The sequence below is a fragment of the Pontibacter sp. H249 genome, assembly GCF_037892465.1.
Taxonomy (GTDB): Bacteria; Bacteroidota; Bacteroidia; order Cytophagales; family Hymenobacteraceae; genus Pontibacter.
Map to the genome: position 1 here is coordinate 288358 of NZ_JBBKTR010000001.1, position 57671 is coordinate 346028.

53 protein-coding genes (2 of these 53 only partly in view) are annotated in these 57671 nt (G+C 45.2%); 32 read left to right on the top strand and 21 right to left on the bottom strand.

Going from position 1 to position 57671, the window contains the following annotated elements:
* The 3 genes from WG943_RS01145 to WG943_RS01155 all read right to left on the bottom strand — a co-directional run.
* On the bottom strand, nucleotides 1-2351 hold the 5' portion of the coding sequence (locus WG943_RS01145) for a S41 family peptidase (RefSeq protein WP_340406270.1). The gene continues 835 nt to the left of window position 1, outside the view; 2351 of the gene's 3186 nt are visible here — the first part of the coding sequence; its start codon is at nucleotides 2349-2351; its stop codon lies off the left edge, out of view.
* A gap of 65 nt (nucleotides 2352-2416) precedes the next feature.
* The gene (locus tag WG943_RS01150; RefSeq protein WP_340406271.1) at nucleotides 2417-3175 is read right to left on the bottom strand and encodes a TVP38/TMEM64 family protein; all 759 of its coding nucleotides are present in this window, start codon (nucleotides 3173-3175) and stop codon (nucleotides 2417-2419) included.
* Between the two features lie 4 nt (nucleotides 3176-3179).
* Nucleotides 3180-3995 carry a rhomboid family intramembrane serine protease gene (locus WG943_RS01155; protein WP_340406272.1) on the bottom strand — a complete coding sequence of 272 codons (816 nt, stop codon included), beginning with the start codon at nucleotides 3993-3995 and terminating at the stop codon, nucleotides 3180-3182.
* Nucleotides 3996-4192: 197 nt separating this feature from the next.
* On the opposite strand from WG943_RS01155, the gene WG943_RS01160 reads away from it, so the two are divergent.
* Both WG943_RS01160 and WG943_RS01165 read left to right on the top strand, forming a co-directional pair.
* On the top strand, nucleotides 4193-6043 hold the full coding sequence (locus tag WG943_RS01160) for a glycoside hydrolase family 3 protein (protein ID WP_340406274.1): 1851 nt from the start codon (nucleotides 4193-4195) through the stop codon (nucleotides 6041-6043).
* A 75-nt stretch (nucleotides 6044-6118) separates the two neighbouring features.
* Nucleotides 6119-6829, top strand: coding sequence for a hypothetical protein (locus tag WG943_RS01165; RefSeq protein ID WP_340406275.1), 711 nt, complete (start codon nucleotides 6119-6121; stop codon nucleotides 6827-6829).
* A gap of 54 nt (nucleotides 6830-6883) precedes the next feature.
* Here WG943_RS01165 and WG943_RS01170 read toward each other — a convergent pair whose 3' ends face one another.
* From WG943_RS01170 to WG943_RS01205, 8 genes are all read right to left on the bottom strand, one after another.
* Complete coding sequence (locus WG943_RS01170; RefSeq protein ID WP_340406277.1) at nucleotides 6884-7402, bottom strand: NUDIX hydrolase; 519 nt, start codon at nucleotides 7400-7402, stop codon at nucleotides 6884-6886.
* A gap of 70 nt (nucleotides 7403-7472) precedes the next feature.
* Nucleotides 7473-8495, bottom strand: coding sequence for an SDR family NAD(P)-dependent oxidoreductase (locus WG943_RS01175; RefSeq protein ID WP_340406278.1), 1023 nt, complete (start codon nucleotides 8493-8495; stop codon nucleotides 7473-7475).
* A gap of 90 nt (nucleotides 8496-8585) precedes the next feature.
* The gene (locus tag WG943_RS01180; RefSeq protein WP_340406280.1) at nucleotides 8586-9362 is read right to left on the bottom strand and encodes a thrombospondin type 3 repeat-containing protein; all 777 of its coding nucleotides are present in this window, start codon (nucleotides 9360-9362) and stop codon (nucleotides 8586-8588) included.
* Between the two features lie 289 nt (nucleotides 9363-9651).
* Nucleotides 9652-10557 (bottom strand): M28 family peptidase, encoded by a 906-nt coding sequence (locus WG943_RS01185; protein ID WP_340406282.1) that lies wholly within the window; start codon nucleotides 10555-10557, stop codon nucleotides 9652-9654.
* A 64-nt stretch (nucleotides 10558-10621) separates the two neighbouring features.
* Complete coding sequence (locus tag WG943_RS01190; protein WP_340406283.1) at nucleotides 10622-10840, bottom strand: hypothetical protein; 219 nt, start codon at nucleotides 10838-10840, stop codon at nucleotides 10622-10624.
* A gap of 180 nt (nucleotides 10841-11020) precedes the next feature.
* Nucleotides 11021-11599: a hypothetical protein gene (locus WG943_RS01195; RefSeq protein ID WP_340406284.1), complete on the bottom strand. Its 579-nt coding sequence runs from the start codon at nucleotides 11597-11599 to the stop codon at nucleotides 11021-11023.
* 1 nt (nucleotide 11600) lies between these two features.
* Nucleotides 11601-12311 (bottom strand): head GIN domain-containing protein, encoded by a 711-nt coding sequence (locus WG943_RS01200; protein WP_340406286.1) that lies wholly within the window; start codon nucleotides 12309-12311, stop codon nucleotides 11601-11603.
* A 119-nt stretch (nucleotides 12312-12430) separates the two neighbouring features.
* Complete coding sequence (locus WG943_RS01205) at nucleotides 12431-13357, bottom strand: membrane-binding protein (protein ID WP_340406288.1); 927 nt, start codon at nucleotides 13355-13357, stop codon at nucleotides 12431-12433.
* Between the two features lie 207 nt (nucleotides 13358-13564).
* Here WG943_RS01205 and WG943_RS01210 point away from each other — a divergent pair, with 207 nt between their 5' ends.
* Together WG943_RS01210 and WG943_RS01215 are read left to right on the top strand one after the other, a co-directional pair.
* Nucleotides 13565-14974 (top strand): sodium:solute symporter family protein, encoded by a 1410-nt coding sequence (locus tag WG943_RS01210; RefSeq protein ID WP_340406289.1) that lies wholly within the window; start codon nucleotides 13565-13567, stop codon nucleotides 14972-14974.
* 107 nt (nucleotides 14975-15081) lie between these two features.
* The gene (locus WG943_RS01215; protein ID WP_340406290.1) at nucleotides 15082-15516 is read left to right on the top strand and encodes a hypothetical protein; all 435 of its coding nucleotides are present in this window, start codon (nucleotides 15082-15084) and stop codon (nucleotides 15514-15516) included.
* A 12-nt stretch (nucleotides 15517-15528) separates the two neighbouring features.
* Here WG943_RS01215 and WG943_RS01220 read toward each other — a convergent pair whose 3' ends face one another.
* The 4 genes from WG943_RS01220 to WG943_RS01235 form a co-directional block, all read right to left on the bottom strand.
* Nucleotides 15529-16107 carry a hypothetical protein gene (locus WG943_RS01220; protein WP_340406292.1) on the bottom strand — a complete coding sequence of 193 codons (579 nt, stop codon included), beginning with the start codon at nucleotides 16105-16107 and terminating at the stop codon, nucleotides 15529-15531.
* Between the two features lie 447 nt (nucleotides 16108-16554).
* Nucleotides 16555-17985 (bottom strand): PQQ-dependent sugar dehydrogenase, encoded by a 1431-nt coding sequence (locus tag WG943_RS01225; RefSeq protein WP_340406293.1) that lies wholly within the window; start codon nucleotides 17983-17985, stop codon nucleotides 16555-16557.
* Nucleotides 17986-18183: 198 nt separating this feature from the next.
* Entirely contained in the window at nucleotides 18184-18825 is a 642-nt protein-coding gene (locus WG943_RS01230; protein ID WP_340406294.1) for a porin family protein, read from the bottom strand.
* A gap of 167 nt (nucleotides 18826-18992) precedes the next feature.
* Complete coding sequence (locus WG943_RS01235) at nucleotides 18993-21251, bottom strand: Tex family protein (RefSeq protein ID WP_340406295.1); 2259 nt, start codon at nucleotides 21249-21251, stop codon at nucleotides 18993-18995.
* Nucleotides 21252-21480: 229 nt separating this feature from the next.
* Here WG943_RS01235 and WG943_RS01240 point away from each other — a divergent pair, with 229 nt between their 5' ends.
* From WG943_RS01240 to WG943_RS01260, 5 genes are all read left to right on the top strand, one after another.
* Entirely contained in the window at nucleotides 21481-22830 is a 1350-nt protein-coding gene (locus WG943_RS01240; protein ID WP_340406296.1) for a neutral/alkaline non-lysosomal ceramidase N-terminal domain-containing protein, read from the top strand.
* Between the two features lie 359 nt (nucleotides 22831-23189).
* The gene (locus WG943_RS01245) at nucleotides 23190-23411 is read left to right on the top strand and encodes a hypothetical protein (RefSeq protein ID WP_340406297.1); all 222 of its coding nucleotides are present in this window, start codon (nucleotides 23190-23192) and stop codon (nucleotides 23409-23411) included.
* Between the two features lie 162 nt (nucleotides 23412-23573).
* Complete coding sequence (locus WG943_RS01250) at nucleotides 23574-24641, top strand: patatin-like phospholipase family protein (protein ID WP_340406298.1); 1068 nt, start codon at nucleotides 23574-23576, stop codon at nucleotides 24639-24641.
* Complete coding sequence (locus tag WG943_RS01255) at nucleotides 24634-25587, top strand: alpha/beta fold hydrolase (protein WP_340406299.1); 954 nt, start codon at nucleotides 24634-24636, stop codon at nucleotides 25585-25587. Before WG943_RS01250 ends, WG943_RS01255 begins: the two co-directional genes overlap by 8 nt.
* A 47-nt stretch (nucleotides 25588-25634) precedes the next feature.
* Nucleotides 25635-26228, top strand: coding sequence for a hypothetical protein (locus WG943_RS01260; RefSeq protein ID WP_340406301.1), 594 nt, complete (start codon nucleotides 25635-25637; stop codon nucleotides 26226-26228).
* A 36-nt stretch (nucleotides 26229-26264) separates the two neighbouring features.
* Here the strand turns inward: WG943_RS01260 and WG943_RS01265 are convergent, their stop codons facing one another.
* Nucleotides 26265-26747 carry a peroxiredoxin gene (locus tag WG943_RS01265; RefSeq protein ID WP_340406302.1) on the bottom strand — a complete coding sequence of 161 codons (483 nt, stop codon included), beginning with the start codon at nucleotides 26745-26747 and terminating at the stop codon, nucleotides 26265-26267.
* Nucleotides 26748-26903: 156 nt separating this feature from the next.
* Between WG943_RS01265 and WG943_RS01270 the strand changes: the two genes are divergently transcribed.
* The 7 genes from WG943_RS01270 to WG943_RS01300 all read left to right on the top strand — a co-directional run bounded on the left by WG943_RS01270 (nucleotide 26904) and on the right by WG943_RS01300 (nucleotide 33735).
* On the top strand, nucleotides 26904-27599 hold the full coding sequence (locus WG943_RS01270; protein ID WP_340406304.1) for a glycosyltransferase family 2 protein: 696 nt from the start codon (nucleotides 26904-26906) through the stop codon (nucleotides 27597-27599).
* A 104-nt stretch (nucleotides 27600-27703) separates the two neighbouring features.
* On the top strand, nucleotides 27704-29182 hold the full coding sequence (locus tag WG943_RS01275; RefSeq protein ID WP_340406305.1) for a cellulose synthase family protein: 1479 nt from the start codon (nucleotides 27704-27706) through the stop codon (nucleotides 29180-29182).
* On the top strand, nucleotides 29179-30522 hold the full coding sequence (locus WG943_RS01280; protein ID WP_340406306.1) for a glycosyltransferase 87 family protein: 1344 nt from the start codon (nucleotides 29179-29181) through the stop codon (nucleotides 30520-30522). The genes WG943_RS01275 and WG943_RS01280 overlap by 4 nt, the downstream gene beginning before the upstream one ends.
* A gap of 156 nt (nucleotides 30523-30678) precedes the next feature.
* Nucleotides 30679-31407 (top strand): DKNYY domain-containing protein, encoded by a 729-nt coding sequence (locus WG943_RS01285; RefSeq protein WP_340406307.1) that lies wholly within the window; start codon nucleotides 30679-30681, stop codon nucleotides 31405-31407.
* Nucleotides 31408-31527: 120 nt separating this feature from the next.
* Nucleotides 31528-32544, top strand: coding sequence for an alpha/beta hydrolase (locus tag WG943_RS01290; RefSeq protein ID WP_340406308.1), 1017 nt, complete (start codon nucleotides 31528-31530; stop codon nucleotides 32542-32544).
* Nucleotides 32545-32593: 49 nt separating this feature from the next.
* A complete protein-coding gene (locus WG943_RS01295; RefSeq protein WP_340406309.1) occupies nucleotides 32594-33310 on the top strand; it encodes a hypothetical protein in 717 nt (238 codons plus the stop codon).
* A gap of 146 nt (nucleotides 33311-33456) precedes the next feature.
* The gene (locus WG943_RS01300; RefSeq protein WP_340406310.1) at nucleotides 33457-33735 is read left to right on the top strand and encodes a hypothetical protein; all 279 of its coding nucleotides are present in this window, start codon (nucleotides 33457-33459) and stop codon (nucleotides 33733-33735) included.
* 15 nt (nucleotides 33736-33750) lie between these two features.
* On the opposite strand, the gene WG943_RS01305 is transcribed toward WG943_RS01300, so the two are convergent.
* Nucleotides 33751-34434, bottom strand: coding sequence for a DUF2461 domain-containing protein (locus WG943_RS01305; RefSeq protein ID WP_340406311.1), 684 nt, complete (start codon nucleotides 34432-34434; stop codon nucleotides 33751-33753).
* 182 nt (nucleotides 34435-34616) lie between these two features.
* On the opposite strand from WG943_RS01305, the gene WG943_RS01310 reads away from it, so the two are divergent.
* Nucleotides 34617-35780, top strand: a complete 1164-nt coding sequence (locus tag WG943_RS01310) for a L,D-transpeptidase family protein (protein ID WP_340406312.1) — start codon at nucleotides 34617-34619, stop codon at nucleotides 35778-35780.
* A gap of 352 nt (nucleotides 35781-36132) precedes the next feature.
* On the opposite strand, the gene WG943_RS01315 is transcribed toward WG943_RS01310, so the two are convergent.
* Entirely contained in the window at nucleotides 36133-37881 is a 1749-nt protein-coding gene (locus WG943_RS01315) for an ankyrin repeat domain-containing protein (RefSeq protein WP_340406313.1), read from the bottom strand.
* Nucleotides 37882-38139: 258 nt separating this feature from the next.
* Between WG943_RS01315 and WG943_RS01320 the strand changes: the two genes are divergently transcribed.
* The 9 genes from WG943_RS01320 (at nucleotide 38140) to WG943_RS01360 (ending at nucleotide 46701) form a co-directional block, all read left to right on the top strand.
* Nucleotides 38140-40392: an ATP-dependent helicase gene (locus WG943_RS01320; protein ID WP_340406314.1), complete on the top strand. Its 2253-nt coding sequence runs from the start codon at nucleotides 38140-38142 to the stop codon at nucleotides 40390-40392.
* A gap of 140 nt (nucleotides 40393-40532) precedes the next feature.
* On the top strand, nucleotides 40533-41207 hold the full coding sequence (locus WG943_RS01325; protein WP_340406315.1) for a DUF4290 domain-containing protein: 675 nt from the start codon (nucleotides 40533-40535) through the stop codon (nucleotides 41205-41207).
* Between the two features lie 5 nt (nucleotides 41208-41212).
* The gene (gene murA / locus WG943_RS01330) at nucleotides 41213-42517 is read left to right on the top strand and encodes a UDP-N-acetylglucosamine 1-carboxyvinyltransferase (RefSeq protein ID WP_340406317.1); all 1305 of its coding nucleotides are present in this window, start codon (nucleotides 41213-41215) and stop codon (nucleotides 42515-42517) included.
* 174 nt (nucleotides 42518-42691) lie between these two features.
* Nucleotides 42692-43132, top strand: a complete 441-nt coding sequence (locus tag WG943_RS01335) for a hypothetical protein (protein ID WP_340406319.1) — start codon at nucleotides 42692-42694, stop codon at nucleotides 43130-43132.
* Between the two features lie 110 nt (nucleotides 43133-43242).
* Nucleotides 43243-43716: a hypothetical protein gene (locus WG943_RS01340; RefSeq protein ID WP_340406321.1), complete on the top strand. Its 474-nt coding sequence runs from the start codon at nucleotides 43243-43245 to the stop codon at nucleotides 43714-43716.
* Between the two features lie 107 nt (nucleotides 43717-43823).
* Nucleotides 43824-44348 (top strand): GNAT family N-acetyltransferase, encoded by a 525-nt coding sequence (locus tag WG943_RS01345; protein ID WP_340406323.1) that lies wholly within the window; start codon nucleotides 43824-43826, stop codon nucleotides 44346-44348.
* Between the two features lie 144 nt (nucleotides 44349-44492).
* Nucleotides 44493-45281 (top strand): HipA family kinase, encoded by a 789-nt coding sequence (locus WG943_RS01350; RefSeq protein ID WP_340406324.1) that lies wholly within the window; start codon nucleotides 44493-44495, stop codon nucleotides 45279-45281.
* The gene (locus WG943_RS01355; RefSeq protein ID WP_340406325.1) at nucleotides 45271-45654 is read left to right on the top strand and encodes a DUF3037 domain-containing protein; all 384 of its coding nucleotides are present in this window, start codon (nucleotides 45271-45273) and stop codon (nucleotides 45652-45654) included. Before WG943_RS01350 ends, WG943_RS01355 begins: the two co-directional genes overlap by 11 nt.
* A gap of 204 nt (nucleotides 45655-45858) precedes the next feature.
* Complete coding sequence (locus WG943_RS01360; RefSeq protein ID WP_340406327.1) at nucleotides 45859-46701, top strand: 1,4-dihydroxy-2-naphthoyl-CoA synthase; 843 nt, start codon at nucleotides 45859-45861, stop codon at nucleotides 46699-46701.
* Nucleotides 46702-46801: 100 nt separating this feature from the next.
* Here the strand turns inward: WG943_RS01360 and WG943_RS01365 are convergent, their stop codons facing one another.
* Nucleotides 46802-47980, bottom strand: a complete 1179-nt coding sequence (locus tag WG943_RS01365; protein WP_340406329.1) for a THUMP domain-containing class I SAM-dependent RNA methyltransferase — start codon at nucleotides 47978-47980, stop codon at nucleotides 46802-46804.
* 293 nt (nucleotides 47981-48273) lie between these two features.
* Here WG943_RS01365 and WG943_RS01370 point away from each other — a divergent pair, with 293 nt between their 5' ends.
* The 3 genes from WG943_RS01370 (at nucleotide 48274) to WG943_RS01380 (ending at nucleotide 51809) form a co-directional block, all read left to right on the top strand.
* On the top strand, nucleotides 48274-50034 hold the full coding sequence (locus WG943_RS01370) for a sodium:solute symporter family protein (protein WP_340406330.1): 1761 nt from the start codon (nucleotides 48274-48276) through the stop codon (nucleotides 50032-50034).
* 232 nt (nucleotides 50035-50266) lie between these two features.
* Nucleotides 50267-51283: a UDP-N-acetylmuramate dehydrogenase gene (murB, locus tag WG943_RS01375; protein ID WP_340406331.1), complete on the top strand. Its 1017-nt coding sequence runs from the start codon at nucleotides 50267-50269 to the stop codon at nucleotides 51281-51283.
* A 91-nt stretch (nucleotides 51284-51374) separates the two neighbouring features.
* On the top strand, nucleotides 51375-51809 hold the full coding sequence (locus WG943_RS01380; protein WP_340406332.1) for a hypothetical protein: 435 nt from the start codon (nucleotides 51375-51377) through the stop codon (nucleotides 51807-51809).
* A gap of 580 nt (nucleotides 51810-52389) precedes the next feature.
* Here the strand turns inward: WG943_RS01380 and WG943_RS01385 are convergent.
* The gene (locus WG943_RS01385; RefSeq protein ID WP_340406333.1) at nucleotides 52390-54786 is read right to left on the bottom strand and encodes an endonuclease MutS2; all 2397 of its coding nucleotides are present in this window, start codon (nucleotides 54784-54786) and stop codon (nucleotides 52390-52392) included.
* 165 nt (nucleotides 54787-54951) lie between these two features.
* Between WG943_RS01385 and WG943_RS01390 the strand changes: the two genes are divergently transcribed.
* From WG943_RS01390 to WG943_RS01400, 3 genes are all read left to right on the top strand, one after another.
* Nucleotides 54952-55371 (top strand): YhcH/YjgK/YiaL family protein, encoded by a 420-nt coding sequence (locus tag WG943_RS01390; protein WP_340406334.1) that lies wholly within the window; start codon nucleotides 54952-54954, stop codon nucleotides 55369-55371.
* Between the two features lie 107 nt (nucleotides 55372-55478).
* Nucleotides 55479-56447, top strand: coding sequence for an alpha/beta fold hydrolase (locus tag WG943_RS01395; protein ID WP_340406336.1), 969 nt, complete (start codon nucleotides 55479-55481; stop codon nucleotides 56445-56447).
* Nucleotides 56448-56465: 18 nt separating this feature from the next.
* The gene (locus tag WG943_RS01400) at nucleotides 56466-56957 is read left to right on the top strand and encodes a GyrI-like domain-containing protein (protein WP_340406337.1); all 492 of its coding nucleotides are present in this window, start codon (nucleotides 56466-56468) and stop codon (nucleotides 56955-56957) included.
* A 26-nt stretch (nucleotides 56958-56983) separates the two neighbouring features.
* Here WG943_RS01400 and WG943_RS01405 read toward each other — a convergent pair whose 3' ends face one another.
* Nucleotides 56984-57671, bottom strand: the 3' portion of a protein-coding gene (locus tag WG943_RS01405) for a serine hydrolase domain-containing protein (RefSeq protein WP_340406338.1). The gene runs 368 nt beyond the window's last position; 688 of the gene's 1056 nt are visible here — the last part of the coding sequence; its start codon lies off the right edge, out of view — the gene reads right to left on this strand; its stop codon occupies nucleotides 56984-56986.

Sequence of the window (57671 nt, forward strand, 5' to 3'; positions counted from 1 at the left end):
ACTTGCTTTACCTGGTATGGCTTATCATCTTCAAAAAGCAAACCTGTAGCCAGCGAACGGGTTTTGTAATAACCCTGTTCTTCGGAGCCGCTGGAATTAAAGCCCATGTGTGATGAGTTCAGCTCACCCAGCATATCGTTCAGCAGCGTGCGCAGGTAAGAGCGGTTGGTAACGTAAGGCAGTAGCCTGGCATAGGTTTCTTTTTTCTTTTTCCAGTCCACACCATGAAAATCATCATCGTAGAAGTTTTCTTCCACGCCAGCCCACATCTCGTAGAACATCTGGTTAAACTCATCCTTCAGGTTCCTGCGGAAAGTATGGCTCACGTCGATTTTCTCTACCTTATTCCCTTTCAGGTCCAGCGTATGGATGTTGCCTTTGGATAACAGGTAGTGCGTTTTATCAGCAGTTACCAGCGTTACAGCATAGGTATCTGCTCCGGCTACTTTCTCGGTTTTAGATTCCTCAAAAGGACTAGTGGTATACTTCCAGATGTTGGTTTTGCCGTCGCCATGATTGGAGGTGAACAGCACAATTGTCTTGTCGTCCTCTTGCAATACTTTAGGGCTACCCTGATCACCGAAGTTCTCTGTTACACGCTCCCAACGGTCTTGTATGTTGTTCAAGTCCAGGGTAACAAAATGATTGACAGGTGCAGGCTTAGCCTCTTTCCCAGATTTCTTGCCCTTGGCCGCTTTACTATCCTTCACTTCTCCTGCTACCACTGGTGCCTCTGTAAACAGCTCGTTATACTTATCAGAACGGTAAGGTTTCTCCAGCTTGTTAAGGGCTATGCGGTACAGGTCCGGGTCCTTCATACCATATGGGTAACTCGGGTTAGTGCGGTCGGAGGAGAAGTAGATGTAATTGCCATCCGGAGACCAGTAAGGCGAAGTTTCGGTTACACCGGAGTTGGTCAGGTTATAGGTTTTGCTATTTGCCAGCTGGTGCACAAAAATGTCTTCTTCAAAGTTGCGGTAGGCCGTGAACAACACGTATTGCCCATCCGGAGAGAAGCTTGGATCAGAGTTATACATGGCCCAGATCTCGTCCTCCACCAGTGTTTTTGTTTTTAGCGTTTTTAGGTCGATGTGTTTGAGGTGTTTGCGGCCGCTGTAGTACACGCCTTGGCTCCTGTCTTTGCTGAACACGATGTTGCGGTTATTCTGCTGCTCATCTGTTAGCTGCACTTCCTTGGTGCTGCCGTCAGCGGAGGTTGCAAACAGGTTAAAGTAGCCGTTAGTTGTTTGAGTGTAAATTAGCCTTTTACTGTCGGCCATCCACAGCACCTCGCCTACTCTTTCAGAGCCGCGGGTTGGTATTTCACGCACAAATTTGCCTTTTACATCGGATACAAACAGCCTGCCTCTTGACACAAAGGCCATTTTTTTGTTATCCGGCGATACATCAAAATTGGTGATATTACCTGCAACCGTGTAGTCCTTTTCTTTTTCCAGAGTGCTGTTCTGCAGCGCGTTTACCTGTACTTTGTTTGCCTTGCCTGTGGCTTTATCGTAGACGTACAGCTGGTAATCTTTCTCAAATACCACCTTTTCTCCGTTTGCGCTTACAGCCGGCGATTTAATGGAAGTATCAAAGCTGGTTAACTGTGTTTTTTTGCCGTCTTTAAAAGTATAAAGGTTATACTCTCCGTTTGCCTCATCCGACACAAAGTATATCTGGCCCTGCTTATCTATGGTTACCCATAAGTCTTTACCCTCATATTCAGTGTAGCGCTTATACTCTTTTGTTTTGGCATTGTAAGACTGTATGTCAGGATTATAGGCTCCTTTGTAGCCTTTGCGTTGCGTAAACGTTTTGCTTTCCCAGCTCTCGTCAAAGAATATTTCGCCTGTGGTGGGGTGCTCTGCCACGTTATGCACCGTATGGAAGTAGTGCTGAAACATGCGCTGCGGTGTGCCGCCGTTCAAATCAATTTTATAAGCAGAAAAGCGGTTATATCGATCGGAGGTGAAGTAGACGGTTTTAGAGTCCCAGCTCCAGGAATCTACCTCGTCGGAGGCTTCATGAAAAGTAAGTTGCTTTATCTCGCCACCGCCCACTGGCATTATAAATACATCCTGGTTTCCGTACTGCGATGAGGTAAAAGCGATCCATTTACCGTCTGGGGAGATGCGTGGGCGAGTTTCATGGCCGGCCATACCGGTAAGGCGCATAGCGTTGCCGCCGTTGCTGGCTACCTGCCAAAGGTCGCCTTCGTAGCTAAAAACAATGGTTTTGGCATCAGGACTTATACTTGGATTGGTGGCAAAGTATACTTCCTGCTGCTGTGCAAAGGCTGTAGTGCTGCCCAGGCCCAATAAAAAGGCTAGTAGATGTTTTCTGGTCATTTGTAGGTTTGTGTTTCGCTATTTAAGTAAGCCAAAACTCCTACAAAATGCAAATACCCCTATACTTACTTTTTGATATACTTGTCGTAAACGATATAGCCTATAAAAGCGGCCAAACTAACAGCAGACACCCAGATCAGGCCTGTTTTCAGGCGTTCGTTGTTTTCTCCGAGCCAAGCCAGAAGTATAGCCAACGGACTAATGCCTGCCAGTGTGGCACCAATAAATCTAAAGTAATTCATACGGGCTAAGCCGGCAACTATACTTATAGCGTCGTTAGAGAGAAATGGGGAAATACGTGCAATAATCACAGCCCACAAACCGTAGTTTTCGACAAATCCTTTTACCTTTTTCTCTGTTTTATGGCCAATAATCTTTGAGGCCCCGGCCTCGCCTACTCCCCGCCCCAGCAGATACCCGATTGTAGAGGCAACCAACACGGCTGCAATTGCAATCAGCGTACCCCATACAGGTCCGTAGGCAATAATGGCTACCAGCATCAGCGCCACTACATTAATTACCAGCAAAAACATCTGGGCTACCATGGCCAATATAATAAAGAACGGTCCCCAGAAACCGAACTGGCTTACCCACTCAGATGTACGCTGCTTGTCGCCGCTGGTAATTACGCTCCAGCCAGTATCAATTTCTTTCTGAAAACCAGGAAATACAAAGTATGAGCCGACGAGCCCAGCAATAAGTATTGCCGTCAGGATGAGCGGCCACTTGCTTTGCTTAGCTGATGTATCCTCTTTTAATGTCTGATCATAGCTTTGGCTTCTGGTAGCTATCTCGTTATTATCTTCCTTATACTTACTGCTCATACTTTTACTTGCCTGTCTGTTTCTTATTAGACGAAGCAAGTAGATAGTTGGTTTGGGCGGCAGCTTTACCAGTAGTAGTATCGAGTGTATAAAAGTGGCTTTTCTCCCGGACAGGTTCCTGCATCTCGTAGTTTATGTGCAGGTGGCGGTGGTGCGTGCCCATCGTATTGCTTACGTGCCGCTGCACCACGTTTGGCTCGATGTAAGTTGGTTTCTGAGGTTTCCTTATCAACCCCTCTCCATATACAAGTGCCGCCACCAAACCAGCCACAAAGCCTGCAATATGCGCCTCCCAAGATACCCGCTCTTCGGTAGGCAGTAGCCCGTAAAACAAACCACTGTACAGAAAAAGTATAGCAAACGAAACGGCCATAGCACTGCGGTTTTGCCTTAAAAAGCCATTAAACAACAGGAAACCAGCCAAGCCATACACAATGCCACTGGCCCCGATATGAAAAGATGGCCTGCCAATAAACCAGGTAAGCACACCGCTCAGCACATACACCAGCACCATTACCCGTACAGCCACCTTTGGGTGCAGGAAAAGTATAAAACCGGAAAGCAATACCAGCGGAAACGCATTAGAGAGCAGGTGCAGCAACCCTCCGTGTATTAACGGACTAGTAACCACACCTATTAATCCGAAAAAGCTTCTGGGCCTAATACCTAGCCAAGCCAGGTCGGCATCTGTCAGGTAACTTAGCAGGCTAATCAGGCAGAGCAATGCTACAAACAGCATGCCCGGCAAAAAGCTGTATGCAAAATGTGCTTTATCATTTTCTGAAGTATAAACTTCTTTTCCTGCCAATTCCTGCGCCATTAAGTAAAAAGATTTTAAGTATTGCCTGTTAGATTACAATATAGTTTAAATCTAACTAAGCCACTAACGGTAAGTTAGCTTAAAAGGCGTGTTTTTTCGTATTGATAACATATACAAATCAGAACCTGCCAATTAAAAAAGCAGTAAGTATCTAACTTACAACAAAAAGGCTGCTTAAGGTGGTGGTTTATAAAATCATGTTTTACCTAGTTCGATCATATCCAATTTCGGCGCTGCAAAAACACGCGCTTTCATTGCTTCTTGTACTTTCAGTATGGTTTTTGTCTTCTTGCGAGGGAGCTGATACACAGCAGAAAACATTAGCTCAACCTGCAGCAGATTATATTTCGGGGCGTACTCCTTACGTAAGAGCATCTTCACTTATCGAGGCACTGGAGGAGCCGGAAAGCGAATGGGTAGACTCTGTTTTTAATGCCCTAACACCGGATGAGCGTATTGCCCAACTGATCATTATAGAAGCTTTCTCGGACCAGGGCCCAAAGTATGAGGCAGATGTACTCCGGTTGATAAAGCGTTATAAAGTAGGTGGTTTGATATACTTTCAGGGTGGGCCTGTGCGGCAGGCAAAGCTAACGAACAAGTACCAGGCGGCCTCCGAAATACCTTTGTTTATATCGATGGATGCAGAAACTGGTGTAGGAATGCGCCTGGATAGTACCGTGCTATACCCTTACCAGCAAATGCTGGGCGCTGTTGCAGACAATGGCCTGATCTATAGTATGGGCGCACAGGTAGCAGATGAGTTTAGGAGGCTAGGTATGCACATTAACTTTGCGCCGGTTGCTGATATCAACAATAATCCCAGAAATCCCATAATTGGTTACAGGGCCTTTGGCGAAGACCGGCAGGATGTAACCGGCAAGAGCCTCGCCTTTATGCGGGGCATGCAGGACCATGGTATTATTGCTGTGGCTAAGCATTTTCCGGGCCATGGTGATACCGATGTTGACTCACACTACGACCTGCCTGTTATACCATTCAGCAAACAACGGCTGGACTCTTTGGAGCTTTATCCTTTTCAGGAGTTGATAAAGCATGGCGTAGGCGGTGTAATGGTGGCGCATATGCACATCCCGATGCTAGACTCTACCCAAAATTTGCCATCCACGCTTTCTCCCCCTATAGTGAAAGGACTGCTACGGAGAGAACTGGAGTTTAAAGGTCTTGTATTTACCGATGCTATGGTGATGAAGGGTGTTACCAAGTATTTCCCGCCTGGTGAGGCCGAAGCCAAAGCGCTTATAGCTGGCAACGATATACTAGAGCGGCTTAATAGTGTACCCAAAGCTATAAAAGCCATTAAAAAAGCAGTAGCAAACGGCGAATTGAGCCAGAAAGAACTCGACGAGAAATGTAAGCGTGTGCTGAAGGCAAAACAATGGCTGGGGCTGGATAAGTATAAACCTATCGAACTGGATAACCTGTATGAGGACCTGAACAGCAGACTGGCAGACAGCACAAACCGGGCACTGGCAGAAGCAGCCGTAACATTACTGATCAACGAGAAAAGAAAGCTGCCGCTGCGCACCAAGAAAAGAACCTCTGTTGCAACAGTTGGCTTCGGCCTGAAAAGTCCCGGCGCCTATCAAAAGCTGATAAAAGAGCAGATACGCACCACAGATTATGTGATCTCGCGGAAGGCAACAAAAAAGGAAGTAAACACGCTTTGGAGAAAACTGCAGAGGCATGACGTGATTATAGTAGCCCTATATGGCCCAAGTATCAGCCCGAGCAACAAATTAGGTTACTCAAAAGAGGCAACAGCCTTGGTTAAAAATCTAGCCAACTCTAAAAAAACAGTTATCACACTATTTGATAATGCCTATGCCTTAAGCCAGTTTCCGGAGATAGAGAATAGCCGGGCTTTGGTTGTAGCCTACCAGTCACACTACCATGCGCAGGAGGCGGCGACAAAACTGCTGTTCGGCCAGATTCCTGCACGCGGCAAGCTGCCTGTAACTGTAAACGGACACTTTACCTATGGCGATGGCATCAGCAAAGATAAGCCACTTATTGTTGGCCCATGAAGCAAAGCATCTAAGTAAAGTTGTATCCGTAAGTATAGCTAAATACAGATAAACACGACCTGAACGTATAAAACTATGAATACCTTTAAGAAACTAGAAAAACCGCTTGCTGTGCTTTGCCTTTGCTTCTTGTTATGGAGTTGCGAAGGGCGCCGTGACGCGGAAGACACAGAAGTTGTAACCATAGACACTACAGATGATCAGGACACTGCCCGCGTAGTACAGTCCGGGAAAACGGCAGAGCAGCAACTGGAAGAGTTTAGAGGCTGGTTGAATCAGCAATCAGAGAAAGGTGATACCGCTATCAGAAGAAACTGGCCTAAAGTAAAGGAAGAGTTAAGGCAACGTAATGCCCAGCTGGAACAAAATGTCGACAGCCTGTCAGAAAAATCGAAGCAGGAGTATAGAGACCTGAGGGCAAGGTACGAACGCTGGGAAGAAAGACAGGACAGACGCCAGCAACAACCTCTGGAGCCGGCAAAACTTAATCAGTTTAAAGACCAGCTGCTGCGCGAGTATAAAGACCTGAACAACGTAAATGCGGCCAACATCCGGGAGGCTTATTTAACCTTTATGGGCACCGTAAGAACCAAACGCCGCAACTGGACACAGGATGACTGGGACTATGTAGATAATGTATACGGGCAGTTAAACGAACGCCGTAGCCAGGTGGAAGGCCAAATCCCGACAACTGATAAGATAAAGATTAGAACCTTACAGGCTGAGTACTTAACCCTGGAAGGCGCCGCTGATACAGAGAGTGCTATCAGAGGAACCAGACGATAAGTATAAAGTATAAAAGCAGGCTTAACACCTGCTTTTATACTTTTAAACCTGTTCTTACTTTACTTGCTGCAGCTTTACCCATTGCTGTGCAATAATGGTTTTGGCATCCGGGGCCTCCAACTTATTTAGTTCCTCAGCAGACAGGCGTACAAGCTCTATATGCTCGTTTTCGTGGTCGTTGCCGCCACCAGTATGGTGCTGGTTTGATACCTCGGCATAGTATAGCATCACTTTCTCGGTGGTGCCACCTGGCGATGAATAGAACGTGTGCAGGTGCTGCAGTTTATCTACGTGGTAACCTGTTTCCTCTTCTATTTCGCGGGCTATACTTTGCTCCGGGGTTTCGCCTTTGTCCACCATGCCGGCCACTACTTCTACTAACTCTGCCTCAGGCCCAACCCTGAACTGCTTTGCCAGAATGTACTCCTGTTCTTCGGTATCGTAAATAAGTGCTGCCACGGCATCACCACGGTCAAACTGCTCTCGGGTAAAAGTTTGCCCTTCCTGCTCAACTGTCAATTTATAGATCTTGAAGTAGCCGTTGTAGGCCGTTTCTCTGTTTTTAATTTTCATAAGGGTTCTGTCAAAAGCCAAAAGTATGGCTCAGGCAAAGGTATAAAGTATAATGAAAGTATAAAGTAAATTACAATTCGTTATTGCGCATGGCCGCCTGCTGCGTTTTTTCTGTTAGGCTCGACATGGATAGTTTAGACTCGCTTTCGTAACCTTTTGCCCGCTGCTTGCCAATGCCTCCCTCGCCGGGTAGTACTTTATTTACCAGCTCAAAAATACCGGTAGTTACAGACGGAGCCAACCCATGCAGGCGCGCCCCAAGCTTAGCCGGTAAAGTGGTGGTGATCTCAGCCTCTCCGTAGCGCAGGGCATCCAGTATCTTTTTAGCAGTTGCTTCGGCACTTTTAGAAGTTAGTGTACTAGAGTCCAGAATTTTAAAGAGCGCATACTCTTCTTTATGGTGGCCTTTTACGATAGCATGGCGTGGACTGCCGGTTCTTACTAAACCAGGATTGGCTGTAGTAACAAGTATGTTATATTTCTTAAGTTCGGCACGCAAGCCTTCTGATAAACCAACCAACGCAAACTTACTGGCACTGTAGGGCACCAGATGCGGCACACTTATTTTACCGCCGATAGAGGCAATATTTAAAATGCGGCCTTCCTCCCTGGCTTTCATACTTGGCAACAAAGCCATAATTGTGTACAGCGGTCCCCAGAAATGTGTGTTCATGGCTTCCTCAAACTCCTGAAGGGTCATCTCTGCTACAGGCCCTGCACTTATGATACCAGCATTGTTGATGAGCACATCTATTGGTCCGAACTCGTTCAGTACATTGGTAATCATGTCGTTTACCTGCTGCTCTACTGTTACGTCGCACTTCTGCACCAGCACCTCGGCACCTTTGCCTGCCAGTTCCATGCGAGCATCCTCCAGTTCAATTTCGTCGCGGGCGCATAATACTAGTCTGGCTCCTTCTTTTGCCAGTTGGCGTGCCATTACCAGCCCAAGGCCTCTGGAGCCGCCGGTAATCAGCACAGTTTTTCCTGAAAAATTGTAAGCTGTCAGGCTACGGTAAATAGCGCGGGCACTAAGTATAGCGCCTGCTCCGGCCGCTAGCCACCAAAGATTATTTTTATTGTCTGCTTTCATAGGTATGCAATAGCTTTTGGATATAAGTATTGCTTACCACTACGGCTACAAAGAGGCAGGAGTTGGTATAGAGGTAATTTGATGGGTTGGCTATTTCTTTGCCTGGTAGTTTTTGCTGAAGATCTTGTTCTTAGTGATAGGCGTATACATTAATTTTATAGCTATCAGGCCATAGTGATCTGAGCCGCCATCGACACCAAGTCGTGGGCCTACATTATCTAAATAGTCGGTTGTGGTAATATGGTACATAGCTTCTCCGGCAACGGCAATCTCATCTGAGAACCGGAAGCGCAGTCCGCCACCAAACGGGATAACAGCAGCAATCGCTGGGTATTCACGTTCAGGATCGTATGTTACCTGAGAATCTTCTAAGTTACCTGCATCAGCCGGAAATGAGGTAGCCGTGTAGTAAATAAAACCACCGCCACCCCTGATGTAAGGCACTACAAAACGCTTACGTGATGATCTGTATTTACCGGACCCGGCATAGCTATCCAACAAGTTTAACACAAACGTTCCTGTTACTCCTATTACCTCTGTTTGAAATGCGACATTAAGCGGCCGTCTAGGATCTCTTTCAGTTGCACCCAAACGAACGTAATCTATACCTCCGGCAAGGCTGACGTAAGGAGAGATTTTGTACCATGCGCCTACGTTGGCATTAGGCCCAAAATCGTTGCAACCTGGGCTACCACAGATATCGCTTTTAACACCGGAAACACCGCCTCCGGCCACAATCACCAAGCCACGCTCAGGCAATTTGCTTCTGCCAACCCGCTTAATAAATTCGCTTTGTGCATCTGCTGCAAGCGGCACAAGTATAAGTATAGTTATTAAAATGATGAAACAGTTAAAGCTTCTGTTCATACACCAAGAGCTAAAGTACACAATATTTACATGGGTAGATGCCTTCCTTTAACTAACTGGCGCTATCATACTTAAAGTATACTTTACGTACTTAAGTTAGCTGTATTAAACATCTTCCGTTATTGTTCTCTCTACGTTTTATCTAACAAAAAGATGATGATTAAAGCATACTTATATCATTATATTAAAATAATACAATCGCTAATAAATTAATGCTCATTATGGCAGGTTAGCTACCTAACTTAAGTGTAGATCGCTATTTAGTGACTGGTGCGAATCTCAATAGCCGTTACTGATTTTTGCCCAGGCTTACATCTGCTGCCTTTATAAAATCAATAACCAAAGCGGCTGCCTCAGTATAGAACTCAGGATTGATGTTGACAAAATCGTCGGTAGGTTTGTGATAATGTGGATGGTCTTCTACGCCAAAGTATAAAAAAGGAATCTGGCGCTTATGGAACTGGTAATGGTCTGATTGTCCCGTCCAGTCATTGTGGCCTTGCTCGGGCTTATCGTGGCCGATAAGGATTTTTGCTTTTGGCCTTGCCGCCACCTGCTCCACAATGGGCTTCAGCTGTGGGTAGTGGTGTGTGCCGCTGGCATAAAGCTCGCCTTTGCTGTTAATGCTGAGCATATCCATGTTCACGTTTAGCATGATCTGCTCCAGCGCAACCGGAGGGTTATCCAGGAAAGCGTTGGCTCCCTGCAGGCCTAGCTCTTCGCCATCGAAAGCAGCAAAAATGATAGTGTGTTTAGGAGGATTTTTTTTGAAGTATGAGGCAGCTGCCAGCATAGCACCTACCCCCGAAGCATTATCGTCGGTGCCGTTATAGATCTCCCCGTTTCGTACTCCTACGTGGTCATAATGGGCGCTTACAACAATAGCGTTACCAGATTTACCCGGAATATAACCGATCAAATTTGTAGCCTGATCAACAGTAACCCTTTTACTCTCCAGCCTGAAATGTTGCTTATAACTGCCGTTAAAAGACTTAAGACCAGCTTCTTTAAAACGCTTCAGTATATACTCCTGCGCCATCAGGTTGCCTTCTGTACCAGACAAGCGGCCCTGCATAGAGTCTGCAGATAATACCTTTATGTCTTTTAAGAGTTGCTCTTTATCAAGTGGAAGCTTCTGAGCGTTTCCGAAGTATGGTATAGCGGCCAGGCACGCCAGTAGTAGTATCTTCTTCATTATAGCATATAAATAAAATATGAAGATAGCACAACTGGCAATACCAGCCAAATACCGTTATACTTTATGCTTTAGGCCAAGGCACCCAGCTTTTCTGGCGGCTTGTAGACTTGCTTTTTTTCTCAGCTTTAACTGGCTGGCGGTCTGCTTCCTGCTCGCTGTTCTCTTTATAGGCCGGTGAATCAGTTCTTGGAACCCAGCCGCTGCTGCGCATGTAAGTTTGGGCAGCGCTTGCTTTTACATCTTGTACTCTGCTTAAAAACAGATCATATCCCTTTGGCATAGTCATCATATCTGGATTTAAATTTTGTTCAATTCCTTAACCCACCTGATGCAAAGAAGGTGCCACTACGTTAGAAGAATACAAAAGTTTCCTCTTATTTGTAAGTTATTACTTTTACAAGGTAAACAAAACAAAAAAGCCAGGTACACACCTGGCTTTATGTTAGTTACAAACGATTTATTATTTTATCACATTTATAAAAGCGGGCAACTCTATAGGTCCCACAGATGTTTGAACTGTTGGTTTTATCTGCAGTTGTACCTGTGCCTTGCTTCTGTCTTCGTGAAGCATGGTAGCTATTCGTAAAAGACTGTTCAGGCTGCTGCTTCCGTTCTCTTGGGCAAAGGCCACCGGAGAACTTACTTTGATCGTGTTCAGTCCGTTCTTCAATTGGATAGCTTCCTGTATCACGCCGCTTACGGCTTTTTCATTGTTTACCAGCATCTGCCATTTCAGCTGTGTTACCGTCATAGTTCTGTCTTTGTGCTCTTCGCCGAGGTCTACGTTTAGGTTTAGGATGGAGGTGGCGTTCAATTTATTTTCAGAGAAGGCCGAAAAAAGTACAGCAGCCTCACCAAAGGAAAAATCTTCTGCACGTTTTTTCTCAAGCAGGTTGATGCCGTTCACCCGAACTTCATCTACGCTTTTAAGACTATAGTCTGCTTCTTTAAATGCCTCAAAATCATCTTTCGTTTTGCAGGCAGCGCCGGCCAGTAAAAGCAGCAGCACCAGTAAATAATTTCTTAATTTTATCGTCATTTTATTCTTTAATCACTTTTCCAGACCCTGAAACATCCAGATTGGTTGTTGGGTTTCCTTTGTAGTATACGCGGCCGCTTCCGCTTATACTTACATCAAGCTCTTCGTCGGCATCTACCTGCACTTTGCCAGATCCAGATATCCGTACCGTAGCTCTATCCGACCTTAGATCGTAGGCGTAGTGGCGACCAGAACCAGAAATGCGTATATCCTGCTCCTTAGCAGCGCCTGTAAGTTCTATAGTTCCCGACCCGCTGATGCTGGAGGTAAGTACTTCGGCATCAATTTTACCTTTAATATCTCCAGAGCCTGATACTCCTGCATTAAACTCCCTGCTCCTGAACCTGTCTTCCAGCATGATGTAACCTGAACCGCTCACTTTTGCGGTATGCAGTTCTGGCACCGTCAGGTATACTTCTACCGTTTCATGGTTCCGAAGGCACCTGTCAAATTCTATCTCCCACACACCTTCGTTTACATTCCTTTCCAGTTCATCCAAAATGTTTGGCTGCCCCTTTACTTCCACGCGCTGCCTGTTTCCGCGCTGTATGTATACTTTAGTATTACCGTCAACTTTAACCCCCTCTATTCTGCCCAAGTCCAAGGTACGGGTTTCCACACTGCCTTCGCCCTCTAGGCACATGCCGCTTTCATCGCAGCTACTAAGGCTAAGTATAAAAAGTATGGCAACGGAGATTTTCAGTAATTTCATAGTAAAAGGATTTAGGTTGATATTGAGGATGCAGCAATATAGTAAATATCAGATGCATAAGAAAGCAACAAGCCGCAGTAGGCAATACTACTGCGGCTTGTTGTATATAAGATTTATACTTAAGCTAAATAGCCAACTTTTTGTCCTTTTCTGTTTACCAGCAGCCCACGCTCCGTAACAAAAACGGGCTGCAGCACATTGCTTTCAAAGTAGTAAGGATAATCAGGATCGTTGGTCTTAGCCAGTTTCCCAATAACTTTGATTCCGTTGTCGGTTACATGTACTAAGTGTAGTTTTGTAGTAATGTAAAACTCTTCTCTTGGAGCTTTGGAGAAATGCACGCGGGTTAGCACGTAACGGCCATCTAAAGTTGAAGTGTTCTGAGCAGTGGACTGCCGCTGTTCGTTCTGCAGCTGCTGTAACTGGCGTTGCGTTGGCTGGTTACGGGCAATGGCACGTTGGTCCGGCTGCGGAGACTTAGCACTGGCAACCAATTGTTCATTAGCGCTTCTCCAGCCTTTATTGATGGCTTCAAGTCGATATGGTCTGCCGGGGTGCGTACGCGATGTTCTTTCTTCCGAAAGCAGATTAATAGCTGCCTGTGCCTCTGCCAAACTGGCTCCCATTTTGCGTAGCACAAACCCTGAGAACTCATCTGCCTCCAGTTCATCAGCAGGGTTGCTGCCGCTTCTGCTCAAGGTGTGTCCGTTCAGGTGGTGGCCAATCTCGTGTGCAATTATACTAACACCGCCCCAGTCGGTGTGTACCGCATTGTTAATGGCAGCCAGAAAACGCTCGTTGTAAAGTATGTAACGTTTGCCATTGTGTATGACAGCGGCGGCATTGTCAATGTCAGCAGGTATCAGTTCGAAGCGTGGCTTAAGGCCAATCACATTAATAATTTCCTGCACAATATCGCGTGTGCCGGCAACAGCAGGCGCAACAGCAGGTACCGGAGCCGCAACAGTAGCTGCAGTAACCTCTGTCCCTATCACAGATGCCACTAAAAGCCCCAATGCAAGTGTAAACTTTCTTATATATTTCATAGCTGGAATTTTATACTTCAGGCCATACAGCTAAAACGTAAAAACTGTGGGCAATTGTATAAAAGCAACTTCTTTGCCAAAAAATGGCTAGCATCCATCTCCATCAAATTTATTTTGCATCAGCTCATACTTTAAAGTTATACTTTAGCAGCACCCTCAGATATTTTAGCTGCTTTGTTAACTTTAGCCCTCATAAACCGAAGGCTCATGCTCATACTTTTTGTACTGCTTTACCTGCTGTTTACCATAGCTATCGGCTACTGGGCATCAAGGCGCGTGCATAACACTACCGACTTTATGCTGGCCGGGCGCAGTTTGCCTTTTTACATGTCTACGGCTGTGGTTTTTGCAACATGGTTTGGTTCCGAAACTTTGTTAGGTGCCTCCTCTGAGTTTGCACAGCATGGGCTGGTTGGCGTGATCGAAGACCCCTTTGGAGCAGCGCTTTGCCTGGTGCTGGTAGGCATTTTTTTCGCCAGACGCCTTTACAACATGAACCTGCTCACCATCGGCGACTATTACCGCATTCGCTATAACAGAATCACTGAACAGATCGCTGCATTTTTTATGGTGATTTCATACTTTGGCTGGATAGCAGCGCAAATGGTGGCATTAGGCATTGTGCTAAACCAGGTGCTCGGACTTTCTACAACGGTAGGTATGTTAGCCGGAAGCCTGATCGTGGTAGGCTATACTTACATGGGCGGTATGTGGTCAGTGTCGGTAACTGATTTTATACAGACCACTATGATTATTGGAGGCTTGATTTTTATTGTTGCAGAGATGATGCAGCGCGTACCTGTAGCACAAGTTACAGCCGATCTGCCACCCGACTTTTTCCATTTTACCCCGCGCGAAAGAAGCCTCACCTCCTGGCTGAATTATGTTGCCCTCTGGATAACTATTGGCCTTGGATCCATTCCACAGCAGGATGTATTTCAGCGGGTTATGTCTGCAAGGTCGGCTGGTGTGGCAGTGGCTTCTTCTATAGGTGCAGGCTTTTTATACTTAACTGTAGCTTTTATACCTTTATTGCTGGCACTGTATTCAAAGTACCTGTATCCTGAGCTTCAATCCTCAGATTCCCAACTACTTGTGCCGGGACTCATTATTAACTCTGGTTCTCTGGCCATTAAAGCACTTTTCTTTGGGGCACTGATTTCTGCCATTATAAGCACGGCCAGTGGAGGTATTTTGGCTCCTGCCTCTATCTTAAGCGAAAACATGCTTAAACCGCTACTCAAATCACCTACAGACAAACAGATGCTCCGCCTGTCGCGCATAAGCGTATTAGTGGTTGCCGTTATTTCGCTAAGTATGGCATTAATGCGGCAGAACATTTATGAGTTGGTGAGTGAGTCGTCGGCACTGAGTTTGGTGAGCTTGTTCGTACCCTTAGTGGCAGGCATGTTTTGGAGTAAAGCCAATCCGGCCTCAGCCATTGCCTCTATGCTTACGGGTATGGGAGTATGGCTAATAGCTCTTTACCTCAAAACCGAAATAAGCCCAATGTTGTATGGCCTGGCAGGAAGTATGGCAGGTTTGACTTTGGGATATATAGCAGGATTCAAAAAAATGAGAAATAGCCGACATCAATGCCGTGAGCAAAAAGTATAAACTTAGCTTAAGTAACCGCGTATCCAAAAGTAGATATACTTACATTTTACGATAAAATGACATACAGAATTTACATCATCAAAAGGCCATAGCTAAACCATTTAACCATGGCAGACCACACGGAAGAGCAGGTTGTTGTAGAATCGCAGTATTATAGTTTACTTAAAGAGCCCGCTAATCATTTAGCTATTTTACTTTTCCACAGCGAAACCACACCAGATGCATTTCGCAAATCCATGCACCTGCTCCTGGAGCAATCAAAAAAATACAGTATTAGCAACTGGTTAATATTTTGTGGCAAGCGTTGCTGCTTTACCACTGACGACATTCATTGGACAGAAGATGAGGTTGTTCCTAGAGTTGTAAAGGAGCTTGAGCTTCAAAGAATTGCAATAGTTGAATCTCCTGAACATGTAGACCGATTCAACTTAATGGCTCTATTTGATGCGCTCAGTAGTATTTCGGAAACAGACATCCAGTTTTTTGAGAAAGAAAAGAATGCCCGTACCTGGTTACGGGAAGACAGCAACCTAAACTTCTGAAAAAGCTCTTGATTAAGGCTCAGTCACTGTAATGTATTGCGGTACCTCAACTGCCCCAACGGGAGTTTCAACTGTGGGTTTTATCTGAAGTGTAAGATTCTGGCGCAGGTCTTTTTTCAGAGATAGCAGCGTCATTAATTTAGACAGGCCTTCGTAATTGCGTACCCCCTCCTGCTCAGCCATTTTCACTACTGTTTTAATGGGCAGCTCATTTAAACCATTCTGCAACTCTATTGGCAGGGCTATTACCCCATCTAAAGTTTGTTTGCCATCTACCAATAGCTGCCATTTTAGCTGTGTTATCGTCATTTGCCGTGATACCTCCGGGTCCGGCATTGAAACATTTAAGTATAAGATGGTGGATGCCTGCAGGTTATTTTCAGATATAGAGGCCAGTATGCTGTCCCCTTCACGGGTTGTAAAATCAGTCGGGTTGCGCTTTTGCATTACATCAATACCGTTCAGCTTCAGGTCCTGTACTTCCTGTAAACTATACTTTGCCTCAGTAAATGCTTTTAAATCACTGGCCTGCTTGCAACTAAAGCTAATCAAACTGATCAGGACCAACATTATCGCCATACTTCTCTTCATACTTCTACTGTTTTATAACCTCGGTTATACTGCAAATCGTGCACCAAAGTATACTTCCCATTATCGGCTTCAAACCAAATGAGGTAGGTACAGCAGACCTCCATACCGTGATTATTAGTATAAGCGGTAAAAAGAAAAAACGGCAAACTGTTTCAGGAACAGCTGCCGCTTTCAACTTCAACTAAACTTACTAAATCTCTTTAGGTAACTAAATTAATACCTTTTATGGTATACAATATCACCAATTTTTACGACTATAGCTAACTCATTGCTGAAAAAGCCATAACAATAGCCACCACCATTAAAATAAGCAGACGAGTTTTCATAAAACGTTAGGATATATAGCAAATATACTATTTATTATTTAACCATTACCTTTCAAATATAAATTTTTTATAAAAATACCCCTATATATTTTAGCTTATTTTTGATATTATCATGCATTACTCATTGTAAAACAATTTTCTTAAAGGTGCTTCCTTTGTCAGTTTGCAGGCGCAAGTGGTAAATTCCTTTTGGTAGGTGCCCTACTTCCAGTTCTGCTTCAGATGCTATTCTGTTTAGAATCTTAGTTTGTGTTAGCTGTCCTGTAGCGTTGTATAGGTACAGGTACTGAGGCAGGCCATTAGCAACCGAGGGATCTAATTTTATGTGCAAGCGCGTGGTTGCCGGGTTTGGGTATACTTCCAAGTATGCACTTAACTCATCGGCTATACCCGTTACTGCATCGCTGCTAAGCCTGAAGATTTTTCTGCCGGTGCCATAACTGAGCACCAACAGTTCGTTTTCCTCATCAACAGCAAACGATGATACTAAAAAGCCTGCATTTAGTAGCAATGTGTTAGCGCCTGCAGTTCCGTCCGGGTTAAGAGTAAGAGCCCAAATATTGCCGCTTACATAATCTCCGTAAATGTATTTGCCTTGCAGCTCGGGTAGCAAATTGCCTCTGTAAATATACCCCCCAGTTATGGAGCGACCTGCCCCACTGGCGTGTGTATAATCGAAAACAGGAAGTATAAGCCCGCTTGTATTACAATTGCTGGACGGTGTATAGCAGGCGCTCCCTTCCATAATGCGCCAGCCATAATTGCCACCATTGTTCACTTTATTTATTTCTTCTCTTGTGCCTTGCCCTACATCGGCAGCTAACAATAAGTCGGTTGTCTCATCAAAACTAAACTTCCAGACGTTACGGAACCCATAAGCATAAATTTCTTCTCTATAGCCTGAGGTGTTATTCGCGAAAGGGTTGTCGGCAGGTATACCGTAGCTTCGGCCCTCTGTGGCAGCATTTATATCAATTCGCAGAATTTTACCAAGCAGGCTTGCCAAATTCTGGGCATTGTTCTGTGGATCTCCGGCACTACCACCGTCTCCGGAAGAAATATAGAGGTATCCATCGGGCCCGAAAGCAATCTTACCGCCGTTGTGGTTCGCAAATGGTTGTTCATAAGTTAGCAACACAACCTCACTGCCAGGGTCGGCAGTGTTGGCTGCAGTAGCTGTAAATCTGGATATCCTGGTCTGGAGAGGGTTGCCAGTTGTGTAGTTAACATAGAAATAACCGTTTGTCTCGTAATCCGGATGCAATGCCAGCCCCAGTAAACCTGCTTCTCCTCCTGCCACTACCCTACCAGAAATATCCAGGAAAAGAGTAGGCTGAGCGGTAGCTTTGCTTTCAGTTGGAAGCCAGTATATGCTTCCTCCCTGCTCTACCACATATAAACGACTGTCATTATTGCCCACAACTGCCTCCAATTGGTTAGTAAATGGAGCAGCAGGATAGGCTTCGCGCAACGTGTATTCCTGTGCTAATGCTGGTTTAAAAGATGAGGTAAGTAAAAGAATGAAAAAGATCTCTTGTAATAATGTTTTCATAGGAGTAAAAGTATAAAGTGGCAGGTGATAAACTCTATACGAGAATAAGATATCATCCAGATTAACAACCACTTATTTACCTATACTTTATTAGCTAGCACACAAAAAAAGCGCCCCGACTTTTAATTCGTCAGAGCGCTTTTATTTTTTCAACGCAAACTGCTTTAGTCTTCGCTAAAGCTGATCTCGTATTTTTTATTACAGGTTGAAAAGGTAAGCTAGAGAAACACCAAACACGCGGTTTCTGGTTTTTGGATCATTACCTTCTGTTTCGCTAAGACCTGTGAAGCCTAAACCATAGCGTACATCTAAGTTCAATTCACCAGGACCAACTTTGAAAGCTGTACCAACACCAAAGCTTGCACCAAGTTCTAAGCGATTATCCGAATCATCGAATTCATAATCTTCAGATGCCTCCATGCTACCAAATTTAGCAGTAGATTTACCACCTGTCCAGTATCCAAGAGTAGGACCGCCTGTTACGAAACCACGAACCTGCTCGCCACCAAATGTTATTTTAGCTAATACCGGAACCTCAATGTAATTTAACTTACCTTTAAGGTAAGCGTCATCTTCTCCAATTTTATAGCCCTTTTGTACATACAGTAGCTCAGGCTGAATAGAGAACATGTCACTGATCATGAAGTTCGCTACAGCACCAAACTGTATACCAGGAGTGGACTTAATATCATCATTAGTTACTTCCTCATCACCATCATCAGATAAGGCTACTTTGGAGAATGTTGCTCCTACACGTGGACCAACTGAAATTGATTGTGCCATTGATGTAGCAGCAAAGCATACTACGAAAAGCAATGCTAGTAAAAATTTGTTTTTCATAAAAAGGTTAAGTTGATAAATGTTCGGTTCAAATATCAGTATATTTTATTAATAACATCCTATAACAACTATATATAATTTATAAAATACTTATGTGCGCCATAAAAAAAACACCCTGACACATTATAAGCCAGGGTGTTTGTAATTTATACTTCAAAATTTAGCTTTTACTTAAACATACCTTTCAGTTTAGCAAGCTTCGCCTGGAAATCATCCATTGGCTCTTCTTCGCGCTTGTTGTTGCCGCCTTTGCTGCGGTTACCGCCACCGGCTGGTTTAGGTGCAGCAGGGTCGCCTTTCATGCTTAGGGAAATGCGCTTGCGGTTGGCATCCACTTCCAGCACCGTTACCTCTACCTTCTGCCCTACCTTTACCACATCGTGCGGGTTGCTCACAAAACGGTCTGACAGGTGGCTTACGTGAACAAGGCCATCCTGGTGCACCCCGATATCCACAAAGGCACCGAAGGCAGTAATGTTGGTTACAATCCCTGGCAATTTCATGCCTTCGCGCAGGTCTTTTATCTCGTTCACGCCCTCTGTAAAGCTAAAAGCTTCAAAAGTCTGCCGTGGGTCGCGGCCTGGTTTGGCCAGTTCGCTTACGATGTCCTGCAGGGTTGGCAAACCAACGGTGTCCGTTACGTAGTTTTTTAGGTTGATCTGCTTGCGCAGTTCATCCTTCTGCATTAAATCCTGAACCGTTACACCCAGGTCTTTTGCCATCTGCTCTACAATCGGGTAACTTTCAGGGTGTACAGCTGAGGCATCTAATGGGTTCTTTGCATCACGTATTCTTAAGAAACCTGCGGCCTGCTCAAATGCTTTATCACCTAAACGGGCAACTTTCTTTAATTCTGTACGGGTTTTGAATGGTCCGTTCTGGTTACGGTACTCTACTATATTTTGCGCCAACGCAGGCCCTAAACCGGAAACGTAAGTAAGCAGCTGCTTGCTGGCGGTGTTTACTTCCACACCCACGGCATTCACACAACTCATTACCACATCATCCAAAGAATGCTTCAACGCAGACTGGTCCACATCGTGCTGGTACTGGCCAACGCCTATACTTTTAGGATCGATCTTTACCAGTTCAGCCAATGGGTCCATCAGGCGGCGGCCAATAGATACTGCGCCACGGACGGTTACGTCCTGGTCTGGGAACTCCTCACGTGCAACATCAGAGGCAGAATAAATAGAAGCACCACTTTCGTTAACCATCACCACCATGACAGAGGCAGGTAGTTTCAGGCTTTTTACAAAGGCTTCGGTTTCGCGGCTGGCAGTACCGTTACCAATGGCAATGGCCTCTACCTCGAAGCGGGTAACCATGTAGCGCACTGCCTGCGCTGCCTCCTGCTCTTTGTGCTGGCCAGTATGTGGGTAAATTGTTTCGTTGTGCAGCAGTTTGCCTTGTTTATCTAAAACCACCGATTTTACGCCAGTTCTGAAACCAGGGTCCAGGGCCAAAACGGTTTTCTGACCAAGCGGCGAAGAAAGCAATAACTGGCGCAGGTTATCTGCAAATACACGGATGGCTTCTTCGTCGGCACGCTTTTTAGAACTCAGGCGTACTTCGGTTTCCATACTTAGCTTGAGCAGACGCTTGTAGCAATCTTTGGCAGCCAACTTTACTTGCTCTGAAGCAGCGTTATTGCCCTCCACAAACATATTTTCCAGCTTCGCTAGTGCAGCTTCTTCATCCGGCTGGGCAGTTAGCATCAGCACCATTTCGGTTTCACCGCGGCGCATGGCAAGTATACGGTGCGATGGCGCTTTCTCAATTGCCTCTTCCCACTCAAAGTAATCCTTGAACTTCTGGCCTTCTTCTTCCTTGCCCATCATCACGCGGCTCTTGAACACGCCCTGCTTCTCGAACAACTGGCGCATGGCAGCACGAGCTTCGGCATTTTCGTTCATCCACTCGGCCATAATGTCGCGGGCACCAGCAAGGGCCTCGTTCACATCCTTCACCTCTTTTTCTTCTGAGATAAAGTTGGCGGCCTCGGCTTCTACATCAAAATTGTCCTGGGCAAAAATACGTTCTGCCAACGGCTCCAAGCCTTTTTCGCGGGCGATGGTTGCCTTGGTTCTGCGCTTCGGCTTGTAAGGCAGGTAAATATCTTCGAGCACAGCCATGGTTTCGGCAGCCATGATCTGGGCCTCCAGTTCCGGCGTAAGCTTCTCCTGGTCTTTAATAGACTTCAGTATACTTTCGCGGCGTTTGTCGAGTTCACGTAGCTGCTCTATTCTGTCACGGATGGCAGCAATCTGCACTTCGTCCAGGGAGCCGGTAACTTCTTTTCGGTAACGCGAGATAAATGGTACGGTAGCACCCTCGTCGAGCAAAGTGGCTGTGGCCTCTACCTGTTTAATGGTAATAGAAAGCTCAGAGGCGATCTTTAATAAGTGTTCTAAATTAGGTTCCATATATTGATGTAAGACAATAGTCGGATTAGTGAGCAAGAGGCGCTCTGGCAGCAGCTGTGCTTTTGATGTGATTCCCTGCAGTTTCCTTCGCCTCTGTTTGCATTTTTTAGTAGTATAGTTGAAATACCGGAACGTCAAATTTAAGGGATATTGCCTTAATCTGAAACAAGATTCTCTTATTATCAGCTACCCTACACCATGCTTTTGCCTCCTTTTTCCTAACTTGGTCATGTTGAGAAAGTATAAACGCCATAGTTACCCGTTCTATTTACTGCTTGCACTACTGCTGCTTTGCCAGAGCTGTGTTGTGCAGAAGCTGGACCATACCCCTTACGCCCAAACCGATTACTACCGCAAAACCTTAGCCGGACTGGATACTTTAGCCAATCTTACCGCAACCGGCGACACCTTAAAAGTAGGATGGGCTAAAGTAAACATTACGCCTCCCGTAGGCACACCGCTGGCTGGTTACGGAAAACGGAAAGGCATGAAGTATACAACTGTGCACGACTCTGTTTGGGTACGCACTTTCGCTTTCGATAACGGCACGAATCAGGCATATTTTGTGACGCTGGACATGCTGATAACGCCCATGAGTGTTGCAGCTGAGCTGGAGGAAAAGTATAAAAGTATAGGTTTAAGTTCTGACCAAGTATACTTTGCCGCTACCCACACCCACAGCAGCTTTGGCGGATGGGGCAGAAAGCTGGCTGGCCGTATTATGGCTGGCAAGTATAAAAAGAAAGTTGTCCGGCAAACGGCAGCGCATGTCATCCAAAGTATAAAACTGGCCCAGGCAAATGCGCAAACATCAAAAGTGGGCTATGGCACGGCAAACGGAGCCGCCTTTGTTAAAAACCGGCTTACCGGATCAATAGTCGAAAGAGACACAACTATTCGGTTTCTAAAATTTGAGAATCAAAACGGGGAACAGGCTATACTTTGCACCTTTTCGGCGCACCCGACCATACTTCCATCTATACAGCCTATACTCTCCGGCGATTACCCAAACGTGTTGGTGCATAAACTGGAACAGGAAGTTAGCTTCGCAGCTTTTTCGGCAGGGGCAGTTGGAAGCCACTCCAGCATTTACTCGCACGGCGACAGCTTCGAAAGCACCCAAGATGTGGGCCGAAGTATAGCACAAAGTATACTTACTGCAGCTTCTGAAACAGAAACAGTTTATACTTCTGAGCTTCAGTCTCGCCGCCTGCCACTCCACATGCCGGAACCGCACTGGCGTCTGGGCGAGAATAAACGCTTTGCACCCGGGTTGTTTTATACTTTCTTTGGAAAATATGACGCTTACGTTAATAGGCTGCAAATAGGGAATACTACTTTACTTGGTGTGCCAGCTGATTATTCAGGTGAGTTTATGCCTTCGCTGGAGGCCACGGCTGCTGCACAAAACAAGCATGTTATACTTACCGGCTTCAATGGCAGCTACCTGGGTTACATTGTACCAGACACACACTATAACCTTAAGAAGTATGAGGCCAGAGCCATGAATTTTTATGGTCCCACAGCTGGCAGCTACCTTACCTATTTACTCCAGCAGCTGCTGCTAATGCAGTTCTAAGATTCTACTTACTGCTGTACTGCTTCTACTGCCTTTGAATTCATTGCTAACAAGTACAAGTTCGAAAGCTTTGGTGGTTCTCCTACCCTATTATTGATAAGGGTGCACCAGCAAACGAAATGTTTATTATATAAATATTTTAACCTAGCCTCACTACAATTCCCAGGCAAAACAAGTATAATCAACGATTCCATCAGGCAAATTCAAACTCAAGTATCAGTACAATTCAATACGCCATATTTAACCCATATTACAATTACATTCTTTATTTAATCCATAACAAAACATGTAGTTTCCCTGTTTAATAAGTATAGTAGTTGCCCATAGCAGGCAATTTTGTACAATTTAAATTAAGACTCATGGAGTTTATACCAAATATAATTTTATTTACCATCGTAGGTTTATACCTGCTATTGCTGGTATTTATACTGGCTTGGGTGTACCACGATGCAGAATTACGCGGAATGAATGGATGGCTTATTGTAGCCCTGACATTTTTCTCCGGTACTTTATTCGGAACGGTTTTATGGTTAATGTTGAGGCCTAAACTTGAGCCGCAGCCGGTGCCTATCCGAAGCTAACTTATTTGATAAGTAGTAGATTGATAATTTTCTAGTTTTAATGTAGCAGCTGACAGCAATCTTTGTTGTCAGCTGTTTTTTTTTGTGGGTTTTATACTTTTACGGTAGCCGCAGGAAGTGTTTTAAAGTGATTATATTTGAAAAGAATAAAAGGACATAAACATGAAAAAGCTCTTACTAGGGATTTGCCTCCTTGTAAGTATACATGGCCTTGCGCAACAGCAGGCTTACAAAAACCTGGTGTTGGAGGGCGGTGGTGTTCGCGGCATTGCTTACGGTGGCGCTTTAGCAGAACTTGACTCACTTGGTATTTTACCTCAAATTAAGCGGGTGGGTGGTACATCGGCAGGCGCTATACAGGCCGCTTTACTCGCCGTAGGCTATACCCCCAACGAGATTACTGACATCACTTTTACTACTCCGGTACAACAGTTTAACGATGGCCGTTTTATATTTTTTGGTGGCACCAACAGGCTGTTTAAACAGTATGGCTGGTATCGCGGCGATAAATTTACAGATTGGCTAGGCAAGCAACTAGAGGCGAAAACTGGAGAAGCCGACATTACTTTTGCAGAGCTGCATGCACTGGCAGTTCAAAATAAGGCAAGAGATCTTTACGTTACAGGCACAAACCTGACCGACCAATGCGTAATGGTTTTCTCTCATGAAACTTACCCGAACATGCAGGTAAAACACGCGGTTCGAATTTCGATGTCTATCCCATTGTATTACCGCGCCGTGCTCCTGGACCAGCAAGGCAATATTGTAACCAAACCCGAGAAGGGGCAGCAGTTAGATGTTTTAGTTGATGGCGGTATTCTGGCAAACTTCCCGTTAACACTCTTCGACGATCCAAAGTATCTCGATCAGGTTTTGCCGGAGCAAAAGAACTACGACACACAAGGCATCTTTCATAACCCACAAACACTTGGGCTGAGGCTCGACCGCGACGAGCAGATAGCTTATGACGAGCAGCAGGCAGGGTTAGCACCTTACAACATCAATAAGTTTAGCGACTACATGAGTGCATTTTACACCATTGTAAAAGAAAGCCTGAACCGCCAGAACCTGACACCGCACGACTGGGACAGGACAGTATCTATCAGTACTGCTGGTTTTGGCTCACGGGTACGCAAGCTCAGCGAAACAGAAAAAAGCACTTTATTGGTTAGTGGGCGCAAAGGTGTGCAGGCATTTATAAACAGAGCGCAGGCAACTATCCATGACTAAACACCAAGATATACAGCAGGAATCGCTTTTTGTACAGGTTACTACCACTGATAAGCTGCACCTGCGCCGTATAAGCAAACACCACCAAGGTCCGCCGGTGCTGCTGGTGCACGGTTCTATCGAAAACGGGAAGATCTTTTATACTAGATCGGGTAAAGGTTTTGCGCCATACTTGGCCAACTTAGGTTACGATGTTTTTGTGGCAGACCTGCGCGGTCGCGGCAAAAGTACGCCGGCCATTTCAAGGTTCTCTGATTTCGGATTGAGCCATACATTAGATAAGGACTTTCCGGCCATTGTCCGGAAGATAAAAGAGCTGAAAGGCGATGTGCCGCAGTATTGGGCTGCCCACTCTTGGGGTGGTGTACTGATGCTCGCTTATCTGGCACGGCCTGTAGAGCCGGTACAAGTGCAGGCCATGGCCTTTCTCGGCAGTAAAAGGCGCATCAGCATTAAAAGCTTTAAAAAGTTTATGATGGTGGATGTAGTCTGGAACTGGACTTCGAAAGTGGTAGTGGCTGCGAAAGGTTGGTTGCCTGCCAAACAAATGCGCATCGGCTCCGACAGCGAAACCCGCCTTACCCACTCTCAAACCCACGATTGGGTAGTACAAAAAGAATGGCTGCACTGGCACGATGGCTTTAACTACGCTACTAAACTGCAGCAAATGAACCTGCCACCTACTTTATATTTAACCGGAGCAAAAGACGATGTACTGGGCCACCCCGTTGATGTAGAGAAACTGATGCAGGAGACTGGATGCCGGAACTGTCAATTTAAAGTTTTAAGCAAAGCTAATGGCAACCTGCACGACTACGGTCACATCGATATCCTAACGCACCACGATGCACCTCGGGATCATTTCAGGATGGTAGCAGACTGGTTTAAAAATAATTCTGTTGTTGCAACGCTTACCCCTGGTTCGGGGTCAGTAGATAAACAGTAATCTTTAATTGTTAAATTTACACCTATTACACTTTTACATCACCCTTCATGAAAACCACCCTAAAAACCAGCCTGGCACTTTTGTTTGGAGCCGTTTTGCTTAGCTCATGTGAAAAATGCGACACCGCTACCACGACAGAACTAACAGAAGCAGACATAGACTGGCTATCATACACCGATCCTGTACCAACCAACGGAAAACCAGACACCATTCGATTCGAGAACGAAGTTGAAGCCGAGGTAAAGTATATTCGCTCTCAACTGTATTCGAACTCGGTACCAGGCGAAGGATACTCTTTTGATGATAAGTGTATTGAGCAACTAGATACCCAAGCAAGCGCTGTTATTGTAGATGTTGCCAGAAAAATGCCGGGTATGGCTACTTATTTGTTAAAACGCCCGAATGATTTTAAGGTACAGGTGCTGGTAGAGAACCTGGGCACGTACGACATCAATACAGCGGCTCCTACACATGCTACAATTGATATTGATGGTAAAACTTACCAAAATGTATATGAAATAAACGTAGCCGGAAACGACACTTATAATGCCGGCAAGCTAAAGAAACTCTACTTTAACAAAGACAAAGGCTTTATAAGAATAGAGTTTTATGGAGGCAAGTTTCTGCAGCTAAAGCAATAAAAACAAAAGGCGACCTAATTAAGTCGCCTTTTGTTTTTATGCGTGCTGATGTTCTTTGTTCAGATTTTCAAGTACCTCAATCGCAGTTTTCACATGCTCCAGCGGCTTCGTCATGGAATTAAAAATATACTGCACAACACCCTCTTTATCAATAATGTAAGTTACACGACCAGGTAATATCCCTAGTTTGCGAGGCACTCCATACAACTTACGCACACGTCCGCCTTTATCACTTAAAAGTATAAAAGGCAAATGGTGCACACGCTCAAAGCGTTTATGCGAGTCTACACTATCTGAGCTGATACCTACTACTTCAGCGCCATGCTCTTTAAAAGCCTCGTACTGGTCGCGGAACTCACAGGCTTGCTTGGTGCAGCCGGGGGTGCTGTCTTTCGGGTAAAAGTATAGCACCACATTCTTTTCTTGCAACAGGTCTTTTAAGCGAAAAAAACCTCCATCCTGCCTGGTCAATTCAAAGTCAGGAGCTTTATCGCCTACCTTTATCTCTTCTTTACTCATAATTCATAAACCAATTCACCACTATTAATAACCAAACCTGCTGTAAAAAGTTCGCTTGCAAGTTAGATTTAATTAAGGCTACCAACCAAAGAAAAAAGGCAGTTTTAGCTTAGAAAAAAGAATTTAAGCATCTTTGCACATACCCTTACACGCAGCATGCCCATCATAAACGTTATCATACCCGCCTACAACGAAGAGAAGTCAATTGCTAAGGTAGTGCAGGATATTCCCGAAGGGTTTGTAGACGAGGTGATTGTGGTGAACAATAACTCTACTGACGAAACTGCTGCGGTAGCCAAAGCAGCTAGAGCAACGGTACTACACGAACCAAACCCCGGCTATGGTAACGCCTGCCTGAAAGGAATAGCTTACGCCGCTGCAAAACCACAAAGTATACGCCCAGATATCATTGTTTTCGTGGATGGCGATTACTCCGATTACCCAGAGGAAATAACCAAATTGGTACAACCTATACTAGAAGGCCAGGCCGACATGGTGATTGGCTCAAGAGCACTGGGTAACAGAGAGGCAGGTGCCATGATGCCGCAGCAGATATTCGGGAACTGGCTGGCTACTACGCTGCTGCGCTGGCTGTATGGTGTTAAATACACTGACCTGGGACCTTTCAGAGCTATTAAATTGCAAACGCTGCTAGACCTGAACATGCGCGACCGCAACTATGGCTGGACAGTAGAAATGCAGGCCCGGGCCGCCAAACAAAAAGTGCGCTACACTGAGGTGCCTGTAACTTACCGCAAACGCATTGGTTATTCTAAAGTATCGGGTACAGTTAAAGGAAGCGTAATGGCAGGGTATAAGATAATATTAACGATATTTAAGGTGTTGTTTTAATTTATTAAACCTTGGAATTCTCTGCATTAAACCTTGCTTTCTTAGCGTTAAATTTGAACCGCAATGCACACAAAGTATAAGGCAACGGGCACAAAAATACTACTATGAGCATACTGGAAGTATCGGTAATAGCACTTTATGGCCTCTGCCTGGCTTTTATCTTTTGCTATAGTATAGCCCAACTGCACCTTACTATACTTTACTGGCTTCATAAAAAGCGACGCAGGGAACAAACTCCAAGTATAAATCCAGCCACACTTGTATGGCCTAAAGTTACAGTGCAGTTGCCCCTTTACAATGAACGTTATGTAGCAGAGCGCCTGATAGAAGCCATAACCGCATTAGATTACCCGCACGAGCAACTGCAGGTCCAGATTCTAGACGACTCTAATGATGAAACCACAGCCATTGTACAAGAGAAACTAAAGCAGTATCCTGAACTGAATATCCAGCACATCCGGAGGCCCAACCGCGAAGGCTTTAAGGCCGGTGCCCTGCAATATGGCCTGCAAACAGCCACAGGCGAGTTTATTGCCATTTTCGACGCTGATTTCTTACCTGCCCCAGACTTCCTGAAGAGCACCATCTCCAGATTCGACAATGCCAGAACCGGAGTTGTGCAAACCCGCTGGGGCCACCTAAACGAAAACTACTCACTGCTTACCAAACTACAGGCTTTCGGGCTAAATGCGCATTTTACTGTGGAGCAAAGCGGAAGGTACAGTGGGGGGCATTTTATTAACTTTAATGGTACAGCCGGTGTGTGGCGCAAAGCATGTATAGAAGATGCCGGAGGCTGGCAGGCCGATACCCTCACCGAAGATTTGGACCTAAGTTACCGGGCACAGCTAAAGGGCTGGCAATTTATTTTTTTAGAGGACGTAGAAGCGCCAGCTGAGTTACCGGCTGCCATGGGCGCCTTAAAATCGCAGCAGTTCCGCTGGACAAAAGGTGCCGCCGAAACTGCACGTAAACATCTTGCCAGGGTACTGCAATCAGAAGTGCCGCTGTCTACCAAACTGCACGCTACGTTTCACCTGCTCAATAGTATGGTGTTTATCTGTGTGTTGTTAACGGCGGTTCTAAGTGTGCCTATACTATTCATAAAAGACAACAATCCCCAGTTGGCAATACTTTTTAAACTCGGATCGGTGCTTATATTTAGCCTGATGGCCCTGGTCGCTTTTTACTGGACGGCCCTTTACCAACAAAGCTACCATGCCTGGAAAACTACCAAGCGATTTATTCCCGAATTTTTCCTTTTCCTGTGTATTTCCATGGGGTTGTCGCTGCACAACAGTATGGCGGTGGCAGAGGGGCTATTGGGTATCAAAACACCTTTTATCCGGACGCCAAAGTATAACCTGCTGCAAACCCGGGGCACCTGGAAGAAACAAGCATACTTTATGCAAAGTATAAGTCCTGTAACGGTAGTAGAAGGCATACTTGCGCTATACTTTGCTGCGGGCATTGTGCTTGCATTCCGCCTCGGCGACTATGGTTTGCTGCCTTTCCATGTGATGCTGATGTTTGGGTTTGGAGCAGTTTTCTTATATTCGCTATCCCATAACAGGCGTGCGTGAAACATCTTTTAACCAAAAGCCGGATTGCTGCTTATACACTGCTGGTATTGTCGGCGGGAGTGTATTTTCTGCTGGCCTATAAAACCCCGCGCACCGACTTCACTCAGCTGCTCCTGCTTTATACATTTGCGTTTGCGGCTTACTTATATGTAGCCAATTACAAGCTCAACATCTGGCATAGTATAGCGGCAGCTATGGTATTCAGGCTGATTTTTATAGTTGCGGAGCCTGCCCTTTCTGATGACTACTTCCGATTTATCTGGGATGGCCGTTTATTGGCAGCAGGTATAAACCCATATGCACACATTCCCACTTACTTTATACAACCTGGTGCCCTACAAGTAGCCGGTATCACCACTGAAGTATACAAACAACTTAACTCACAGCAGTACTTTAGCGTGTATCCGCCGGTGTCGCAGGGGGTATTCTGGCTGGCGGCAAAACTCTCTCCGGAAAGTATAATGGGCAGCGTTGTAGTAATCCGGTTTGTACTTATACTTGCTGAACTTGGGAGTATACTGCTGCTCCTGCGCCTGCTACGTAAAATGGGCCTGCCCGAAAAACACCTGCTGCTGTACGCCCTAAACCCGCTGGTAATTATAGAGCTTACAGGTAACCTGCACTTTGAAGCACTGATGATCTTTTTTGTGCTACTGGCCCTGCACCAGCTTTTTTACCAACGCATACTGGTATCAGGTGTGGCCATCGGGATGGCAGTAGGCACGAAGCTTTTGCCGCTCATGTTTCTACCTTTCCTTCTCCGAAAGCTGGGTAGCCTCCGGTTTATAGTTTTTACTGCTGCCATGGGAGTTACGCTATTCTTCCTGTTTTATCCGCTTGTAACCTATGAGCAACTGATAAACATGTGGCAAAGCGTTGACTTATACTTCCATCGGTTCGAGTTTAATGCCAGCATATATTACCTGCTGCGCTGGATCGGTTTTAAGCTTACCGGCTATAACCAAATTGCTGTATTGGGGCCTGTACTTTCCATGATTACCATGATTGCTATTTTTTCGCTGGCTTCTGTTAAAAGGCTTGGGTCTGTGCGCAGGCTTGCTGGTTATATGGCGGTGGCGCTTACCTTATACTTCTTTCTGGCAACAACCGTGCACCCTTGGTACATCTGCACAATACTTGCCCTTACCGTTGTTAGCCGCTTCAGGTATGCTGTGGTATGGTCGGGTTTAGCTATTCTTACTTACGCCGCTTACCGCCACACCCCCTACCGCGAAGATCTTAGTCTTGTATCCCTGGAGTATGCCCTTGTTTTCCTATGGCTTGCTGTAGAATTATACCTGTACCGCCAGCGCCGCAAGCATGCCAACTTGAAGGAGTAATTAATATAAACACATTTGCTGCTTATATAGAATTCTTTATATTTATCATTAACTCTATTTGCCTTATCTGTTAATTTTGGTAGATAAGCCGAATAGAGTTCCGTTTAGCTGATAGTTAGGTAGTATTTGAATTATAAATTTTGAGCAAAAGAATCAATGAACTATAAGCAGTTTCTTCTTGGGCTAATTACTATAGTTCTCACAGGCTGTTCAGGCTATACTAAAAAAGATGGTAAGGTTTATCTAAGAAGTTCTAATGAAGCAAGGATTGGTGTAAGATATTTGGAAGTAGAAAATGCTGATTACAGCTCATTTAAAGTTATCAATCATAATACAAACTTAGACCTTGCTAAAGATAAGAACCATGTATTTGTCGGAACTTCAATCTTAGCTAACGCTGATCCATCAACTTTCGAACAAATCAAAAAGTACTACTGGAAAGATAAAAACCACGTCTACTTATTGCAGTTCGGAGTGAATGACAGTAAGATAAAACTAGCCGATGTAAACACCTTTGAAGTAATAGACAATCTTTGGGCAAAAGATAAAAACCATGTTTATCATAAATTTGAAAAATTAGATGGCGTAGCCCCAAATGAATTTGAAGTCATAGATGAAGATTGGGGTAAGGACAACAACTTCTTCTACTGGCATGAATTAGGAATAGACTCACTAGATTACACTTCCGCCATGATTCTTAGCCCCTACTACATAAAGGACAAAGATAACGTCTATTACAGGAATCAATTAGTTGAAGGAGCTAATCCTTCAGCCTTTGTTCCAGATGGAGTTGGCTGGTTTGGGCATGATGATAAGAATATGTATGATAGGGAAAAGAATAAAGGCCCTATAACAGAGCAGTATAGAAAAACATACTTACAGTAAGAAAAAAACAGTACCCAACCACACCCATAAGCCAGCTACGCCGCCTTATGGCCCAGTCCGTTGGCTGCAACATTATGAAAATTTACTTTATGACAATCTGAACACCGTTTGGTAGGAAATATGAAAATTTTAAAGACCATCTTAATTTTAATACTGACAGCAGTTTTAATTTCTGTTGGGTATGTTTACGCATTGACATTCCAACCGGAAGGGCGTTTGGATTGGGGGCAAGCTTTATTTTTAAAATTGATTGGTGACAATGATGAACAAGTAAAGTCACTTAAAAAAATGACAGTTCAGGAACGTAGCCATTTTATAGATGCATTGCCTTTTAATACTACAGGTTTAACTATTGATACCCTTAAAATTACGGAGGATAGCCTTACAGTCTTTGTATTCAAACCGCAACATCTACCTGAAAACAGCCCTGTAATTGTTTATTTCCACGGTGGGGCATTTGTTTTACCCTGGACAAACTTGTCGGTAACTTATGCCACGCGCCTGGCGCATACGTTCAATGCAATTGTGGTTGGTGTCGATTATAGGGTTGCCCCGGAACACCCCTTCCCCACACCTAACAATGACTGCTATGAAACACTGCTTTGGACAATAGATAATATAGAAAGATGGAAAGGAAACCCCAATCAGATAATAGTAGCTGGCGAGAGTGCAGGGGCAACTTTGGCAACAACAGTAGCAATAAAAGCCAAGGACGAGAAGCTTACAAATATCAAGTATCAACTTTTAGATTGCCCGGTTACCTATGTGCCTTTCAAAACGGTTGCATATCAAAAGTTTAAGCGCGGGTACTTTTTAGAAGAGACTGAAATGCTTTTCGGTATAGGAAGTTATTTGCCAAACAAGGCTGATCATACAAATCCGTTAGCGATGCCATACTATGTAGACAATTTATCAAACCTGCCCCCGGCCTTTGTAATAACCAGCGAATTTGATCCTTTGAGAGACACAGGACGGGATTACGCAAAGAAATTAACCGCGGCAAAAGTTCCAACCATACATAAAGAGGTGAAAGGCATGCTACACTGCATACCAGGGCCACTTAATGAAAAGGATAGAGTTGACTTATATAACCAAGCAGCAAAAGAATTCGCCGGTAGAAAGCGTATTGAAATATAAATAACAAACTAATAGGAAAGGCAGCAGCCAACGGGCTCTTGGAAAAACTTTGGCAGAAATTACAAATATGAAGAAACCACCCAAAGATTATAGAGCTGTAACTTCGCCATCATATAATGTACAGGTCTATGACTATTGGGGTGATTGCTATGAATCAGTATTCCTGATGCATAAGCCGTTCTTCAGATTCAGGTCTCATTCTAAATACAACATTGATAGGATCAATAAAGAGAGAAGTAAATGGCATTCTATCATACAGAACGAATGTGAGCCAATCAAATGGCAAGAAGTTAAAGAAAAAGGTGGCTTTGCCGAATATTGGCAAATTGATGACGGTTTAAATATAAACCCCGACTTCATTGATAACAAAAAAAAACTCGAAGCAATTACGGATGAACTGGAACTCCTATATCCTTACGAAGACTTCTTTTCTCCCTTTCAAGTAGACACGATACAAAATTCCCTGAAATACTTAGGTTACAAAGAACTTGTAATTGGAGCAGAACATCCTGAGATTGATGAAGAAGAAGTGTACGACATAAACACGAACAGGAGCAACTTATGGAACAGCAGTAACATTTACCCAGCAGATAAGAAGATATTGTTTACTTCTCCTTTTGATATGCACGTATCTTTTATCTGTTCAGAAAGGGAAGTTATAGAAAAGTTAAAAGAAGAGTTTCAAATTGAAGGCTTTTACTGTAGTGCTGATACAACTACTTGGTGGTCCAGAAGGACAGAAGAATTAGTGAAATTTGAGGTATAAGTCACACAGTAAAATGTAGTTCATATGCTCAGCTTTGCTTCGCCTATTGGCTGCACGGGTAACTTTAGCTGCTATTTTAAATTTTGAAAAATATTTAGAGCATATCCTTAATCTAACAAGGTAACATGTAAAGACTTTTACTTTTGATGGGTTTAGTCAGTATTATTACTGTTGAGACAGCTGCCCAAGATTCGCTTCTTGTCAGAAGTTTTGAGTCTAATAAATTACCAAATATACCGTTTGATAATCTTTGGCAAAAAACAAATCCTGTTACCGTTAGGCATTTATCAGACCATGCTTCTGGGTTAGGAGACCTGCGGCTATGGCACCTTTTCATCACTAGCTCAACGGCTACTACACTAGCCTTGCGGAATGTAACAATAGCACAAGCAAGCGTCTGGGCCAGAAAAGACTTCAGCATTTAATAATTAACAATATGCCTACTCCTGCCCTATTTCCTTCAGCGGCTCCATCAGGAAGTTGTTAAAAGGTTTTAAGGCACGCATGGCATCCAGCACCACACTCATAAAATCAGCACTTAAAACAGTTTTATCATCGATTGGCATTACAGCATTCCAGCTTTTAAAGCGTAGGTACTCAATGGCCGGATTTTCTTTATCGTAGCCTTTGGGTGTGGTTTTAAGCTGCTCGCCGCTTATATTTCCGAAGCGTTTCTTAAAATCCGGAGTCTCAACTATACTTTTAAACTCATCCAGACTATAGTCTATTTCCTGGCGCACGGCTTTCAGGTAAGCTGCCGGTGGCATCCAGAGCCCGCCGGCTACAAAGGAGTTGTTATTGCCAGCCAGGTGCAGGTAATACCCCGGAAGTATAGATTTTCGTCCGCCCTCTGCTACATAAGCTCCGAAGTGGTCTTTGTAAGGTCGCTTGTCATTGGAGAATCTTACATCTCGGTAAATTCTGAACACTAAATCTTTGCCTTTCTGGTCTAGCGCTATTGGCTCGAAAGCGGACATTTCTTCCAGCATCTCATCCAAGAAGCTAGTATAATTTTTACGGGCCTCCTCGTAGCGTTTTTTGTTCAGGTTAAACCATTCCCGGTTATTGTTCTGCGTAAGATCGGTTAAAAACTGGAGGGTACTTTTAGCTATAGTAGCAGACATTGCTTTTGGTTTTACTTTTAATTTAAAGAGAAACGCAGAAGTAGGCGTATCGGTTAAAGATAATTTATTTTAGAAGTACTTTTAGTAGCATATCAAAAGGAGGCATAAATAAACCAACCTTAGCGTCAATTGTTGTATAATCACGTAAAGATAAATAAGTCTATACTTTAGAGTTCATCATCATGCTACGCCTCCTGTTCACGCTGCTTTATACTATTATTGCCACAGCAGTAATAGCACAGCAGCAGACACAGCAGCAGGCCCTGCCTTATGATAAGGCGAGACTAACCAATGCAATCAGTGCTTATGAAAGTATGGTTGATGCTGGTAACTGGAATACGTTTCCGGAAGGACTGATGTTAAAACCCGGCGACACTACCCTACAAGTAGCCGCCCTGCAGGAAAACCTTATACTTACCGGCGATATGCCACTAGATTCTGCAAGGGTTCCGGCACTTTATACAGCAGCACTGAAAAAAGCAGTACAGAATTTTCAGGCCAGGCACGGACTTCTAACTGATGGCGTGGCAGGACCAAATACACTAGCCGCCATGAATGTGCCGCTGGCACAACGCTTATGGCAGTTAAAACACAATCTCTCGCTCTGGGATTCCGCTTTTTTCGCCGTACAGCAACCATACGTAGTTGTAAATCTTCCTGATTATACTTTGCAGGTAGTAGACAGCAATAAAACAGTGCTGCAAATGCGGGTGATAATTGGTAAGCCAGAACTGAGAACATACCCTATTCTAAGCGAACTGGATATGCTGGTGCTTTACCCTTACTGGTATATACCTACTTCGATCGCTGTTAACGAGATAGTGCCGCTGCTGCGCAAAAACCCGGGGTACTTGGCTAAAAAGAAAATGGTTGTGGAAAAACAGGGGCCGAACGGTTGGGTGCGCGTGAACCCTTGGGGCGTGAACTGGAAAAGTATAAATGCCTCTAACTACACGTACCGCATCTACCAGCTGGCTGGCAAAGAAAATGAGCTTGGGCAGGTTAAGTTTCTGTACCCTAACCGGCTGCCGCAGTATATGCACGACACACCTAACAAACAACTGTTCTCCTACCCCAACCGCACCTTCAGCCACGGCTGCATCCGCCTAGAAAAACCGTTTAAACTCGCAGATTACATTCTTGAGAAAGGCTCAGGCTACACACCAGAACAAGTAAATAACCTCTGGAACCAGGACAAACCGAATCACTACATTAGGGTAAAAAATCCGCTTCCGCTACGTATTGTGTACATTACCGCTTGGGTTGATACGCTTGGGCTAGTGCAGTTTAGGGATGATATGTACCGACTCCACCAGCCACCGCAGTTAAGTGTTGATGAGAGGTAGCAGTGTTTTGTTAAGTTCTGGACAGTAACACATCAGATTTCAGCAGCATGTGGCCAACCACTACTGCCTCTCCTTAACCTTGGAGGGAAGTTTTTACTTACCTTGTCCTCTGCCACCATAATAGTAACTGTTGTTTCTCTTTTGTCATCCTGGAAGTATATTGGTAGAATGGTGGTTAAGCAGAAGCTACAGAGCTTATACTTAAGTTTGAGCAAGAACAGAACTCCCCTCCTTGGATAAGGAGAGGCAGGGGTGGTTGGATACGTTACCTCATCAAAGCAGGCAATCTAATAAAACAAAAGCCCTCTTCCGTTTCCTGAAGAGGGCTTCCATCTCATTTTATACTTTATCTTTACTTTTGCTTTTCCGGAGAGCCGGCAGCCATCAGGATATTCTGCACATTCTCATGCTTTGTGTAGTCAATAGCAGCTTTTCCGTTGCTATCAACAGCTTTAGCATCAGCACCGGACTGTAGCAGCGTAAGTATAATCTCAAAGTTTGCATCCATTTCGCAGGCCAGCATCAGCGGTGTTTTAGACTCATTATTGGTCATATTAGGATCAGCGCCGGCTTTCAGCAGCTTCTCCAGCTCCATAATACCAATATGCTGGCCAATAGTGGCCTGCAAAGCCTCAGCTAGCACTGTATTTCCATTTTTATCTTTGATGTTTGGGTTTGCACCTCTGGCAATCAGCGTATCCAAAAGATCTACCTGCTCCTGCTCGTATAATTCAGAGCGTACTCTGGAGCTGCTTACAGCATAGTGCATTGCAGTTTTGCCATCATCGTCCTGGGCATTGATATCGGCACCTTTCTGAAGTAACTGGCTTACAGCTTTCAGGCGCACTTCGGGTTCGTAAATGGCACCATAATCCTCCAGCAGCATCGGGATATAAACAGCATGCATTATAGGCGTACGACCATTAAACTCTGCCACAAAATCATCCGGAATAGCCAGTGTATTGGCATTGCCACCTGCAGCCAAAGCACGCTTCAGCATTTCAGGGTCGCGGTTTACAGCGGCAATTACCACTTTCTGGTCGGGTGTCTGGTTAATGTAAAGCAACTGTTCGTATGCCATCACACTGCCTTTAGAGATAGCCTGGCGGTATAGTTTACGTGCTTCATCGGTCTTAATCTCACCCAATGTGCCTTCTTCATAAAGCAAGCCCAACGTGTACAGTGCTTCACGCTCACCGGCCTCTACACCTTTCTGCAGCCAGTATACCGCCTTTTCAAAATCCTTCTTCACCCCTTCGCCGTTCAGGTACAGGTTTGCCAGCGAAGTATAGGCCACCACATCATTGGCGTTGGCCGCACGGTTCAGGTAGTTAAAGGCAAGGCTATGGTCTTTCAGCTCACCGAAACCGGTGTAATACATACTTCCCAGAATACGGTTCGCGAACGCATCGCCCTCTACAGCCTTTTCACGGATAACAATGGCAGCCGTGCGCATGTGCTGCATAAAGCGCTGCTTGTCATCTTGCGTTCTAAGTATAGTTTGCTCAGCCAGGCCCAGGTGCCCCAATAAACTACCTTCGTCTACGGCACGCTGGTAATAAAATGTCGCCGAGTCCTTGTTAGCCGAGAAGTACTTTTCTGCGTTCTGCACCTGCTTTACCGTATCAATCTGCACCGAATCATACTTCAGCTCACGGTACTGGTGCATGCGGCCTAAAAAGTATAAGGCATCGTTATCGCCTTCATTTACAGCCTGACTAAACTTTTGGTGTGCTTCCTGAAACTTAAGCGAAGTATAGTATACCATGGCTGTATCCATAGCAGGGCTGCGCCATATTTTCTTAACTAACAAAGAAGGTTTGGCAGTGGCCGCAGGCTTTTGATTAGCCGTTGCAGCGGCAGGTTTCTGAGCAGCCGGTTTTGCAGCCGCCTGCTTAGGAGCTGCTTTTTTTGTCGTGGTGGAGGTGCCGGCAGCAGGCTTTTTAGCAGATGCAGTAGTTGTTGTTTTTGCCTTAGCAGCTGGCGCCTTTGCGGGTGCTTTGGTCTGAGCAAAACCGATATTGCCGGCAAGTATAAGTGCCGCCGCAAGTATTAATTCTCTGGCTTTGATGCCTGTATTCCTATAGATGCTGTGTATCAATTCTTCTTTGTTAATTCTTTATGAACAACTGCAAAAGTACAGCTATCCTTTGTTTAAATCAAAAACGGGCTTTTTAGTCACAAAATTGCACTGTTTTACCTTCTATGTTAAACGCTTTGGATCAACTTCCTGTTCATCTTATAACATCTTTCTGAAACACTTACAGCACGAGCCGTGCCAAATGTCGAGTCCCGGTTCAGAAAAAGGATTAGTATTCGTAACTTGCATAGATTTTAAGACGCACGCGGAAGAGAAGAAATGGATTATATCAGCTTATTAAATGAGTCGCAACGCGCGGCGGTACTTCACACCGACGGACCAGCCATGATTATTGCGGGTGCAGGCTCTGGAAAAACACGAGTTTTAACTTATAGGATAGCGCATCTGATCAGCCAGAACGTAGATCCATTTAACATACTGGCCCTTACCTTTACAAACAAGGCTGCCAAAGAAATGCGCCACCGTATCGAAAAGGTGATCGGCAACGAGGCCAAGAATATCTGGATGGGTACGTTCCACTCCGTGTTCTCGCGCATACTTCGCGCCGAGGCCGATAAAATTGGCTACCCGAAAAGTTTTACCATTTACGACACCGACGATTCCAAGACGCTCATTCGCAATATTGTGAAGGAGATGAACCTGGATGATAAGCTGTACAAACCCAATGTGGTATTGGGAAGAATATCTTCTGCAAAAAATAAGCTGATCTCGCACAAGCAATACAACAACGACCCGGTTATTCAAGCCGACGACGAGGCTGCTATGCGTCCGAAGATCGGTAAGATCTACGAACAGTACCAGAACCGCTGCTTTAAGGCCGGCGCCATGGACTTCGATGACCTGCTGTTCCAGACCAACGTGCTTTTCCGCGACCACCCGGACGCGCTAAACAAATACCAGAACATCTTTAAGTTTGTGATGGTGGACGAGTACCAAGATACGAACTACTCGCAATACCTGATCACGCGAAAACTGGCTGCCCAGAACCGTAACATTGTAGTAGTAGGCGACGACGCGCAGTCTATTTATGCGTTCCGTGGCGCCGATATACAGAACATCCTAAACTTTGAGCGCGACTACCCGGAACTGCAGGTGTTTAAGCTGGAGCAGAACTACCGCTCTACCAAAAACATCGTGAACGCAGCCAACTCGGTTATCAAAAACAACTCGGCTCAACTTAAAAAAGATGTTTACACTGATAACGAGCAGGGGCCGCTGATTGAGGTAATTAAAGCCAATTCTGATAACGAGGAGGGCAAACTGGTGGCGACCACTATTTTCGAGGAGAAAATGAACAACCACCTCTCCTACGACGACTTTGCCATACTTTACCGTACCAATGCACAGTCGAGGGCCATGGAAGAAGCCCTGCGCCGCATGAACATAAAGTATAAAATTGTGGGCGGCCTGTCGTTCTACCAGCGCAAAGAGATCAAGGATTTGATTGCTTACCTGCGCCTGACGGTGAACCCGAACGACGAGCAGGCTTTACGCCGTGTCATAAACTACCCGAAACGTGGTATTGGCGAAACGACAGAATCTAAAATCTTTGTAACGGCTGATGAAACCAACCATACAGTGTGGGAGGTGGTGCAGAACGCCAGCCAGTTCTTAGGAAACCGCGTGGGCACAGCCATCGAGAACTTCTCGCTCATGATCCGGGAGTTTGCCATCATGGCCGAGCAGAACGATGCCTTTGAGGTAGCCAAACACGTAGCCAAGCGCTCCGGCATTGTAGAAGACCTGTACCAGGATAAAACCGTAGAAGGCCTGGCCCGTTACGAAAACATCCAGGAGCTCCTGAACGGTATAAAAGAGTATGTAGATGATCCGGAGAAAGAAGACAAGAGCCTGGATGCTTTCCTGCAGGACATCGCCCTGATCACCGATGCCGATACCAAAGCAGACGACGACGGCGAGTTTGTTACCCTGATGACAATTCACTCGGCCAAAGGACTTGAGTTTAAGAATGTATTTATTGTGGGCATGGAAGAAAACCTTTTCCCGAGCCAGATGATGCTGAACTCACGTGCCGACCTGGAGGAAGAACGCCGCCTGTTTTACGTGGCTATTACCCGCGCCGAGAAAAAGTTATACTTAACCTACGCTACCAGCCGTTACCAGTGGGGTAACCTGAGAGCCTGCGAAAAGAGTCGCTTTTTAGATGAAATAGATCCTAAGTACCTTAACTTTAAGTATGGCGACGCGGGCACAGCCAGTGGAGGCAATGTTTTCGATAGGGTGTTGCAGCGCAAGAGCAGCATCAGCAGCCTGGTACAGCCACCGGCACGCAAGCAGGTTGCAACGGCCTACACAGCACCAGCTGATTTTAAACCAAGCGATACATCCAAGCTGGCAGCCGGCATGAAAGTAGAGCACCCGAAGTTCGGTTTTGGCGTAGTAGCAAAAATGGATACCCAGGGTAACAGCGTAAAAGCCATCATTAACTTTGATGAGGTAGGCGAAAAAACGTTGCTGCTAAGCTTTGCTAAACTGCGCATCCATGAATAAGGAATTACGATTTAAGAATTACGAGTTATTAATTCTAATATCGTTTTTCTTGTGATGCCCGTTAAAGCAGTTATACTAATCAAAATTCGTAATTCTTAATTTTTAGTTCGTAATTCGTAATTCGTAATTCTCAATATATAATGGAAGCGAGTACCTCATTTAAACAAGACCTTTTGCTGCGCGAGTATGGCCGCAATGTACAGGACCTGGTAAACTACATTTCTAAAGTAGAAGACCGTGCCGAACGTACACGCCTGTCGCAGTTACTTATAAACCTGATGGCCAAGCTGAACCCACAGCTGCGCGATACCCAGGACTACCAGCAGAAGCTCTGGAACCACCTGTTCGTGATGTCAGGCTCTACCCTGGATGTGGATGCTCCTTACCCGCTAAGCGCTATGGAATATCTGAACGATAAGCCACAGCCAATGGAATATGCAACCGAGACTCCGGCATTTAAACATTATGGCACCAACGTGGAGTTGCTGATACAAAAGGCAACGGAGCTGGAGGACGAGAAAGAGCGTGAAGCTGCTATTGTATCCATCGGTAAACTGATGAAAACGCTGTACAGGTCTTATAACAAAGATAGTATAACGGATGATGTTATACTGAACGATATCCGCCAACTGTCTAAAGGCCAACTGAACATGGACCTGCGCTACATTGAGAGCAACAACTTGTTTGAGTCTAATGTTAGTGGAGGCGGCAGCAGGCAGCAGGATAACCAGCAGCGTAGCCAACAGCAAAACCGTGGCGGCGACAACCGCAACAGAAAAAACCAAAGATCCTCTTCCAATCAAAGAAATAAATAGTATAAATGGCTTCATTTGAAGTAAAAGGCGGCAATAAACTAAAGGGCGATATTTACCCACAGGGTGCAAAAAACGAGGCATTGCAGATACTGTGTGCTGTATTGCTTACCGCAGAACCTGTTAAAATCTCTAATATTCCGGACATCCGGGATGTAAATAAACTAATTGAGCTGCTGAAAGGCTTAGGCGTAAAAGTGGAGCGCAATGCGCCAGATACTTATACTTTTCAGGCAGACGATGTAAACCTTGACTACCTGGATACGGAAGCTTTTGTAGAGCAAGGCCGTGCTATTCGAGGTTCTGTAATGATCGTTGGCCCGATGCTGGCCCGCTTCGGCAAAGCCAAAATGCCAAAGCCGGGTGGCGACAAAATTGGCCGCCGCAGACTGGATACCCACTTTATCGGCTTCGAGAAACTAGGTGCACAATTTGAGTACAGCTCTGAAGAAAGCTTCTACGGCGTGCATGCCGATCGTCTTAAGGGCGCTTACATGCTCTTAGACGAAGCATCAGTAACCGGTACCGCCAACATACTAATGGCAGCCGTACTTGCCGAAGGCACCACCACTATTTACAACGCAGCCTGCGAGCCTTACGTGCAGCAGCTGTGCCGCATGCTTAACCGCATGGGTGCTAAAATTAGCGGGGTAGGTTCTAACCTGCTGGTAATTGAGGGGGTAGAAAAATTAGGCGGAACAGAGCACCGCATGCTACCCGATATGATCGAGATTGGCTCTTTCATCGGCTTAGCTGCCATGACGGGATCAGAAATCACCATCAAAGATTGCCAGATTGCAGAATTGGGTCTGATACCGGATACTTTCAAGAGCCTAGGCATTAAAATGGAGTTCCGTGGCGATGATATTCACATTCCGGCTCAGGACAACTACGAAGTAGCTACTTATATTGACGGAAGTATACTTAACATTGCCGACCATACCTGGCCAGGCCTAACCCCAGACTTGCTAAGCGTAGCACTGGTTGTAGCTACTCAAGCAAAAGGTACAGTACTGGTACACCAGAAAATGTTCGAAAGCCGCTTGTTCTTCGTGGATAAGCTGATAGACATGGGTGCCCAGATCATACTTTGCGATCCGCACCGTGCCACTGTAATTGGTCTTGATAATCAGATGCCGTTACGCGGCATCCGCATGGCCTCTCCCGATATTCGTGCCGGTGTGGCGCTGCTTATTGCTGCGCTCTCTGCCGAAGGTACCAGCATTATCGATAATGTAGAGCAGATTGACCGTGGCTACCAAAACATTGATGGCCGCCTAAATGCCATTGGTGCACAGATCAGAAGAATATAACGTATAAATTTATACTTTGAAGATAAGAAAGAGCACCTGCTAAGGGTGCTCTTTTTGTTTTTAATCTATATATTAATGTGTGGAATGTATGGTTAAAATATCGTACTCCATTCATAGTGCAGATAGTGGGAGTAGGTACTCCTGCTTTACGCTAGTTAGGCAACACTAAAATATATGAGTAGCACTATAGGTTTTGATAATATTGTTCAAGATGTAAAAGCTATATTCTTGCAAAAGTGTGGCCTTACCGAGCAATCATTACAGATTAAATATGAAGAGCCGTACTTAAGAATTAATGTTTCCAGCGAATCTTTTCCATTTGACAGAAACGGCTTCTATATTGAGAAAATAGATAAAATAAATACCCTAAAAGCATTCTCCACCATGCGAAGTAGGGATACATACTATTTCCTCAAATCACTGGAAGAAGTTTGCATTAGCCCATTCAAATTAGATTTAATTGATGGCCTGAAATATGAACCTGATGCGATTCGTGCTCTAGTGCCTATTGAAAAAAATATTGAACCACAGGACTTCCTTGCTGTGGAATACTTAATATCAGACTATTTAACTGGCATAATAGATATTTCAAAGACTCTTAAAGAAAACAAATAAATAGCTTTGCCTAACCCTGCACAGGCTTCATTCTCGGCTTTGCCTCGCCCGCTGCCTGTACCAACCGTTAGCAGTAATCAAAAATTAAAAACGAAAACAAACGATTCAAAATGAAAAAAGCCCACCTGCTCCCACTTCTTCTTTTCATTCTTATAACTGCCTGTAATACAAAAGAACCTTCACCTGCACCGACCGCTAATGAACTAATCAAAGGAAAATGGACAAGCACCAGTATCATGCGAAAATACTATGATGAGTCTGGAACTTTAATTCATCAGAAAGTAGAGGACAGCGGGTGGTACTACGACTTTGACGGGATAAAATACAGTATAAGCGTTCCCCCTGTAAAGGGACAGCAGCCTGCCACATACACTGAGGCTTTTTCAGGAAAATATACTGTAGAACAGGTAAACGGCAAAGATTACTACAGTTTCGTCGAGAACGGAGTTACTGTTGAGATATCTGATATTTCAGAAGCAAGGATGACTTGGTTGCAGATTAGCTCCATCCGAACATACTATCAAGGTGGTACGGAGATGACCGCAGATAGCGCCGTTCAAATTACAATGTTTGCAAGACGTTAAGAAAATGAATTCTGTTAACCCTGCTCAGGCTTAAGATTCGGCTAATGCCTTGTCTTAGCCTGTACTAAACGTTAGTTGCTGCCTTCAAGAACAACCCACAAACCAAAATGTCAGATATTGAGATCAAAGAAGTAACGCCCAAAGATATTGATCAACTCCAAGAAATTGGAAGGCGAACTTTTCACGAAACTTTTTCAGGAGGAAACACCAAAGCGAATATGAGAAAGTATTTGGAAGAAGGGTTCTCGCATGAAAAATTGGCTACTGAGCTAAATGACCCAAATACTGCATTCTACTTTGCCACCCTTGAGAACAAGGTAATTGGCTACCTGAAACTAAACTTTGGACAGTCTCAGACTGAATTGAAAGACAGCAAAGCTCTTGAGATTGAACGAATTTATGTGTTGAGAGAATATCACGGCAAAAAAGTGGGACAACTACTCTATGATAAAGCAATCCAGATAGCCCGGCAGAAAAATGCGGAATATGTTTGGCTGGGAGTTTGGGAAGAAAATCCGAGAGCCATAAGCTTTTATAAGAAAAACGGGTTTGTTGCTTTTGACAAGCATATTTTCAGGTTAGGCGATGACGAGCAGACAGACATTATGATGAAACTGCAATTGAATAACTGAGTCGCCGTTATCGCTTGAATGGCGGTACGGTGGTAAACACCACATTCCTGAACACAGCTAAAAGTAAGTTACAGCCTCCCCTGCTACTTCAGAAAACAGTTTATACTTTTGCATCTGCAAGTATAAATCCCGTATTACCCCTTTATGAAATATACTCCTCCTGAAATAAGAACCGTTGATGTGGTTCGGTACGTAACGCCGCTGCGCGAAGGCGGTTCGCTGCCAGCCATCGTAGAGGCCGACGATGAGTTTCTGTATGTACTAAAGTTCAGAGGTGCCGGCCAGGGTGTGAAAGCTTTGATCGCAGAACTTATCTCCGGCGAAATAGCCCGTTTGCTGGGCTTTCAGGTGCCGGAAATTGTATTCGTTAATTTAGATGAAGCCTTTGGCCGCACCGAACCCGACGAAGAAATACAAGACCTGCTACGTGCCAGCGAAGGCCTGAACCTGGCGCTGCACTACCTGACTGGTGCCATTACCTTTGATGCTTTAGTGAACGAGGTAGATGCGAAATTAGCTTCCCAAATAGTATGGCTGGATGGCCTGATCGTGAATGTGGACCGCACCTGCCGCAACACCAATATGCTGATGTGGAAAAAAGAACTGTGGCTGATTGACCATGGAGCATCTTTATACTTTCATCACAACTGGGGTAACTCAGAAGAGCAGGCCAAACGCCCTTTTGTCCAGATAAAAGACCATGTACTGCTGCCTAAAGCCACTGATTTGCAAACTGTTGACAAAGAGTTTAGTATCATACTTACACCTGAACGCATACAGGCTATCGTTGCGCTGATCCCGGATTCATGGCTTGCCGGCGTTGAGTCACCATTTACCACAGCCGAAGAACACCGGCAGGCATACGCCAATTTCCTGAATATAAGAATCGCTAACTCAGGCATATTTGTGAAAGGAGCGCAGGATGCAATATAAGCACTTATTTGAGTATGCCGTTATACGGGTAGTGCCGCGGGTAGAGCGAGAGGAGTTCGTAAATGTGGGTGTTATACTTTACTGCCGTGGCCTGGGCTTTCTGCAAACCGTTTATACCTTAAACGAGGAAAGGCTAAAGGCATTTTCTAAAGATCTGGAAATAGAAGAACTACAGGAAAGACTACAGGCATTTGAACGTATTTGCAAAGGCCGCTCCGAAGGCGGGCAAATCGGACAACTGTCAATTGCGGAGCGTTTCCGCTGGCTTACTGCTGCACGTAGCACGGTTGTACAAACTTCAGCGGTACATCCTGGTCTCTGCTCAAATGCGCAGGAGATGTTGGATCATTTGCACAGCCAGCTAGTGTTGTAACCTTCCCTTACCCCCACTAAAAACAGGAGGAGGTAAGTTATTACCGGAGCCAGCACCCAGACGGTGACATAGGATGGTTGGACCCGGAACTACAAGCAGCCCAGCCACTCTAACACCTTAACCCTATTACCTGATCAACCTTTACTTAAAAACCATTTGAGCCAAAGTATAGAAAAGGCTAACTTTGAATTCAAATATGAAGTTATGAGCAAAGCAAATTGGATTACCGTAAAGGAATACGAGGATATAACCTATAAAAAAGCAGACGGCGTAGCCCGTATTGCTTTCAATCGACCAAACGTACGTAACGCCTTCAGGCCAAAAACAGTATTTGAGCTGTTCGATGCCTTTCTGGATGCCCGTGAGGATACTTCTATTGGCGTAGTACTACTTTCTGCAGAGGGTCCTTCTACCAAAGATGGCGTTTACTCTTTCTGCAGTGGCGGCGACCAAAATGCACGCGGCTTTCAGGGCTATGTGGATGAGTCTGGAATACCGCGCCTGAACATCCTGGAAGTACAGCGTTTGATCCGCTTCATGCCGAAGGTGGTAATAGCTGTAGTGCCGGGTTGGGCAGTTGGAGGCGGGCATAGCTTACACGTAGTATGCGACTTGACGCTAGCCAGCAAAGAGCACGCGATCTTTAAACAAACCGATGCCGATGTGACCAGCTTCGACGGTGGATATGGTTCTGCTTACCTGGCTAAAATGGTAGGTCAGAAACGTGCCCGTGAGATCTTCTTCCTGGGTAGAAACTACTCGGCACAAGAGGCTTACGACATGGGCATGGTAAACGCCGTTATCCCGCACAACGAGCTGGAAGATACCGCTTACGAGTGGGCGCAGGAGATACTGGCAAAGTCGCCGACCTCTATTAAAATGCTTAAGTTTGCCTTTAATGCTACCGACGATGGTATGGTAGGCCAACAGGTATTTGCCGGCGAAGCAACCCGCCTTGCTTACATGACTGAGGAAGCCAAAGAAGGTAGAAATGCCTTCCTGGAGAAGCGTAAGCCAAACTTCAAAAACATTCCTTGGATTTCGTAATAGAAGCATAAAGTATAAAATAAAGGCCTGCTGCATTTACTGCAGCAGGCCTTTATTTTATACTTTATGGACTGTTGGGTAGTTGTTAGCCCCGGAATTGCTATTCCTCTCCCCCGCTCCTGCGTGAGCCGCTATACAACTCATACTTCAGCAAACGGCAATCTATCGGGCCATTATAAAGCGGGGTACGGCGTGAAGCACGCAAGCCTATACTTTTGGCAGCATCAAGGTTGCCGGTAAACACAAAAGCGTCAAAGCCCTGGTAATTGTTCTTCAGCGTATCGCCTATGTTCTTGTACAGCAGGTTGATGTCGTCAGATTGGATACGCTCATTGTAAGGTGGGTTCATCACTAGAACGCCATGATCAGCAGGCGCTGTAGTTTCGAAGAAATCGGCTTCCTGAACTTTAATTACGTGCTGCAGCCCTACGTTTGCAACGTTAGTCTTGGTTGCCTCAATATAATCAGGGTCTATATCATAACCTACAATTTCTGTCTGTGCTGTTTTTCTTTCTTTAGCCTCAGCGGTGTTCCACACCATCTCAAACAACTGCTCATTATAGTCTTTCCACTTTTCAAAGCCAAACGGGTCGCGGCGGAATAGGCCTGGCGCAATATTCTGGGCCATCAAGGCAGCCTCAATCAAAAAGGTACCAGAACCGCACATGGGGTCTATAAATGTAGACTTTTTGTCCCAGCCGGATAACGCAATGATACCAGCTGCCAGCACCTCGTTTAGCGGAGCCACGTTGGTTTGCAGGCGGTAGCCACGGCGGTGCAACGAATCCCCTGACGAATCAAGCGACAGGGTTACCATGTTCTCATGCATGTGCAGGTTAATACGCAAGTCTGGTCTTATTCTATCTACAGATGGTCGTTCGCCAGTTTTTTTGCGAAACTGGTCTACAATGGCATCTTTAGTAAGCTGGGCTACATACAGCGAGTGCTCAAACGTAGAGTGGCTCACAACAGCATCAATAGCAAATGTCTGGTCCACATCCAGGTACTCCGACCAGTTGGTTTTCTGCACCTGCTCGTACAGGTCTTTCTCGTCGCGGGCTTTAAAGTTACGGATGGGCTTAAGTATACGAATAGCAGTACGGCACCACAGGTTGGCCTCGTATAGCTGGCGCAGGTTACCCGAGCAGGTTACAGCACGGTTGCCCACCTTAATGAATTCCATGTCCAGGTCGCGGAGTTCTGCTGCCAATACTTCTTCCAAACCTGAAAGTGTGGTTGCGATGATGTTAAAATTCTCGTTCTGTTTCTGCTTCGCCATACTTTATACTTTAATCTGTCTGCAAAAATAGCACTAATGAAATTACGAAGTATGAATTATGACTTATGATTTTCCTGAGTCAGCTACTAAAGTATAGCAGTATAAAGGCTAACCTGGTCTAATAACGTGCAGGTACTGTCAGGCTTATTGCACCATAACAGGGTTCCATCACTCATAATTTGTAATTTGTAATTCGTAATTTATATCACCTTTTCTTAATTTACGCTTTTTAATGCCGACTTTGATTATAAAACCGGCAGAGTCTGGCAGATTTCACCCTATAAACACCCAATATGCACCTCGACGTAATCGATTGGATCGTAATGGCCGTCTTCGGCATCTTAATTTTAGGCATTGGCATTAGTTATACTGGCAAAGCAAGCGGTAGTTTGGCTAATTACTTTCTCGGAGGGCGTAACTTAACCTGGTGGGTAGCGGGCACATCAATGGTAGCTACCACTTTTGCCGCCGACACGCCGCTTGCCGTTACAGAACTTGTAGCCCAAAGCGGTATATCTGGTAACTGGCTCTGGTGGAACATGCTGCTTGGTGGTTTGCTTACAACCTTCTTCTTCGCGAAACTCTGGCGCCGCGCCGGCATCATCACCGACCTTGAATTTATAGAGATGCGCTATGCCGGAAAACCAGCCTCTTTCCTGCGTGGTTTCAGAGCAATTTACCTAGGCATTTTCATGAACAGCTTGATCATCGGTTGGGTAAACGTAGCCCTGATGTCAATCATTGAAGTATTTTTCGAGGTGCCAAAATCGGAGCAGCTAATGTATGTAGCCATTGCCATGCTGGTAGTTGTTACTTATTCTTCTCTTTCCGGTTTATTGGGTGTTGCTATTACCGATGTGGTACAATTTGTAATTGCCATGGCAGGTTGTATTATACTTGCTTACCTGGTAGTTACTTCCGAGAAAATTGGTGGTATTACTGGTTTAAAGGAAAAGCTGCCAAGCTGGTCTTTGGATTACTTTCCAAGTATAGGTTCCGGTGAAGCCACGGCCACAGGAGTTGCTAAATCGCTTACGCTTTCGTTGGGTGCTTTCCTGGCCTTTACAACTGTGCAATGGTGGGCTAGCTGGTATCCAGGAAACGAGCCTGGCGGCGGCGGTTACATTGCCCAGCGTATGATGAGTACAAAAGATGAGAAGCACGCCCTTTACGCTACCCTTTTCTTCCAGATCGGTCATTACTGCATCCGTCCGTGGCCGTGGATTATAGTAGCGCTTTGTGCAGTTGTTTTATACCCTGATCTTTCTGCTGCTGATAAAAAACTTGGCTATGTAATGGCTATGAAAGACTTCCTGCCTGCCGGTTTAAAAGGCCTGTTGCTGGTGGCTTTCTTTGCCGCTTACATGAGTACCATCTCTACGCAGCTTAACTGGGGCGCCAGCTACATCATCAACGACTTTTACGGCCGCTTTATTAACAAAGAGGCAAGCCAGAAGCAGCTGGTAACGGCATCGCGTATCACAACGGTAATTCTGATGGTTGTATCACTAGCCGTAACCACTCAGATTACCTCAATCTCTGCAGTTTGGGCCTTTATTATGGAGGCTGGTGCCGGTCTTGGCCTGGTGCTCATACTCCGTTGGTACTGGTGGCGCATCAACGCCTGGAGTGAGATTGTGGCTACCCTTGCACCATTCATTGCCTTTGGCGTTTCAAAGTTTATACTTGGTTGGGAGTTCCCGAACAGCTTCTTCCTGACGGTGGGCTTTACAACCGTAGCCTGGCTGGTGGCAACATTTGTTACACGCCCGGCGCCCATTGCTAAACTGCAGGCTTTCTACGAAAAAATTCAGCCAGACGGCGCCTGGGCACCAGTACGTAAGTCACTGGACCTGCCTAAGCCTAAAACAAAGGTATTTCACCTGCTTATCGGCTGGATATCGGCAGCGGTGATGGTATACTCTACCCTGTTCCTAATCGGCGACCTGATCTTCCAGAACTATGCCCGCTTTGCCATGTGGTTAGTTTTTGCATTAGTAGCAGGTTTTACAATGGTTTATACTTCCAAGCGCATTAACTTCTTCCAGGACTAATTTTGAGTTAGAAAGTTAAAGAGTTTGTGAGTTACAGAGTTGAAAGTATGAGTGGAGCATTTGCCTCTGCTCATACTTTTTTTATGAAATTGATTTGCTAAAAGTATAACCCACCTCACCCCTCCTAGGAGAGGAATTTTGCTCACTTACTTGTCCATTCTCACTCTCTAGCTCCCAAACTCTTTAACTTTCTAACTCCAATCCTTACCTTTGCGCTATAAAGTTACCGCTTATGAAACTGCAGTCCGATTATTCTCTTAAGGCTTATAATACATTTGGCATTGATGTAAAAGCAAAGCTATTTGTGCAGTTTAGTACTGTGCAGGAGTTGCAGGAGCTGTTACGAATGCCGGAACTAAAGCAGGAAGAGAAGCTGGTACTGGGCGGCGGCAGTAACGTGCTCTTTACCAAAGATTTTGACGGTGTGGTGCTGCGCAACGAGATAATGGGAATTGAAGTACTTCGCCAGGACGATGAATATGTGTACATTAAGGCAGGAAGCGGTGAAGTATGGCATGAGTTTGTAATTTATACTTTGGAGCATAACCTGGGCGGCCTTGAAAACCTTTCGCTGATACCGGGTTCTGTGGGAGCGGCACCCTTACAGAATATTGGTGCTTATGGCGTAGAGTTGAAAGATGTATTTCATGAGCTAGAAGCGGTAGAGATTGAAACCGGAGAAGTTTATACTTTTGACAACAACACCTGCCAGTTCGGGTACCGTGAAAGCGTTTTCAAAAACAAGCTCAAGGGCCGCTACATTGTAACAGCTGTTACGTTTAAACTACATAAAGAACACCGTATCAACACAAGTTACGGCGCTATTCAAACTACGCTACAGGAAATGCAGGTGCAGCAACCAACCATTCAGGATATAAGTGCTGCCGTCTGCCACATCCGCAGCACCAAATTGCCAAACCCTAAAGAGATCGGCAACGCAGGCAGTTTCTTTAAAAACCCGGAAATACCGCTCTCACAGTACGAGCAACTAAAGGCGCAATTTTCAGATATCCCTTCTTACCCAGTATCTGAATCTACAGTTAAAGTACCAGCTGGCTGGCTAATTGAGCAGTGTGGCTGGAAAGGAAAAGTTATCGAGAACTACGGCGTGCATAAAAATCAGGCACTGGTGCTGGTAAACTATGGCGGAGCCAAAGGTGAGCAGGTGCGCCAGTTAGCATTTGACATTATTGCCTCTGTAGAAGATAAATTTGGAATAAAGCTACACCCAGAGGTAAACATACTTTAATCTCAAAATAAAGTATAAAAAACAGGGTATATAGTCTCAACTTTATCTGCATAGCTACGATATACTAGGATATTAAAAACTTGTAACTATCATGAGAAAAGAACTATATACTTTACTATTCGCACTTTTAACCCTTACTGTCTTTACCGCTTGCAGCAAAGATGATGATCCGGATCCTATTACCAACACAGACCTTCTGGTAGCACATGAGTGGCGGGGAGATAAAGTATTGGCTGCCGGCATTGATGTATCTAACAGGCCAGAGATAACAGGGCAGATTGGCCAGATAAAAACTGTTCGCCTTAAGTTTAACGAGGATGGCACCTACAACGCTACCTATACTTCAGGCATGGGAGAGCAATCGGAGTCTGGGCAGTGGAGCTTTAACGAAGACGAAACCAGACTTACCTTCGATTTAGTTGGCAACGTAGAAGTCGAAAAACTAACAGAGGACAGCCTTGATCTGGCAACTAAGATCCCTTTCCAAAACATGACGTTTGATGCTGAGATTAAATTTATAAAGTAACCTACGCCTATGTTACCTGTGTGCTCCATTTATGGAGCACTTACAACTACTGCTAATATTAAACTTATAGCATTATTAGAGAACACAGGCTTATTATATACCGCTTTGCCTCTTTACTCCTGCTCACCACATTAAGCAGCTGCGACAAAGACGATGACGAGGATGTTTCCCCGAACGTATCGCTACTTACAAATGGCACCTGAACTGGAAATGTAGTATATGTAGACGGGCAGAATCAAACCTCGTTTTTTCAGCAACAAACTCAGATTGATATTACTAAGTATAACTCTACTTTCCGGCGCGATGGCACCTATACGGATTGGTATGACACCAGCAGCAATGTAGTTTGAGAGGGTAATGGGAATATGATAATAATGAAAGAATTATCGTTTTCGACAGAGGTACAGATGAAGAGTATACTGTAGTGATTTCCAAGCTCGATGAAGATGAGTTATTTTATGTTCAGGGAGGTGCTGAATTCAGGTTCAGGAGGTAGAACTAAAGCTTATTTAACATAAAAATCTATACCAAAAACAGAAGGGCTCCTGAATCAGGAGCCCTTCTGTTTTTGGTATAGATTTTATTTCAGTACCGCCAAGGTAGCACCGTTACCGCCACGTTCTTCAGCTTCGTTGGCCACACTTGCCACTTCAGGTAAAGAGTATAAATAATCGCGCACCACCTGGCGCAGCACACCATTGCCACGGCCATGCACAATCTTAATTTCAGGTATGCCCAGCATGATAGCCTCATCGGTAAAGTTCATCACCTTATTTAAAGCATTCTCTGCATATTCACCCCGAATATCAAGTGTAGATCCAAAGTCGGCCATACGTTGCGTAATGTTCATGCCACGGGTATAGCCTTCTTCGGCTTTGGAAGCCGCTTTTTTCTGCTTGGCAACTTGTCCTTCTATCTTCTCCAGGTTATCAACTTTTACAATCGTTTTTAAACCGCCAAAAAGTACTTCGGCAGTTTTGCCTTTTATACTTACCACCTGGCCTACCGACTCCTGCCCTATCAGGGCAACGTTATCGCCTTCTTTTATAGTTGCGTTGGCAAAGCGTTTGTGCGCAGGGCGCGGCTCTTCTTTACGCACCTGCTCGTTGGCAAATGTCTCCAGTTCGCGGCGTGCCTCTTTGGTTTGCTCTTTTTCGGCCTGGCTCTGCTTTATCTGCTGTATGGTTGCTTCAATTTTCTGGTTGGCATCTTTCAGCAACAGTTTGGCTTTGCCTTTAGCTTCGCGCATAATGTCCTGCTTACTTTCCTCCAGGTAGTTTTTCAGGTCATTATACTCTTTCACGTTGCGCTTCAGCTTCTGCTCCAGTTTGGTGGCCTCCATTACCTTTTTCTCCAGCTCCTGCTTCTCTGTTTCGAGCTCTTCGAGTAACCTGTCGTAACGTATCTTGTCTTTACCTACCAGGCTGCTGGCTTTATCTACAATTGCTTTTGGCAAACCAATTTTACGGGCAATCTCGATGGCGAACGACGACCCTGGCTTACCGATCTCCAGCTGGTAGAGCGGCTGCAGGTTTTTATGGTCGTAGCGCATGGCACCGTTTATAATTCCCGGAGTTTTCTCTGCAAAGTTCTTCAGGTTGGTATAGTGCGTGGTAATCACACCGTATACTTTGCTGTTGTTCAGCGTCTGCAGCACAGCTTCGGCAATGGCACCACCCAATACAGGCTCTGTACCAGTACCAAACTCGTCTATTAATACCAGGCTTTTATGGTCGGCCACCGTCACAAACTTTTTCATGTTGGTGAGGTGCGAGCTGTAGGTACTCAGGTCATTTTCGATGGACTGTTCATCCCCGATGTCGATAAAAATATCATGGAAGATACCAGCTTCCGAGCCATCCTCCACCGGAATAAGCATACCGCATTGTACCATGTACTGCAGCAAGCCCACCGTTTTTAAGCTTACCGATTTACCACCTGCGTTTGGTCCTGAGATAAGCAAGACGCGCTGGTCGCGGTTCAGCTCCAGGTCCATGGGCACGGTAGGTTTGCCTACCTGCCGGTGTGCCAGGAACAGTAAAGGGTGTGTAGCCTGCTTCCAGTTTATGTGCGGGTATTTATGTAGTATTGGCCTGGTAGCCTCTACCCTACGCGCAAAAGCAGCCTTGGCACGAATAAAGTCCAGCAGTCCCAAGTATTGGTAGGCTTTGCGCAGCTCCGGAATGTGGTGGCGCAGCGTGTTGGTTAAGCCTATAAGTATACGGATCAGTTCGCGGTGGTAAGCATTCTCGAGGTCTTTGATATCGTTGTTGAGTTCGAAGATAGATTCCGGCTCAATGTAAACTGTCTGGCCTGTGGCAGACTCGTCGTGAATCAAGCCTTTGATACGGCGCTTGTGCTCAGCGATAACAGGTATCACCAGACGGCCGCCACGGATGGTTGGCTCTACGTCAGAGGGTGTCCAGCCTTCGTTTTTGGCGTGACGGATAATAGACTGTATCTGCTTGCGAAGTATGGCTTGCTGCGAGATCAGGTCACGTTTTAGACGCTGCAACTCTGGTGTGGCATCGTCGCGCACGGCACCGGCATCGTCTACTACTTTATCCAAAGCAGCGATCAGCGAACGCTCCACCATTACGTTTGCACCCAAGGCTTTCAGGGCTTCATACTTTCCTTCTTCGGAACCGGATATAAAGCGCTGTGAGTCGCGGATCGTACGCAACGACATTTTGATCTCAAAGAAATGCACCACGTCTAAATATGCACCCTCCAGGGTTGCTCTATCAAGGTAGGCATTTACGTCGAAGTAGTGCTGCAGCGGAATTTCTGCGTCAGACTCCAGCAGTTGTTTAAACTCTTCGGTTTGCTGCAGCAGTCGGTCTACCAGGTCGTGGCGGTTAATAAATTGCATGCGGTTTACGAACTGGCGCCCCAGCGGGCTCAGGCACAACTCGGACAGCATTTCACGTACCTGCGCAAACCCAATTTTTATTTCGAAATTATCTGGATAGATCAATGTTAATCTTTTAATTTAAGGCAAATTTAGCATTTAATAACAAGTATAAGCAGGTGTTTTGTTCGTTTTGGCAACACTGTTTTTGACAAAAGATTAGGTGACAAAGGACAAAAGATGTCCGCACTATATTTTAATTAATCATTCGTAATTCATAATTCTCCAACCATGGTTCTTGATAAACTTGCAAACGCACAACGCTATTACACGTTGCACCCGCTTTTTGAAAAAGCTTTTGCTTACCTGCGCGACACAGATCTGGCAAATGAGCCAACCGGTGTACACGAGATTGAGGGTAAAAAGCTATTTGCCATTGTATCGGAGGGCGCAGGAGTAACAGAGGAAGATTATAAGCTGGAGGTGCACCGTAAGTACATCGACATACAGTACGTAATTTCAGGTACTGACCACATGGGTTGGAAAGACCTGGCGCAGTGCGAGGCTCCAAATGATCCTTACAACGATGAACGCGATGCAGCCTTCTTCCCCGATAAAACCGACAGCTGGTTCTACGTGCCGGCTGGCTCCTTCACGATTTTTACCCCGACGATGCCCACGCTGCCATGGTTACCGGTTCGGATGTGGTAAGAAAAGTGGTGCTTAAGATTGCGGTGGAGGGCTAAGTACAACGCTTTTGCAAAAGTATAAGCTGATTTGAAGAAGTAGTTTCAATTGTGACACAAAAAATTAAACAGATGCGGTATTTATATAGTGTCTTTGTTTTAGCCATACTTTTTTCCTGCAGCAAACCAGGAGAAGTAAGCAAAACCTTAGAGAGCAGTACAAACCTACATGATGGAGCGCGCTACTATACTTTAAATGGTGTAAAGCATTGGGTTAGCATTAAAGGTAGTACGAATCAAACTACTCCCATTGTAATTGTACATGGCGGCCCAGGAGGCAATAATTATACTTTTGAGCGAACTGCAGGTCCTAAACTAGAAGAGTTTGCAACTGTTGTATACTATGAGCAAAGAGGGGGTGGCAGAAGCGAAGCACCAAAAGACCCGGAAGATTACGCACTGCAAACATTAATAAGTGACCTTGATGTACTTAGGGATTCTTTGGGAGTGCAAAAGATGACATTGCTTGGTTACTCTTTTGGTGCAGAGCTTTCGTTGCGTTACGCAGCAACACATCCTGACAGGGTTGAGAAACTAATATTATCAGCTCCTGCCGAACTATCAAAATCTAATATGCTGGTACAGATTCAGGGCTTCTACTCCATCGGAGACAGCAAAGTAAAATCAGGAATAGAGAACATTATGCAAGACACAACTTCTCTAGAAGCAAAATATTCCAGCGTATGGGGTATAGTTTCTACACCTACAGTAGATAAGTTTTTGTTTCTTAATCCTGAGAATGCCATCAAAAACAGACAGATGTGGAGCGAAAGCAAGCTGGTTAATACCGGTTTAATGGCTAAGGTATACCTAAAGAACAACAAAGGAGATTTGATAGAAAAGTCTGCAGGTTTACAAACACCTGCCCTAATCATTAGCGGGGCATATGATAAAAACGGTGGCTTACATACCGGTCTTGCCTTAAAGCAAAGCTTGGGTAATGCTACGATCAGAATTTACGAGAACAGTGCTCATTTTCCTGATATTGAAGAAACAGAGAGGTTTGCAGAAGATGTAAAAAGCTTTGTTGGTCTAAAATAACTTAATACGCTACCCTTTATGCAACAACCCCAGATCCTCACAATACCACCCAAGCAGCTAATTGGCATACGCACCACTACTACCCTTTCGGCTAACAACGCAGCATCGCTGTGGAGCAGCTTTATGCCTCGGAGGAAGGAGATTACAAACAAAGTAGAACCTGCTTTATATTCGGTTCAGGTGTACTCCGAAAGTATAAGTATGGAGAACTTTACCCCAGCCACACCTTTCGAGAAATGGGCAGCAGTTGAGGTAACGGAAATTGAGCATGTGCCGGAGGGAATGGAGCAGTATACTTTAAAGGGCGGTATGTATGCAGTGTTTATACACAAAGGCCAGGCCAGCAACTTTCACAAAACAGCACAACACATTTTTGGCACCTGGCTACCTGCTTCGGGGTACCAGCTGGACAACCGGCCGCACTTCGAAGTGATGGGAGAAAAGTACCTGGGCCATACCCACCCTGATTCTGAAGAAGAGGTTTGGGTACCGGTAAAGTATAAAGTGTAGCATTTTGCCAGAGCCCCAAAGTATAATTACCTCGTTAATTCCAGCAGCTGCCTTACCAGATCAGACTCAAGTTGCGTTTCCGGGTACTGCTGCAGCACATCCAGAAAGCTGGTGAGCAGGTAGGGGTTATAGGCCAGATTTGAGAAGTATACTACCAACAGCTGGTTCTCCGGCACCCGAATTACCAGGTTACTAAAGCCACAGGTATTGCCGGTGTGGTACATTTCAAGGCTGCCGTTGCTGCGCCTGGCATAGAACCAACCCATACTGTAGTGCCAGTTCCTGTTATCGTCAATGGTCGTGCTTATACTTTGTAGCGTATTTTCTAAGTTAAAGCCATCATATTTTAGCAACGCCTCGTGCCACTTCAGGTAGTCGCGCAGCGAAGTATAAATGCAACCATCGCCCTTGGTGGCGCTGCAGGTGCTTTGGTCTGAGAAAACTACCTCTCCTGCTGCATTTAAGGCGTAACCCATGGCTCTGTTAGGTATACTTGCGCCTGCCTCATAAAGCACCGTATGTTCCATTCCTGCCGGACCGAAAATGTACTTCTGCAGAAATTCCTTGTATGGCAGACCGGCAACTTTCTCTACCAGCAGTGCCAGCAGCACATAACCTGTATTACTGTAGCGGTACTGCGAGCCAGGGGTAAAAAGCAATTTAGGTTGCGCGTCTGTTATTGCCAGTACCTCCAAATCCCGTACCTGTTCCGTC

Bases quoted from the DNA above. Each gene is read 5' to 3' on its own strand.
- WG943_RS01325 (WP_340406315.1), top strand. From the start codon at position 40,533: ATGGAAGCGAGTACCTCATTTAAACAAGACCTTTTGCTGCGCGAGTAT.
- WG943_RS01290 (WP_340406308.1), top strand. From the start codon at position 31,528: ATGAAAATTTTAAAGACCATCTTAATTTTAATACTGACAGCAGTTTTA.
- WG943_RS01350 (WP_340406324.1), top strand. From the start codon at position 44,493: ATGAAATATACTCCTCCTGAAATAAGAACCGTTGATGTGGTTCGGTAC.
- WG943_RS01320 (WP_340406314.1), top strand. From the start codon at position 38,140: ATGGATTATATCAGCTTATTAAATGAGTCGCAACGCGCGGCGGTACTT.
- WG943_RS01230 (WP_340406294.1), bottom strand. From the start codon at position 18,825: ATGAAAAACAAATTTTTACTAGCATTGCTTTTCGTAGTATGCTTTGCT.
- WG943_RS01185 (WP_340406282.1), bottom strand. From the start codon at position 10,557: ATGAAGAAGATACTACTACTGGCGTGCCTGGCCGCTATACCATACTTC.
- WG943_RS01255 (WP_340406299.1), top strand. From the start codon at position 24,634: ATGACTAAACACCAAGATATACAGCAGGAATCGCTTTTTGTACAGGTT.
- WG943_RS01235 (WP_340406295.1), bottom strand. From the start codon at position 21,251: ATGGAACCTAATTTAGAACACTTATTAAAGATCGCCTCTGAGCTTTCT.
- WG943_RS01355 (WP_340406325.1), top strand. From the start codon at position 45,271: ATGCAATATAAGCACTTATTTGAGTATGCCGTTATACGGGTAGTGCCG.
- WG943_RS01275 (WP_340406305.1), top strand. From the start codon at position 27,704: ATGAGCATACTGGAAGTATCGGTAATAGCACTTTATGGCCTCTGCCTG.
- WG943_RS01190 (WP_340406283.1), bottom strand. From the start codon at position 10,840: ATGCCAAAGGGATATGATCTGTTTTTAAGCAGAGTACAAGATGTAAAA.
- WG943_RS01210 (WP_340406289.1), top strand. From the start codon at position 13,565: ATGCTCATACTTTTTGTACTGCTTTACCTGCTGTTTACCATAGCTATC.
- WG943_RS01215 (WP_340406290.1), top strand. From the start codon at position 15,082: ATGGCAGACCACACGGAAGAGCAGGTTGTTGTAGAATCGCAGTATTAT.
- WG943_RS01220 (WP_340406292.1), bottom strand. From the start codon at position 16,107: ATGAAGAGAAGTATGGCGATAATGTTGGTCCTGATCAGTTTGATTAGC.
- WG943_RS01265 (WP_340406302.1), bottom strand. From the start codon at position 26,747: ATGAGTAAAGAAGAGATAAAGGTAGGCGATAAAGCTCCTGACTTTGAA.
- WG943_RS01400 (WP_340406337.1), top strand. From the start codon at position 56,466: ATGCAACAACCCCAGATCCTCACAATACCACCCAAGCAGCTAATTGGC.
- WG943_RS01270 (WP_340406304.1), top strand. From the start codon at position 26,904: ATGCCCATCATAAACGTTATCATACCCGCCTACAACGAAGAGAAGTCA.
- WG943_RS01160 (WP_340406274.1), top strand. From the start codon at position 4,193: ATGTTTTACCTAGTTCGATCATATCCAATTTCGGCGCTGCAAAAACAC.
- WG943_RS01245 (WP_340406297.1), top strand. From the start codon at position 23,190: ATGGAGTTTATACCAAATATAATTTTATTTACCATCGTAGGTTTATAC.
- WG943_RS01335 (WP_340406319.1), top strand. From the start codon at position 42,692: ATGAGTAGCACTATAGGTTTTGATAATATTGTTCAAGATGTAAAAGCT.
- WG943_RS01360 (WP_340406327.1), top strand. From the start codon at position 45,859: ATGAGCAAAGCAAATTGGATTACCGTAAAGGAATACGAGGATATAACC.
- murA (WP_340406317.1), top strand. From the start codon at position 41,213: ATGGCTTCATTTGAAGTAAAAGGCGGCAATAAACTAAAGGGCGATATT.
- WG943_RS01395 (WP_340406336.1), top strand. From the start codon at position 55,479: ATGCGGTATTTATATAGTGTCTTTGTTTTAGCCATACTTTTTTCCTGC.
- WG943_RS01155 (WP_340406272.1), bottom strand. From the start codon at position 3,995: ATGGCGCAGGAATTGGCAGGAAAAGAAGTTTATACTTCAGAAAATGAT.
- WG943_RS01300 (WP_340406310.1), top strand. From the start codon at position 33,457: ATGGGTTTAGTCAGTATTATTACTGTTGAGACAGCTGCCCAAGATTCG.
- WG943_RS01250 (WP_340406298.1), top strand. From the start codon at position 23,574: ATGAAAAAGCTCTTACTAGGGATTTGCCTCCTTGTAAGTATACATGGC.
- WG943_RS01260 (WP_340406301.1), top strand. From the start codon at position 25,635: ATGAAAACCACCCTAAAAACCAGCCTGGCACTTTTGTTTGGAGCCGTT.
- WG943_RS01370 (WP_340406330.1), top strand. From the start codon at position 48,274: ATGCACCTCGACGTAATCGATTGGATCGTAATGGCCGTCTTCGGCATC.
- WG943_RS01310 (WP_340406312.1), top strand. From the start codon at position 34,617: ATGCTACGCCTCCTGTTCACGCTGCTTTATACTATTATTGCCACAGCA.
- WG943_RS01195 (WP_340406284.1), bottom strand. From the start codon at position 11,599: ATGACGATAAAATTAAGAAATTATTTACTGGTGCTGCTGCTTTTACTG.
- WG943_RS01180 (WP_340406280.1), bottom strand. From the start codon at position 9,362: ATGAACAGAAGCTTTAACTGTTTCATCATTTTAATAACTATACTTATA.
- WG943_RS01365 (WP_340406329.1), bottom strand. From the start codon at position 47,980: ATGGCGAAGCAGAAACAGAACGAGAATTTTAACATCATCGCAACCACA.
- WG943_RS01390 (WP_340406334.1), top strand. From the start codon at position 54,952: ATGGTTCTTGATAAACTTGCAAACGCACAACGCTATTACACGTTGCAC.
- WG943_RS01340 (WP_340406321.1), top strand. From the start codon at position 43,243: ATGAAAAAAGCCCACCTGCTCCCACTTCTTCTTTTCATTCTTATAACT.
- WG943_RS01305 (WP_340406311.1), bottom strand. From the start codon at position 34,434: ATGTCTGCTACTATAGCTAAAAGTACCCTCCAGTTTTTAACCGATCTT.
- WG943_RS01165 (WP_340406275.1), top strand. From the start codon at position 6,119: ATGAATACCTTTAAGAAACTAGAAAAACCGCTTGCTGTGCTTTGCCTT.
- WG943_RS01205 (WP_340406288.1), bottom strand. From the start codon at position 13,357: ATGAAATATATAAGAAAGTTTACACTTGCATTGGGGCTTTTAGTGGCA.
- WG943_RS01380 (WP_340406332.1), top strand. From the start codon at position 51,375: ATGAGAAAAGAACTATATACTTTACTATTCGCACTTTTAACCCTTACT.
- WG943_RS01225 (WP_340406293.1), bottom strand. From the start codon at position 17,985: ATGAAAACATTATTACAAGAGATCTTTTTCATTCTTTTACTTACCTCA.
- WG943_RS01345 (WP_340406323.1), top strand. From the start codon at position 43,824: ATGTCAGATATTGAGATCAAAGAAGTAACGCCCAAAGATATTGATCAA.
- WG943_RS01150 (WP_340406271.1), bottom strand. From the start codon at position 3,175: ATGAGCAGTAAGTATAAGGAAGATAATAACGAGATAGCTACCAGAAGC.
- WG943_RS01170 (WP_340406277.1), bottom strand. From the start codon at position 7,402: ATGAAAATTAAAAACAGAGAAACGGCCTACAACGGCTACTTCAAGATC.
- murB (WP_340406331.1), top strand. From the start codon at position 50,267: ATGAAACTGCAGTCCGATTATTCTCTTAAGGCTTATAATACATTTGGC.
- WG943_RS01240 (WP_340406296.1), top strand. From the start codon at position 21,481: ATGTTGAGAAAGTATAAACGCCATAGTTACCCGTTCTATTTACTGCTT.
- WG943_RS01285 (WP_340406307.1), top strand. From the start codon at position 30,679: ATGAACTATAAGCAGTTTCTTCTTGGGCTAATTACTATAGTTCTCACA.
- WG943_RS01200 (WP_340406286.1), bottom strand. From the start codon at position 12,311: ATGAAATTACTGAAAATCTCCGTTGCCATACTTTTTATACTTAGCCTT.
- WG943_RS01175 (WP_340406278.1), bottom strand. From the start codon at position 8,495: ATGAAAGCAGACAATAAAAATAATCTTTGGTGGCTAGCGGCCGGAGCA.